Here is a 50,125-nt window from a genome sequence, read left to right on the forward strand (position 1 = left end):
ACTACTTGAGGTTGAAAAGTAGATTCTCTGTCTCTAGGTACTTGAATTGTAGATTCTCCATACTTTGATACGATATTTTTTTCCTTAAAGCCATTTCTAGAGTTTTTGCCGGACTTATTTTTATAATTATACTTTGTATATCCAAGATGTTGATCCATTTGGGCTATAAGCATTTTTTCTAAAGTGGCAGAGAATAACTCTTTTAACGCCGATGCTATATCCTCTATGTTTTTAGGGTCAAATGCATCTATAATTTCTTTTGCTAACTGTCTTCTATCTTTTATCATGTGTGAATCCTCCCGCTATCATCCTAATCTTATTTTAGCATATGTTGGAGTTTACACACTCTATTTTACACTGTCCAACCCCCGGTAAAACCGGGGGTTTCAGACTGAAGACAAAGCATAGAAATATATAGAAATATTAAGAGAATCCTTAGAAACAAAAAGGATTCTCTTCTTTTTTGTAGAATATATACTGTAAAGTGTTAATACGGTGGTGTTTTAGATGTTAACAAAGGATAAAGACGATATTCGCAGCCAGATTGAAATGTTATGTCTGGATCAGCTGGTTCCAGAGGATCATCCAGTAAGAAAGATTGAGGCTGCCATAGATTTCAATTTCATATATGATCTTGTATCTGATAAATACTGCATGGATAATGGACGACCAAGTATTGATCCTGTAGTACTGTTCAAGATTGTGTTTATCCAGTATATATTCGGAATTAAGTCCATGCGGCAGACTATCTCTGAAATACAAACAAACGTTGCTTATCGCTGGTTTATCAAGTATGGGCTAAACGAGCAGATTCCTCACTTTACAACGGTGGGAAAGAACTATGTTAGAAGGTTTAAGGATACAGATATATTTGAGCAGATATTCGTAAAAATCTTAGAGGAAGCAGTAAAGGCCGGATTTATTAAGGCAGATGCCATTTTCATAGATGCAACCCATGTAAAAGCAAATGCCAACAAAAAGAAATACGACAAAGTAATGCTGGAAAAAGAAGCTGGCAATTATCAAGAGCTTTTAGACCAGGAGATTAACGAAGACCGTAAGTTACACGGTAAGGCGCCACTTGATATGAGTAAAAAAAAACAGAGTTGAAGGAAATTAAAATTAACAGAACAGATTCCGATAGTGGAGTGCTAAGAAAGAATGAAAAAGAGAAATGTTTTGCCTATTCATTCCATACCGCTTGCGATAGAAACGGCTTCATACTTGGTATAGCTGCTACAGCTGCAAATGTCCATGACAGTACGATGCTTGAAGCAGTCTTAGAACAGGTAAAAAAGAATGTAGGAAAACCTGAATATGTTGCAGTAGATGCTGGCTACAAAACACCATATAACTGTAAGATACTGATAGACCAAGAGATAAGACCTGTAATGCCCTATACAAGGCCAATGACCAAGGATGGATTTTTCAAAAAGTATGAGTATGTATATGATGAATATTATGACTGCTATATATGTCCAAACAATCAAATATTAACTTACCGGACAACGAATAGAGAAGGATACAGAGAATACAAATCAGACCCGCAAGTATGCATGAACTGTCCTTATCGGAGCCAATGCACAGGTAGCAAAGACTATACAAAGCTGGTAACTCGGCATATATGGGCTGATTATGTGGAAGAGGCAGAGCACTTAAGGCACACGGATATTAATAAAGAAATATATGCACGGCGCAAAGAAACGATTGAACGTGTCTTTGCGGATATGAAGGAAAAGCATGGTATGCGTTGGACAACCCTACGAGGATTAAAAAGGGTGTCAGCGCAGGCGATGCTTGTTGCTGCATGTATGAATTTAAAAAAGATGGCGAACTGGATGTGGAGGTCTGGTAAAACCGGACCAAACCCATTCATTTTATTCCAAAAACTAATCGATTTCATGAAAAAACACGGCTTCTATTACTTAGGGAAGCCGTGTTTTTCTGCAAACTGCAACCCCCGGTAAAACCGGGGGTTTATGTGTTTGACCGGCATGTTTACTGAGCCGATGGATTGAAAGAAACCCCGTCACCTAACCAGCGGGAAGACAACCCGTAAGCAAGGGCGTCACTGGCCAACGGTGGGGCCTGAAGGAAGCTGAAGGGGGAATCTGGAACATAGCGCAAGCGAACCGGGGATGGCTTGTCAGGTGGGTAACCTTGCACAGAGTGGGAAAGCCCGAAAGCTGGATAACCTGAGGAGTTAAGACGGATGCGTGCAGATCTAGGCAGGTAGGCTTAACCGGTGAAGCCCGGCATCATCCCTTAGAGAGGGTAGGCTCAAACAAGTGGAAACACAAGTGTGGGGCGAAGTGATGTGGGGTGGCAGATGAATCCGTAGTAGTGATAAACTCTCGGCCAATGAAAGCTGGTAACAGACCGGAGGGCAAAACCGGGAGGACACTGCACCTGGTTTCAGTGGGGCACAGTAAGCCAAAATCGGCTGTACTTGCGAAGGGAGGAAGATAAATCAAAGAATGCAACCAAAGTAGAGAAAGGATGGGAAGAGAAGACAACTTTGGATGGAAAGCCAAAGGGAACGGCTGAACCGAGGGTGACGAACCTGCTGGGCAGCACGTCCCCTCAGCCGGAGTAAAGTAACTGGAGAGGTAAGATTTCCAGAGAGCTAGAGACGCCTAGAAAGTACTTGAAGGGACCGGCGCGAAATCCTGGACTACAGAGGAAGCATAGCGAAATGGGGTGAAGTGATTGAAGAAATGGTATAGCCTAATAGACAAAGTATACCGGATGGATAACCTGGAGAAAGCATACAAAGCCGTCAAAGCCAACAATGGCGCCCCCGGAGTAGACGGGGAGACTGTGGAAGCCTTCGGCCAAAATCTGCAAGAAAGGTTAAGCCAACTTCAACACGAACTCAAGACTGGCATTTACGAACCCCAACCGGTACTGCGGGTAGAGATACCCAAAGCGGACGGCAGTAAACGCCCGCTAGGTATACCTACAGTTAGGGACCGGATAGTCCAACAAGCTCTCCTAAACATCCTGTAACCAATCTTTGAACCCGAATTTCACCCGTCAAGCTATGGATATAGACCTGGGCGATCCTGTCACCAAGCAGTAGCCAAGGCAGAGATGTTCATAAACAAATATGGATTGAATCATGTTGTGGACATGGATCTATCCAAATGCTTTGATCGGCTGGATCATGAGCTAATCCTGGAAGGAGTCAACCGTAAGATCAGTGACGGGAGCATCCTGAAACTGATAAAGAAATTTCTAACTACTGGAGTGATAAAAGAAGGGGTATGGGAAGAAACAGACTTGGGGAGTCCGCAAGGTGGAGTGATTTCTCCCCTATTGACAAATATATACCTGGACAGATTCGACCAGGAGATGAAGAACCGTGGCATAAGGATCGTCCGCTACGCAGACGATATACTGCTCTTTGCCCGGACCTACCAAGAAGCAAAGAAATATCAGCAGATAGCTATAGAGTTTTTGGAAAAGGAATTAAAACTAGTAGTCAACAGGGAAAAGACTCACCTAACTGACAACGAAAATGGTGTAACCTACCTTGGCTTCGTAATCTACTCCAAGCATGTGACAATTAGCCCAAAGAAACTGAAAAGTTTCAAGGAAAAGATACGGGAGATGACTCCGAGAAATCACGGAATGAACGTAGAGAAAATGGTCAAACTTTTAAATCCCGTATTGCGAGGATGGGCAAACTACTTCCGGATAGCCAACTGTAAGGGAATATTCAAAGAATTGATTGGATGGATAAGGCGTCGGCTGCGAATGAAGAAAATGAAGGAATGGAAAACCTGGAAGGCACTGCACAAGATGCTAAGAAGACGCGGTTACAAAGGTACATTTGAGAAAATTTCCATGACCACATGGAAAAACTCAGCCAATCCTTTAATAAGCATGGCGTTGCCCAATAGCTGGTTTGACGAACTAGGGTTAATCAACCTGGAAAAATACAATGTCGGCATTTTGTATCACTATAGGGAATAGTGACTGAGATTTATCAGGAGCCGTATACGAGGCCCGTATGTACGGTTCTGTGAGAAGGATAAAAGCCGAAGCAAATTACTTCGGCTTTACCTTGCTCGATTACACAAGAATCCCCTTTTATATTTTGTCTCCCGTATAAATTTAAATAAGCATCTGAACTTTCTTTGATTTAAAGCTGCATATACAAGGTATGAAAGAGCCGATCCATATAAGTTTGCTCTTCCTCAATGTGACTTAACAAGGTCTGCCAGACCTTATCCTCTTTTCCGTAATGCATCATCTCCTTCAGTAGATTCATAAAAATTCTGTTTCGCCTGCCAAATTCGTTCAATAAGGTCTTGATTTGATTCATATGCACCCATAGCGCAGGATGCATCATCATATGCTGCATACCGGCCAGTTGTTCCTTGGCATGCTTATTCAATTCTTCAAACATCTCATTCAGCTTCTTTAATTCCTCCACAATGTTCTTCGGCAAATCCTTTTTTGTCAATTTCGCCACCGTTTTAATAAATATTGGATGTTCGCTGGAAATATCTGTCCACATGATTAATTCTCGCAGAACACACTGCAGGTTACAGGCAATTGTATAACAATACACTTTTTCACCACCTCATTGCGAAATTAAAATAAAGAAAGTCATATACCATTTTATGCTTTTATTTTGATTTGTGTTACGAATGATGGATCTCAGTATTGTTTATCATTACAATGGAAATACTAGATTTGAGGTGATTGTATGATGAAGATAAAAAAATGGGGCATATTCGCCATGATTTTTTGTATTGTGATCAGTTCGGCAGCCTGTGGACAAAAACCACAAAAACCCAGTCCAAAGTCTGAAAATGAACCAAAGCCCATGCCAAAGGTAATTGAAGAAATCGAAAAAGATGCTATCAAGATTATGGAGCAGACAGATAAAATTCCCTACTTTCAACGGGTAATTGTGGAAAAGGAAATGATTGAACAAAAGAAGAAAATGGAAGAATTGCAGATGAAAGCAGCAGAAGGAGGAGGAGATTCAGAACAGAAGAAGCAGGAGGGAGAACAGGGAGAAGGACAGGGAGGTCAGCAGGGAAGCAGCGGCAGTGGTGCTAGTGGCGGTGAAGAAGAAAAACCTAAACCCATGACCATTGATGAAGGAATTCTTACAGAGTTAATGAAACGGGAAAAAACTGATTCTGCAAAAAAGCAATCGCAAAAAATACCAAAAAATCTTGCAGAGTTATGGAATGGTATAAATAGTACGATCTTGGGACTTCATAATAAATGGAATGTACTGGAGCCTCAATTAATTCAACAGGGAATTTCTCCGGAGATTATGAATAATTTTGAAACTACCTTGGATAATTTAACAAAAGCCGGCATCGAGAACAAATATTTTGAAACCTTATCCATTGCCAATAACCTTACAGCCTATCTGCCAGATTTTATGGCATATTTCAAAAAAGAAGTGCCTCCTTCCATATATACATTAAAATACCATATCCGCAACCTCGTGTTAAATGCAGCCGTCGGCAATTATCAGGCAGCCCAAGAAAGTTTAAATAAATTGAAAGAGCATGGACAGACTTTAAAGCCACAATTGATCGAAAAAAAGGGAAAGGCTACTATTGACAAATTTGATGCGTCGGTAAATAATTTGGAAAAATCCCTCAATAAAAAAGATCTCCATTTGATAAAAATCAACAGCAGCATCGTACTAAAAAATATCCTGTTGATGCAAGAAGATTTAACTGCTGCCATGTAAAAAGGCACCAAAAGGTGCTTTTTTACATGGCAGCAGTGTGAAATTTTTATGCAAAAAATGAACAGGGATAGCTGTGAAAGGTCCTTCGGTATCCTGCCAGTTCTAAGCTCGAACCAATCCTGGGATGTCGCTCTCCTTGCTACCCTGTTCTAGATTTATTATCTGCCTCTATTAGAATTTTATTCATCACAAACCTCTTCAATAAATATATTTAATTTTTTTTGGAGGTCAATTTCCTGAAATTTTGTCACATACTCTCCCTTGCTATCCTTGATAATTCTAACGATAGGTCTTGTAGGACAATACCTGTTGTTGTCGATAACGATGGCTTTCTCTTGAGTATTTAATTTGACAATCGTCCCCACAGGAAAAACAGTAATATGATTCAGAAAAACTTTTACCATATCATGATCAAAATGGTAATCTCCCATGGACATCAAATATTCTACAGCCTTGTTCGGGGTAATCTTTTTTCTGTACACTCTATTGGAGGTCATGGCGTCGTAGGTATCGGCAATGGCAATAATCCTTGCAAACTCTGGTATTTCACTTCCTCTTTTTCCAAATGGGTATCCTGACCCATCCACCCGCTCATGATGCATCAATGCTGCTACCCTTGATAAACTGCTGATTTCGCAATACTCTTTCAATATTTCATAACCAAAGGCAGGATGATTTTTCATGATTTCTATTTCATGAAGCTCCAGCTTGCCCGGCTTGTTCAGAATCTCATTGGGAACCTGGGTCTTGCCAATATCATGAAGAATTGCACCAATTCCTAAATCCCTCAAACGGAGCTCGTGAAAACCTAGGGCTTTCCCAATCACAATCGATAATACCGCCACATTGACCGAATGGGCAAAGGTATATTCATCAACGCACCTTAAATCTGATAAATTCACCATGATATCCTTATTTCTCAACAGCTCATCTACAATTCTGTTGATGACCATCTGAATGCTGGAAAAATCAAGGCTTTTATTTGCTTTTAGATCTTGTACTGCTTGATACAACGTCTGCTTTGCCATCATTCTTGTTTTATCATCGATAATGTCTACGATTTCAATATCCCTAGAGATCTCATCTTCAATGTAAATCTCCCCGATAGACAAACTTTGCAATCTTTTTATAAAATGACTTGTAAGAGTAACGCCTTTTGCCAACAGGATTTTTCCCTCACAAGAATAGATATCCTTTGCTAAGATCATGCCGGAAGTTACATTTTCTAATCGTACCAATCTCATGGTTGCCTCCAATAGACATGTTAAAAATTGAATCATTTCTTTTCTCTTAACAAATACGATAAAAAATTATATTTTCCTTCATCCAGGTGGAGCATTATCATAACTCACTGCTATGGTCTTAGTTTTTTATAAATCCTTCTTCTTATAGATTATGTTTTGTATCAATAGAAAGTGATTATAAAGGATATATTTTCACCTCCTGAAATGAAAAACATCCTTTACAGATGTATGAAAAACCGGATAAATTTTAAAAAACAGGTGGTTTGTCCGGCATTCTTCGTTTATGCTCTGAACGCTGATGCAATTTTTCAATGATCAATCGATCTCTTTCGGGAATTTCCTTTCCTTCCAATAAATCATCCACCATTTCATAGGTTGTCCCCATTTCCTCTTCATCCGTCTGTCCTTCCCATAACCCTGCTGAAGGAGGTCTGTCTAGGACACTTTGGGGGACACCAAGATGCTTTGCCCACGCATAAACTTCTCGCTTTTTTAAATTTGCAATGGGAATAATGTCCACACCACCGTCTCCGTATTTTGTAAAATAGCCTGTGTGTATCTCTGCCGCATTGTCTGTCCCCGATACAAGATAGTTCAAAGAGTTGGCCACACAATAAATGGTACTCATGCGCAATCTGGCCCTCAGGTTGGCATCACTCAGCCTTAAATCGGCGTCACTATCCATTAGCCCCCGATTGCCCATGGTGCTGACTACACTCTGAAATAACAGTTCATGGACGTCACTGAGCTCTATTTCCATATGCTGAATGCCACAGGCTTCCACCACCTTCAAAGCATCCTCCCGGTCTTTGGGATTGCTTTTGCAGGGCAAGATAATGCCTAATGAATTATTTGGCAAAGCCCTTTTAATCAAAAAAGCAACCAGTGCAGAATCTATACCTCCAGAAATCCCTACAACAATTCCGCGGGTACAGGATTCTTCCACTTTTTTCCTCAACCATGCAACGGTCAGGTTGATTTTTTCTTCAATCGATCTATTCATCTGAAAAACTCCTTTCTGTACGCATCCAAGTGTGTTTAGGCTTGTTTCTTTTACTTATTATAGCACAAAAATAAATTTCCATAGAACAAAACAAAAAAAATACATAGCCCCAAGGACTATGTATTGCAAAATTTTATTCAAAATGAAAAAGGGGGGTGCTTAAATATCTTTCACCATAGCTAGGTATGACAACGACGATTTTCTTTCCCTTTCCTAACTCTTTGGCTTTCTGTACAGCCCCCCATACGGCTGCTCCTGAGGAGATGCCTACGAGAATTCCTTCCTCCTTCGCCATTCTTCTTGCCATTTCCATAGCATCTTCGCTATCTACGGGGATAATCTCATCAATGACATTCATATTCAATATTTTGGGTATAAACCCGGCACCAATCCCTTGGATTTTATGGGGCCCCGGTTGACCCCCAGACAGCACGGGCGAATCTTTCGGTTCAACGGCCACAATTTTTACGTCTTTTATTTTCTTTTTAATAACCTCTCCTACCCCCGTGATCGTTCCACCTGTACCTACACCCGCCACAAACATATCAAATTGGTTATCCATTTGATCTAAGATTTCCTGTGCAGTTGTATTCCTGTGAATCTCCGGATTTGCTGCATTTTCAAATTGCTGGGGCATAAAATATGCAGGATTTTCTTTCACAATTTCCAATGCCTTTTCAATAGCTCCTTTCATGCCTTTTGTCCCATCTGTCAGTACAAGCTCCGCACCAAAAGCCTTTAACAATTTTCTTCTTTCTATACTCATGGTTTCCGGCATGACCAAGATACATTTATATCCCTTTGCTGCAGCAATCATGGCCAAACCTATTCCCGTATTGCCACTGGTAGGCTCAACAATGACGGAACCCTCTTTCAACAGGCCTTCTTTCTCAGCGGCTTCAATCATACTAAGTGCAATTCTGTCTTTTACGCTGCTTCCCGGATTATAAAACTCTAATTTTGCATAAATTTCTGCATCGTCTTTTCCAACAACTCTATTTAGCTTCACCATCGGTGTATTCCCTATTAACTCAGTGATATTTTTGGCGATTTTCATCATATCCCTCCAATTCATAGTATTCTTATCGGATTTATTGGTTTCATTTTATAACATTTATCCATTTTCGTCAATAGACTTATAAAATATTTTATAAAGATAACAATAATATATATGAAAACATTCTGTGAAATTATTATTGGGATTCTTTTGGACAAATATGTAATGAATAGGTGATTCCATGGGAAAAAGCACTTTTTCTATAAAATTGATTCTCTTAGGTCTCATTACAGGGCTTGTCAACGGATTATTTGGCTCCGGCGGTGGGACTGTCCTTGTTCCTGGCATGTTTTTTATTTTAGGAATAGAGGAACACAAAGCCCATGCCACGGCTATTTCCGTGATCCTACCCTTAACCTTGGTAAGCATGTTTATCTATTTTCGATATGGGATCATTGTTTGGGATGTAACCATCAAAGTAGCACTGGGGGGCATTTTGGGAGGATATATCGGAGCAAAACTGTTGAACCGCATTCCCAGCAATTTATTGCGGAAAGGTTTTGCCCTTTTTATGATGATTGCAGCACTAAGGATGGTGTTTTAATGTTTTTGATTCTCATAGGCTTATTCTCCGGCATTATCGGCGGTATGGGCATAGGGGGTGGCACTATTTTAATTCCTGCCCTCATTATGTTTACATCCCTTACCCAGCACCAAGGGCAAAGTGTGAATTTGCTGTCATTTGTACCAGTAGCTGTCGTTGCTCTTATCACCCATTTTCGAAATAAAAACATCGAATTGCAATTATGTCTCCCTCTCATCGCCACGGGAGTACTTGGTGCCGTGGCAGGATCATATTTGGCAGTAAATCTTCCTTCCAATTTATTAAGAAAGTTGTTTGGCGTCTTCCTTTTTTTTATGGGACTATATGAATTTTTTTGGAAAGACAAAAGCCGTACAAAATAGTACGACTTTTTAGCCCAGGGCCACCAACACACAATGATGATAAACCACCTGCAGTCCTTTATCTTCTGCCAATTGGACAGCTTCTTCGTCAAAAGAGCCCGGCTGAAACCAAAGGTATTTTATTCCTGCCTCTGCAATATCCGGTATAAACTTTTTGCTGATAGGGGGAGATACTACCATATCCACGCAATCAGGCTTTACGGGCAATTCAGCAATGCTGTGATAGCACCGATCTCCCTCTACCTCATCATAGTTGGGATTTACGGCATATACTTCATACCCTTTGCTTTTCAGCTTTTTATATATCTTATTTCCAAATTTTTCAGTGTTGGGTGTTGCCCCTACAACAGCCCACACTTTTTTGCTGAGCATTTCCTTTTTTAATTGCTCCATATGTACAAAACCTCCTTTGCTGTTTCCTATGATCATTTATACCCTCTTTTGTCTTTCACTATTCTTAGAAAAATGATTCTCCCATCAAAACACCGTCATATTCATTCAGATACAAGGTATCCACAACGCCAATTTCTGCTCTTGCGCTGGTTAGATTGAGTACTTGCTTGATCATTTCATCCCTCTCATCCATCTTTACATAGACGTACAGATTGACAGCATCGTCAAAAACCGTATCTTTGATCACATATCCACGATTGAGAATTTCATTTTGTACTTTCCCCAGCCATGAATAATCTATCCGTATTTTTATCGTGTGATAAAGCACCTTTTCTATGACCTTGGCTTCATTTAACGCGAGCTTTGCCGTAGATGTATAAGCTCTAACCAAGCCTCCCGTTCCCAGCTTGATACCTCCAAAGTATCTTGTTACCACAATCACCGTATTTTTGATATCTTCCTTTTTCAACATATCCAATATGGGTACTCCTGCCGTACCGGCCGGCTCTCCGTCATCGCTGTATCGCTGTATTTCGCTGTTTTCTCCAAATATATAAACAGGCACGTTATGGGTAGCATTTTTATGACGTGTTTTGATCATTTCAATAAATTCAATGGCTTCTTCTTCACTCCCAATAGGTTTTACATAACCGATAAACCTCGACTTTTCGATCACATGCTCCGCTTCCCCATAACCAAAAACAGTTTTATATCTCTTTAGCATTGCCTTCCCTCCGTAAAAAATAATCAGAGAGCAGCAATCACTACTCTCTGGTACCATTATACCACGAATTCACTGTTGATTAAGTCTTTATATTTTCTATAGGAGAGACTAACGAGAGATTTGTCTTGGCTGTAGGTAATTTTTTCAATTGCTTCATCAATCGGATAAAAACCTACTTCCTTGAAGCCCAATTCTTCGTTCAGGACGCATTGATCGTTGGATGCCGTCATAAGATACCATATAATCTCGTTGCATACGGGTCTTTGTCTCGTAATAGAATAAAATTCGTAACAGGTTTCTCCAATCGGTGAGACGATTTCTGCATTTACACCGGTTTCTTCCTTTACACGGCTTAACGCAACATCTCTTGAGAGATTCCCATTACGAATTACACCTTTAGGCAACACCCATTCATCTTTTTCATTTTTTAAAAGCAGCACCTTATCTTCAAAAAATACCACACCACCGGCACAATTTCTAAAGAGCATAGCCAATTCCTCCCTCCTATTTATTACTACTATCATACAACAAATAGCAATGCAAGGCAAGACTATTCTGAATTTTTAGATTAAAATATCTCAAACATTTAAATAACAAATATTGCAACAGTCTGTCTAAAATTATATTCTAATCCTATTCCTAGTATTCCATTTTTTTCAAATCTCATACATTTGCAGGTTTATAATTTCATGCTTTTTTACGTATACTAATAAAGCAATTCTAAGGATTCATCGGAGGTGATTTTTCTGCATGTTATTTATCACTGTGTCGGGGGCTCCCATTCTTCCACGACTGCCGCAGCTATTCATTTGAATATGCTGCCCATGGATTACGTCCCCAACAAATATGATTTTTTGAATGTTCCCTTTTATGATGTGCTGGAAAAAACCGACCGGGGCAAAATCATTTTCCGAGGAACCGATGAGAAGGGCCACAAAATCTATACCCTCAGCCGGCAATTTGCCCCCCATTTGGTTATACCGGCCATCCAAGACACGTGGAAGATACTGGGTCAAAGGGAGGAGGATCTCTTGATTGTCAATACATTGTCCAGCGTAAATTGGCTCATGAAAATCGGGGGATTTTCCTCAAGAAGACTAAAATGGGTGAAATTCGGCCGTCCCATTGTCATTCGAGGGACACAATCCGCCTATATGAACATTGTAAACATCGTTCAACAAACAAAAGAGAAACTAAGCTAACCTGTTCTACACGCTCACTCTGCCATCTCTGCTTTATTCACCTGATACTGCCTATACTTATTATAATCTGCAGGTCCCACCGTCGTCTCCACCAAAACGCCATCTTCCCTATACTCTGTTTTTACCACCTTTGTCTTATCGCACAAATAGGATACAATATCGCCTTTGCTATAAGGAAGCAGTAGGCTTACCTTTTTCATGTTGCTAAAAAGCTTGTCTTTGATCATTTGCATCAAAATATCTATCCCAATATCTTTCAATGCGGACAGATGCACTATATTTTCTCCCCTGGGTATAAGGGCAGATTGATCTTCTTGCTTGTCTATCTTGTTGAAAATCAAAATGGTAGGCTTGTCCTTTACCCCCAGCTCATTTAATACCTTCTCCGTTACCTTGATCTGCATCTCAAAATCCTCATTGGTGGCATCTACCACATGTAAAAGCAAATTAGCCTCTTGGACTTCTTCCAAAGTGGCTTTAAAAGCTTCCACCAAGGAATGGGGCAGCTTGCTGACAAAACCTACGGTATCGATCAGAATAAACTCCTCCTTGCTGGGCAGAACCATCTTGCGATGGGCTGTATCTAAAGTAGCAAAGAGCATATCCTCCACGTATACTTCTTTTTCTTCCTGCTGCACCCCCGATATGCTCATCAATTTATTCATCAATGTAGATTTTCCTGCATTGGTATAGCCTACGAGGGCAACCACAGGGATCTCACTCTTTCTTCTTTTGGTTCGCTGGGTTTCACGATTCTTTCTGATTTCTTCCAGTTGATGGCGAATATCGGAAATTCGATCCAATATATGCCTTCTGTCCAACTCTAATTTTTTTTCACCGGGGCCCCTTGTTCCAATTCCGGCTCCTGTTCTTGACAAAGAATTTCCCAATCCGATCAATCTGGGCAACCGATATCTTAACTGGGCCAATTCTACCTGTAATTTTCCTTCCTTTGACTGAGCTCTTTGGGCAAAAATATCAAGGATTAAGGTTGTCCGATCGATGACCGTAACCTCCATCAGCTCTTCCAGATTTCGGATTTGAGCACCTGACAGCTCATCATTAAAGATCACCAGGTTTGCATCCAAGGCTCGACAGAATATTTTTATCTCTTCGGCCTTTCCCTTACCTATATAATAGGCTGCATCAACCCTGGGCCTGTTTTGAACCACCATATCAAGGACTACGGCTCCGGCTGCCTTTGCCAGTTCCTTCAATTCTTCCATGGAATTTTCGATTGTAGTGATCTCATCCCTGGTTCCTGTACTGAGTCCCACCAATATGGCCCTTTGTTCTATAACATTTATGATCTCATTGTTCTCGTTAAATTGCATACCCTCACCAACCTTATCTCTTTCTATACCATATATTATACTCGAAAATTCCAAAAAGACATCTATTTTATCCAAATCGAACCTTCAAGTTAAAGTTCAACCTTAACTTTAATTTATTTCCGTAGGAGCCACGTTCAACATTTGATCCTTCGGCACAAAAATATAATTTTGCGGTACTTTGCCAACAATAATGGTTTCAGCAATGGGTACAGAAGTCTCTACGGCCGTCGTATTGGATGAGAAGGGAACAATAATTTTCACTTGGGTCTTTACAATCAAATATATCTTATGCCTCGTTTGGTTGATGCCGGATTGTTCAAATTCTGTTTTAAAGTCTACATTGACCATGCCGATGGGGGTTACATTGATGTTGATTTTTGGTCCGTATTGGGCCAGCAGTTGGCTGCCAAATACGTTGCCTAGGGGAACCTTTACGGAAGATGCCCTTATATTTTTGATATTGTCTTGCACGGACAAAGCTACCTCCGATGCCAGCTTGTTCATCATCATGGTGTTGGCTTGCATCATTGTCACATTGCCTTCACCGTCTGTTCTGATAAAAATCAAATCCTGATATTTGATATCATCTGATACCTTTGCATTTACCGATTCATTAATTGCCCTTGTAGCGATTTCCCGTGCTTTTACTTCCGCAATGGCTAAGACCGCCGGCTTTATTTTTTGGTCCACAAAGAGAAAGCTATAGATCACCAGCAAGAATGTAATAACGATTGTCATAAATGCCTTTAGGTTCCCTTTTTTACGGTGATATTTTCTTCGATAAATCAAAAAATCACCCCCTCCTATTCATCATATGATTTATGGGGATGATTTAGTGATATATTCTTTTCTTTGTTCTCTTCACCCGAAAAACCCGGAAGGCCTTCCCCTTTCATCTGAAAGAATCATCTGCTAGATCATATTCGTCCAAACTTTCGTTTCTAAATGTTAGGGGATTTTTAGGATAGGTTTGCTTGTTCCTTCTAATTGCCTAATTGCAATAAATGACACCGTCAGGCAGCATGGTTTTTATGACATCAGTCAATTTCATAGATCCCATTTTTCTAATTTCCTGATTTTTGCCTTCCCTCCTACAGCATAGAATCGAATGCCTCTGCTGCTTTTATTAGGATAGATTCTGCCTGTAAATACCTCTTCCCCATCATTCAAAAAAATTTCCACGGAAGAGGTGTCCATAAAAATATGAAACTGAATTATTTCCCTGTCCTTTACAGAACACCGTCGAATTCCTTTATATCCTCTGCCGCTATGGTTTCTGTTGAATTCCACCTTCTTGGTTTCCAAACTATAGGAAATGATGGTTCTTTCTTTCCCGTCCTCAGAACATCTTAATTTTATGCCAAATTCCTTGGCATCTTTCACTTCAAATTCAACCAGCAACTCCAAAACATCTCCATGAATATTGGAAAGTATGATTTCTTCATTTTCTACCATGATGTTTCTATAAACTACCGGATTCTTTCGCAATACTTTCAATTCTTCTATAGGTTTTTGACAAATCTTGTTGCCTTCCCTTACGAGAACCCTTGGCAGGGTCATGGCATGGATCCATCCGTATTCAATTGTCGGGTGTTCCTCCTCCTCGGGCAAGCCCATCCAAGCAATGAGTATCCTCCGGCCCTTTTCGTCGAGGGTTGTTTGGGCCGCATAAAACTCAAAACCTCTATCCAACTCAGTGAAACCGTGATGCTCCATTCGCCCTGTTTTGTAGTCTAATTTTCCGACAAAGTATCCGCATTGATACTTGTTGTTATATAAGTCGCCTTGGGGCTGCAATCCTTGAGGACATGCAATCAATACGTCTTTGCCCCCCAATTCGAACATATCAGGACACTCCCACATATATCCGAAATAGCCTAATCCCCCTATACCGGAGCCTGCAACTTCTCCTATGAACGTCCAGTTTTTCAAATGATCCGATTGAAAAAGCAAAACTCTTCCTTCCCCTTGCATCGTTTGTGCCCCTATGACCATATACCAGCTCCCATCTTTTCTCCAAACTTTTGGATCCCGAAAATGTCTTGTATACCCTTGGGGCTGGTTACGCATCACAGGATTCCTTTTGCATTTTTCAAACTGGATACCGTCTTTGCTTGTAGCAATGCATTGGTAGGTTTCTCTATTTCCCTGGCGGTCCTTTACATTGCCTGTATAGATCAGCGTAAAAATTCCCTGATTGTTTACAGCACTTCCTGAATAGCATCCATGGGTCTCATATTCCTCAACAGGTGCCAAAGCAATAGGTAGTTCTTCCCAATGGACCAAATCTTTGCTTCTTATATGGCCCCAATACTTTAATCCGTGTTTTGTATCAAAGGGATGAAATTGGTAAAATAGATGATAATATCCGTAAATATGAATAAATCCGTTTGGGTCGTTCAACAACCCGGCAGGAGGCATGATATGATACTTTAATCGATAATAATCCCCTTGGACCAATTCCCTCATTTCTTCTATTCTGTCATATGCTCGTTTCATTTGTTCCATGTTTTTATCCATATGCTCACCACCAAAAGTGAAATCATCCTTTACTGACATGCTTCCATTTCCTCCAAAGTAGGCAGTGCGGATATGGCTCCCAATTTCGTACAAGCCACTGCACCTGCCCTATTGGCAAAGACCGTTATTTCCTTTATTCTTTTATTCTTTTTCTTCGGTTATGTTTTTCCACAAGTCCCCTCTATAGTTTGGATCAAAGGAAATAAAAAAAACGTAGAAATATTGGCTGAAAAGTGGAACAGGAAAAGAGGAGGATTTTCCCCCTCTTTTATTCTACCCTATACTTCCACTGAAATTAATTCATCTTTGAGATCTGCTTCTCCTATTTTTAATTTTTCTATCCATTTCAATTCACCGGCATTTGTAATAATCATGGGAGTTATGGCAGACTTTGCCTTCTTTCTGATTAAATCCAGATCTACCTCCAACAATCGATCGCCTGTTTTCACTTTGTCTCCTTTTTTTACAAAGGTTGTAAAACCTTCCCCCTGCATTTTTACCGTTTCGATGCCTACATGAATCAACAGTTCAATTCCAGATTCAGCTTTGATTGCAATGGCATGCTTTGTTTCAAATACATGGGTGATGGTTCCGTCTACCGGCGATACTACCATCCCATCTTCCGGATCTATGGCAATTCCTTTCCCTACCAATCCCTCCGCAAACGTTTTGTCCGGCACCTCTTCCAAAGCTATGATTTTTCCCTTCATGGGTGCATAAAGGGTTTGTCCTTTTGCTACCGTTTCGGCATATTCTTTTTTCTCTTCTACAGAAACTTCAGCATTTGTTTCCTTGTAGGGATCCCCTGCTTCCTCTTTAAATCCTAAGAGGAATGTAATGGCAAAAGCCCCCCCAAAGGCTATGGCTAAACCAATCAGGTAATGCAACATGGACCCCTGCTGCACAATTGCGGTACCCGGAATACCGGTAACGCCCACAGCCGTCATTGCAACTTTTGTAAGGACTACGTAGCCTCCCCCCAAAGCTCCTCCTATTGCCGCTGCAACAAAGGGTTTCATCAACTTCAAATTGACACCGAAGATAGCAGCTTCAGTAATTCCCAAAAGACATGATATGGAAGCCGGCGCAGCAATCGACTTTAACTTTTTATTCTTTGTCTTAAAATACACTGCCATGGCAGCACCGCCCTGGGCCACATTTGCCATGGACCATATAGGCAGCAGGAAGTTTTTCCCTATCCCCGGATTGGCAAGGAGTCCTGCTTCAATGGCATGAAAACTGTGGTGTATGCCTGTGATCACAATGGCAGAATAAAATCCTCCAAAGATGATTCCTGCCACAACACCAGCACTATCGTACAACACTTGCAAACCTACCGAGATTCCGTCGCCCAACAATCTGCCCACAGGGCCTATTACCAATAGGGAAACAAGGGCCGTGCTCATGAGTGTAAGGAAAGGGGTCAAAATAATGTCCAAAACATTGGGTACGATTTTTCGCAATCCTCTCTCGATATGTCCCATCACCCATACGGCAATCAAGATGGGCAGTACTGTTCCCTGATATCCTACCATGCTGACCTTTAAACCCATGACGGTAATCGCATTTTTTACACCCTCTCCCAAGGTCCATGCATTTTGCAGTGCAGGATGAATTAAAATTCCTCCCAGGGCTGCCGCCAAAAATGGATTGGCATCAAATTCCTTAGCTGCGCTAAAGGCAATCAAGATGGGCAGAAACACAAAGGCTGCATTTGAAAACATATCCAGAAGCATAAATACACCGCTGCCTCCGTCAATCCATCCGAAGGTTTTGCTCATGCCTAAAAGCCCCATCAAAAGACCGCTTGCCACAATCGCAGGAATAATCGGCACAAATATATTCGATAAGACCCTGGCAAATCTTTGGAGGGGATTCATATGTTTCATGGCTTCTTTTTTGGACTCGCTGAGGGATGCCTGTTTTATATTTGTGCCTTCAACAAGGGCTTTATACACTTTATTCACAGCACCCTGTCCTATAATAATCTGAAACTGACCGGCACTTGAAAAAGCACTTTTTACCTCATCCATTCCTTCCAGTTCTTGATGATTCACCTTGCCTTCATCTTTGAGGACAAACCGCAGCCGCGTAGCACAATGGCTAACACTTTCTACATTCTTCTCTCCTCCTACACATGCAAGTATCTTCTTCCCAACCTTGTGATAATCCATACTGCTCCTCCTTTACAAAATAATATTATTGCAACTTAATAAAAAAAACCTAAACCAATGGCACATCGTCAAAAATGAAAAACTACATTGTTTAAGGCAACTCTTCCAGCCCATAAAAACTGCTTTCATTCCGCCGATGTGTCTTTTCAGTTCAGGTTTTGCCTGCATTACCAGTAACAATCCTTTTTGCTATTCATTTTGTCTCGAAACGACTCTATATAAATGAAGGCTTAAATACACAATTTCCTCTTCACTGATCTCATAGTCGTAATTTTTTTCGATATAGGATTTAATCTTTAATGCACAATCATATTGCTTACCATAATTTTTTTTGATTAACTCCAAAAGAGGAGTAGTTTCACTTGGAGTAAATTTCTTTTTTGAAATAATCCTTTGGGCAAAAAACTTAAGATGGGTTACCAGTCTATCGTAAGAAATATCCTTTTCATCAAATTCAATGATAAAATAGTATTTGATGATATTGAGTATGTCTTGAACGATGGCCGTCATATTCATGGTATCGCCCATCTCTTTCCCAAGACTGGCATTCACCAAGTGCAAAGCGATAAAACCCCCTTCATCTTCCGGCATCTTCACACCCAATTTCTCCCCTATGAAATCTATGGCCCATAAACCAACCTTATATTCTTCCTTATATATTCTCTGTATTTCCCAAAGCAAATGATTCTTAATCTCCAAACCTAAGGAGGCCCTCTTGATGGCAAAAGCTAGATGGTCTGTCAAAGCGACATATATGTGATCATCGAAGGAAGCTTTTAGCTGTTGTTTGGCATAGCTGATAATCTCCTCTGATATTGTTATATATTCCAAGGGAATTTCATGGATCAATTGCTGAAACTTTATATTTTCCTTTCGGTTTTCAATCAAAAATACTTTTTCAATCTTGCTTTCATCAATTGTTTCTCCTACTTTCTTTTTGAAAGCAATCCCCCTGCCCATGATTACCTTTTCCATAGAAGTCGCTTCATCCACAATGGTAACCACATTGTTATTCAATATTTTGTGTATCCTCATCCCAGACCACTCCATCCCAGTTCGCCGTCAGACCTTACAATCTGCCAGCCATCGGCTGGTAGCCACCAGCCCTAATGAAAATAAAATATTTCAAGCAATGTAGCCCTCGGTTCAACCAAAGGCTGCTGTCGTATGCCTATATTCATATCTATCTTCTATAAATCTAATAACAACAAAAAAACCCAAATTAAAATAAACGTTCCCAATCGTTTATCTTACTTTAGGTTTTGCCTGCTTTACCAGTAACAATCCTTTTCTATTCATATAGAGATTTTCCCTTATATATTGAATATATCAATTTTCCATATTTTTGTCAATATTTCGAAGAAGAAAATTACCGATTCAAGCTGCAATACTACTAAAACAAAAACACCTGGGATCCATCATCCCAGGTATTTTTGAGGAGGCATATATAAAAATGTCTGATTTATCTTTTGTGAGAAATCTGAAACTCGTTTTATATAAATCTTCTGGAACCCTTGTCCTTTTTCTGATATAAATTATGCCGGATCCCCAAAATATGTGACAAAAATATATCCACGGATCCAATCTATATCTGAAAGGCATCGACCGATTCTTTATGTCTGACAATGATAGGCTTTGCAATGGAGTAAATCAAGAGAGATGTAAGAGTCAGAGCAACAATCTGGATTTTGTCGATTTTTGTCTATTGTTTTGAAATAGATAGCTCCTTTCACCGCCGGATCAGCAATGCTCAATAAAAATTCATTGGTTTCTTTCAAAAATCTCTGCTTCAAAAATATATCCAATCCCCCTGATCGATTGAATATATTTCTGATCTCTGCTGCAATCAAACAGTTTGCTTCTCAATCTTTTCACATAGGTGGTCACCGTATTTTCATCATAATGTTCACTTTCCCAAACATCCTGTAAAATTTGTTTTCTGGTCATGGCAATATGGACATGATCAATCAAATACAGCAGAAGTTTGAATTCTGTAGAAGATAAAGGCACTTCCTGCCCTTTCTTGGTTACCTTGTGGGCACTTCTATAAACAACAATATCATCAAATTGAATGATTTTATTTTCATCCCCCTTTACGTTTGGATTATAATCCCTATACCTTCGTATGTGGGCCTTTACCCGGGCGACAAGCTCCAAAGGGTCAAAGGGTTTTGTAATATAGTCGTCTGCCCCTACGCCCAAACCAAGAATTTTGTCGCACTGGGCTGTATTGGAACTGAGAAAAATAATAGGAATCCTATTGCTAGCCTCCCTGATTTTTTTGCAGACTTCGATCCCATTCAAAGATTCCATATTAATATCCAAAATAATCAATTGGATAGAAGGGTCTAATTTTTCCATGGCTTCTTTTCCGCTATACGCAGGGACCACCTGGATCTCGTATATTTTCATAAACTCTGAAATCATGTGGACAATTTTCTTTTCATCATCAACCACCAAAATCTTATGCATTCCGTTTCCCCTCCCCCAATTTATTATTGTTTATCGTACCACAAATAAAAGGCAAAATCCATATGTTCTCCTAAGGAGAAAAAGAACAAAGTCTTTGAGAAATATGTCAGTTTGGTGACAGTTTGATTTGAATATTGTGAATTTTTAGTTTTTTATATAGGCAAGTGATATAATAGTGCTACACATAAAATAATAATGAAATAAAGGAGGTTATGTCCATGGCGAAAAGTACTGTCTCCCACGAAACAAGCAGCAATGAAGCCAAAAGCGTTCTAAAATTCCTCATCTGCAGTGCAATCGGTATTTTTATGTTCTTTGTTCCGATTTCCATAGGCGGAAAATCTACAATCCCTCTTGATCATCTTGTTACATTTGTCAGAAGCGGCCTTCCTGCCATTGCACCCATCTATGCACTCATTGTCATCATTTTGGGTGGCCTAAGACCTTTTGTAAAAAAAATCTGGAATAAGGATAAGGTAACTCTAGCCTTTTCAGTACTCAAACTGTTGGGAATTTTAGTAGCCTTTATGGCATATTTTCGCTTCGGCCCATCTTGGCTTATGGAACAGGATATGATTCCCTTCTTGTTTGATAAGCTGGTTATTTCCGTAGGCTTGATCGTACCGATCGGATCCATGTTCCTTGCATTCCTTGTAGGTTACGGATTGTTAGAATTTATTGGCGTACTGATGCGTCCCGTTATGAGACCCATATGGAAAACTCCTGGACGGTCTGCGGTAGATGCCGTAGCATCCTTCGTAGGCAGCTATTCCATTGGATTGTTGATCACCAATCGAGTATTTAAAGAGGGGAAATATACCATCAAGGAGGCATGCATTATTGCCACTGGCTTTTCTACCGTATCTGCAACATTTATGATTATTGTAGCAAAAACTTTAGGTCTTATGGAAATTTGGAACCAGTATTTTTGGACCACTTTGGTCGTAACCTTCATCGTTACAGCCCTTACCGTAAGATTGTACCCCCTAAAAAATAAAGAAGATACCTACATCTCCGAAAAAGCAGATCCCGAACCGGAGTTTAAAGGAAATCTCATGAAAAATGCCTATTATGAAGGATTGAAGGCCGCATCCCAATCTGCTCCATTAGGCAAGAATATTCTCGATAACTTAAAAGATGGATTTATCATGACTATGGGAATTTTGCCGTCTATCATGTCCGTTGGTTTATTGGGTCTGATTTTGGCAAAATATACTCCGATTTTTGATATCATCGGATATATTTATTATCCCTTCACACTGCTCCTAGGGATTCCTGAGCCCATGCTGGCCGCGAAGGCTTCTGCCCTGGAAATTGCAGAGATGTTTTTACCTGCATTGTTGGTTGCAAATGCTCCATTGATTACAAAATTTATCGTTGCCGTGGTATCCGTCTCCTCCATTTTATTTTTCTCTGCTTCCATACCCTGTATACTATCAACAGATATTCCTATCCGGCTACCAGAAATACTTATCATCTGGATTGAAAGAACCATTCTTACTTTGTTATTGACAGGGCCCATCGCATATTTGATTCTATAAAAATCTTATAGGCTAAGAATCAATAAGCTTCTTGATCTATTCTGTGATAGAATAAAAGTGTCTATATGGAATGGCAAATTGCACTGCTATCCCTATAGGCACTTTTCTTCTATTTATATTAAAAATAAAGCTGGGGTGAGCAGAATGAGTTTAAAAAAACGCATTACTTTGGCCATATGCGCTATCATCATTATTTTTCTCATTCTTTTAAGTTGCATTATTTATACCAAATCTGCCTCTATCTTAAACCAAAATGCTGAAATGTATATGCGCTCCCAGCTGGACAGGGCTCAGGAGAATATTGATTTATTAATCCATATCAATCGGCTGGAAACTGAAAAACTGGCCCTGGATCCAAAGGTAAAACAGTTTTTGAATGGAGAGATACGGGTAGATGAAATCAATCGTTACCTCACAGCTTCCATGAATGAAAAAAATACAAATGGCAATCATTACAAGGATTTGTTTCTCCTGAATCCGGAAGGCAAGATCATCGCCACTTGTATGCCCAAGGCCATGGGTTTAGATTTATCGTCAAGAGAATATTTCCAAAAATCCAAACAGTTAAAGAAAACCATCACCAGCGATATTTTGGTAGCCAAATCCGACGGTGCTTTAATTGTCATTACCGTCACCCCCATTTATAATACGAAAGACCAAGTGATGGCCTATGCAGGCATTGCCATCCTTGCCGAATTTTTCTCCCATTTCATCAAGGATTTGAAACTAGGCAACACAGGCTATTATGCCATTGTGGACTCAAACAACCTGATCTTGTCTCACCCTGATAAAAGTTTGATTGCCACCGACGCTGCAAATACAAAGTTTGAAATTCCTAGGACCCTCTTGGCCGAAAATGCAAAAAATACAGCAAATGCAGTGACTAAAAGAATACTCATGAACAATAAAAACCTTCGAGAACTGCAAATATATAAAAGCATGGGCAGCAATCGCTGGACTTTGATTGCCATACTGCCTGAAAAGGAGTTACAGGAAAGGTCATTCCATTTGCTCAGCTATGTCATTGGTATTGGTGCCCTTATGATTATCATGGCCATGGGAATAGGTATATATCTTTCCGATAAAATAACTGTACCCATCGTTGCCATCACAGAATATATGAACCGTGCTGCAAAAGGTCGTTTTATGATAGAAAAGTCCATATCGGATTCCTTAAAGAACTTTAGGAAAAACAGTGAAAATATATTCAATGAAACGGCATATTGGAATATTCATTCCAGCGATGAGATCGGCAATCTCAATCGATCGCTGAAAAACTTAAAGGAATATTTTCTATTCATCATCAGACAATTTGAGTATGAAAGCGAACAAATGATTAAAGCATCCAAAGAATTAACCTCCACCATAGAGGATGCTTCCTATCGAACAGCCAAATTTATATCGACCTTATCCCATGATCTAAAGACTTCCATTACTTTAATCAAGGGTTATGCAAAAGGCATCCTTTCAGGAATTATACAAGAGGAAGAAGTAAAGCGGCAATTTTTAGAAGGAATATACAATAGCGCAGAGGATATGGAAAGAATTACTTGCGATATTTTGGATTCAGCCTACGAAGCGCAATATTGTCCAAAACTTCATAGGGAACCGGTAAGCAGTAAAGATTTTGCCTTCAAGCTTTTTAAAAAATCAAGGCAATATATTGTCGATAGTCAAAGAATATTTGAAGGTTTATGCCAGTGTACGGAAGGTATCCTTTCCATCGATTCCGTAAAAATAGAAAGGGCATGGGACAATTTGCTGACCAATGCCGTGAAATATTCAACGGAAGGAAGTAAAATTCAAGTCCATATCCTGGAAGAGAATCATGCCATAGAATTTAGAATCACAGATGAAGGTATAGGAATCAAACCGGAAGAATTCGATAAAATATTTAATATGTTCTACAGGGGAGAGCATCAAAAGAACAAGGGCTACGGATTGGGTCTGTTTATTGCAAAATCCATCATTGAAGCCCACAAATCAACTTTGAAATTTAAATCAGTCTATGGCAAAGGTTCTTCCTTCTGGTTTTCCCTTGAGAAAGACAAAAGCATTTTGTGACGTAAAATGCTTTTGTCTTTCTTTGTTCTATGTTTCAAAAGATATTTTTCCCCCGCTATGTTTCCATTTCCTCCGCAGTTTTATGATGTTGATTCCCTTGGGATGCAGGGACACCTTTTGAAGTCTGAACAAGGAATACCCCCATCAGTATAACCCCAGTGGATGCGATTACATGAAAGGATAGAGGTTCATCCAAAATCAAACTTCCTAACAGAACGGCCACCGGCGGATTCACATAAGCATAGGTTCCTGCTTTTGCCGCCGGCCATTTTTGGAGAATATATATGTAACAGCTATAGGCCAAAATAGAACCAAAGAATATCAGGTAGAGCAGTGCCCCGATTCCCCGCAAGGTTACGTGGAATCTGGAAGTTTCCCCCAAGATCATCCCAACAATACTAAGCCCGATTCCTCCCGCCAACATTTCTATCCCTATATGGGAAACAATGGAGCCAGAAGCCTGAAAGCTTTTGGAGTATATGGATCCCATGGCCCACATCAGGGTGCCTGTTAATAGTATCAGTGCACCCTTCAAATCAATTGCTCCTGAATCTGAATGGGTAAATACCAACAAAACCACCCCTGCAAATCCTAGGATTAATCCGCTCCATCCCTTGAAACCAATGCTTTTTCTATTGGGCAGCATCAACTCCAAAATAGCCATAAACAGAGGTACAGTGGCCACTAAAAGGGAAGCAATGCCCGAATGTACCCATTGTTCAGCCCATACCACAAGTCCATTTCCCCCCAATAAAAGAAACAAACCTACAACTGCAATTCTTCTGATATCTATAGGTGTCTTGGGAAACTCCAATCCTTTTAGCCAGGCAAAGCCTACCATCAACAGTCCAGCCACAACAAACCGAATACCCGCAAAAATAGCCGGTGGAAATTCGCTTACCCCGATTCGAATCGCAAGATAAGTAGAACCCCACACAATACAAACACATAGGTATGCTAAAATTACTTTCCTTTCCTCCTTATTTGTCGCCACCTGAAAATTCCTCCCACAGTCAAAATTTGTTTAATATCAAGCTCGTCCATATTTCCCCTCCTATTACTAATTATAATCTAATATTTAGAAATAATTAACTATATCATTATTATATTGTATGTTTTTCTAAGAATCGTAATATATATGAGCACATTTTTTTATTATCCTTTGTTATCTTCCATGCCCATATTCTCTATGCGTAAATAAATAAAAATTTCAGAACAACCATAAAAAAACTCCTAACAGCAAATTAGGAGACGATTCACTATACATAATCAATCATCTATGATATGCTAATGCCAAAACTATTATTGTTTAGAAAGGAGAAATCACCATGTCTATAGAATTTTTTAAAAAAACTTTTCATGAAATCATAGAAGGTAAAAATACACCGGAATCGTTAGATGCAGAAGCCTATTGCTTTGCCCTGGGTCAAGCATTACATCGGATTTTTGATGCCTTAGGCGGCATCGATCAGCATCGGCGAGAATTTAACTATCTTACCAATCCTTATCTGCCTGCCGACATACGCACCTTGTGCATTCGCATACTCAGATTTTTGAAAAATACCAGAAATCTTTTGGATTTTCAAGACCAACAACTTATGACAACCCTGGATTTTCTCATTTCTCAAGAGGATATTTTCCTTCGGTCCAAGATTGATTTTAAAAAATGTGAAGAAGCCTTCTATGCCGGCCTTTTCTGGTAAATGGGTCACAATTTTACCCAATATAAACTTCCATCCTGACTACGGTCCATGAAACCATATTCTATTAAATATCGCCTTATGGTCACATAGTCTTCATAGATATGTTTTAGTGTTTCATTTACCTCTTTTTCTGAGTATTTTTTGTGAGCATCAAATTGTTTGATAATATGCTGTAAAACAACAATTTTTCTTTTTTCCTTGCTTGGAAATAAACTCAAATGCTCCCCCTTAGGTCCTTGAAAATATGTTTTTAGTATATCTTGTCGCTCTTTCTCTGTAATTACATATCTTTCATCCACCATCGTCGCCCCCTTATGTATAGGAATTAATTTTTCTTCCGGTTGTACACCATCCTCGATTAGCCCCATGATGGCTAGAAATACCTTGGCCTGTTTCTCTCTCTCTTTCAATTTAAACCGGTGATTTCTTATGGTAGAAGTACTCCCAGAACCCAAAACCTGGGTAATTTCTTTGTCGCTTAAACCTTGATAAAAATGCTCCAACAGCTCTTTCTGATGCTCCGTTAATCCCGTATACCTTTTGTTCATATTGATCAAATACTGAAACACGGACCCATGGCAGTCATAAATATGTTTCTTGGCTGCCCTTTCTGCTTCATATAAAACATTTTCAAAGGGATAAATGATACCGCGGAAAAAAACTTCACCACAGAGAAGACATGAAAAGGCATCTCTTTTTTCATCATAGACATAGCCTTGCTTTATTTCCTCCACCGTAGCTTTCCAAAACATTTCGTTTCCATCCATATAGTAGACACTCCTATTATTTGTTTGATTATTATATAGACATTATATCAAATTGTTTATATATTGTAAAGTATATCTCCATATTCTTAAAAGAGCATATACTCAACCCATCTGCCCCTTTTAATCATTCATGGTTTCCAACAAAAAGAATAAAAAGATGATTCTATGATCACCTTTTTTTATGATAACCCTTATATCATTTTTATCATGGACATATCTTTATTTTTTATCTATATATTTTCTCCTTTGGCAGATATGCACGGATTTTTTCATATACAAAATCTACCATTTCCTTTGTGTGTTTTTCTGCATACCTGGATACACCGTCATCACATACAAAAGGATACGCCAACAAGACGGAATGGGGTCTTTCCTTCTGAATCTTTTTGAGATAGTCTTTGGCCATTCGAAAAACTCCGATACTGATATCATAAATCTTATCGGATGGTAAAACCCGAAAGGTTTCTTCTATGCACCGGCTGTAATCAACTCTCCAGTCCTTGATATACAGCAGGGGATCAAAGCAAATTCTAACCTTCCAGCCTTTTTCCATGGCCTTTCGAGCACTTTGCAGCCGTGCTTCCAGACTAGGTGCGTTTATTTCATATCTGCTTGCCACTGGAGAGGGCGATAGGGTCCACGCCAAAATGAAATTTTCCAAAGGCGGTATGTTTTCTATAGCTTTAAAATTTGCGCTCTTCGTACGCAGTTCCAGCTTTAGGGACGGATGCCGTCTCGCAAATTCTGTCCAAAGAGCTACAAAGGATGTAATTCCCTCCAATGCTAATAAATCCGTATCATAGGAAATACAAAGATATATGGTTCCCTCCATTAAAAGTCTTTCTACTTCTTTAAACACATCTTCAAGATTCACAAAAATGACAATATTGGCTGAAGGATACATTCCCTGCAAATAGCAGTACTCACAATCATAGATGCAATTCATCATAGAGGATGTATAGTAAAAGCGGTCATTTCCAAAATCCTCGCAAACTTCCGCTCCTTGGTAAACAAAGGCATCTTTCTTTTTTGCCAAAATCAGTTTTGGTGTTTGTTTCTGAAGGGTAAAACTCTGATGTCCGCGGCAAAATACCTCCTTATAATGATCTATCTCTATCACAAAAGCATTCTTAAAATGACTTATCATCTTTTGGGTATTGGGATGATTTTTTATCTCCCTTTCCATATAAATATGTGAAAAACTAGAGATCGGTAAGCTGTTCTTTAATTCTTGCAAAATGCATCTTCCCCTCGTTTTTTGTTGTACTGCTGATGGATATATAGGATTGTAACACATCCCTTACATTTCCACATCGCACCTGGTATTGTTTTGCCATTTGCCTAAGCTGATGCTGCATGGCTGCAGTAAGGTTTAAATTTTTGCTGATTTTTTGAAGAAGTTCTTCCTCTTCCTCCGTTAAAACCGGCTTGGGTGCCGATAAAGCTTTTCCCCTTTTGTCTATCCAAGATATGATTTGGGCCGCATTTCTTTCCACCATGGCCGTTGCATCATCCCCTGTCAGCCCTTCCCCTTCTAAAAAATCAGAAACAATTTTAATGATGTGTATCTGATGGGGAGGCAGGAATAGGGAAGCAGCCTGAAAAACCCCTGCTCCTTCCATGTCTGCCAGTTCTCCTTCTATGTCCTTATCTTTGTAACGGTTGACGACCCTTGGAAAAGTTTCCAAAATTCCTTCTTGAAAAGGATGAGAAAACAACACGTCAGGAAAAAAACTCTTTTTTGTAGTATGTTCAATAATCTTATGGCATAATACAGGGGATCCTTTCGAAAACTTCCTGGTATTTGCTCCGCATATACCCAGGTTGATCAGCAAATCTGCAGATTGTGCATTTGATAAAGTCAACAAATGGGCAGTGGCAATAGCAGCGGCAATCCCTGTTCCTGTGATGATGAGAGTTATATTTTCATTTTTAAATACCTGAAACTTTACGATCTCCGGGTCCCTTTTTAATCCCAAATATCGTATAAAAGGACTGGCTTCCCAATACATTGCCGTGGTAATATAGATCATCCGCCCGCCCTCCTTTTTTTAAATTTTAAAAGAAAGTTGACAATTTTCTTCATTATAGATGATGAATCCATCAATGTCAAATTGTCTATTTCTTTTGTGAAATTTCTGTTCTATAATTCCTCTTGTAGTCGAAATGCAAAGGGAATTTTATTAACATCCCCTAATGAATATGATATAATGATTTCAAGTTGTATACCCATGCTCCACTTTTCCTTATAGATATTAGGAGGGATTCACTTGACAGAAAATCATGAACAAAAGAGCAGAAATACAAAGAAAAAGAAAAAAAGAAATTATAGCATATTTAGAATGATACTTCTGATTGTCATATTGATAGGTTTTATTGGAACAGGTGCCTTGGGAGGTTTGGTGTTTGCCTTCATTAAGTCGGCAAAACCCATCGATGTAACAAAGATTGATTCCGTTTTATCGGAAAACTCCTTTATCTTTGATAAAGAGGGAAATTTAATTGAGAAAGTAGAAAGTGACATATTAAGAACACCCGTAGAGTATAGTCAAATACCTGAACATTTAAGGAATGCCATTATTGCCATAGAAGACAGAGATTTTAAAAAACATAACGGCATCAGCATCAAAGGAATCATTCGTGCTACATGGGAAAACCTAAAGGCAAGGGGGCCGGTACAGGGTGCCAGTACCATCACCCAACAGTTGGCAAAAAACCTCTACTTGTCCAATGAAAAGAAAATCAGTAGAAAAATTATAGAGGCTTATTATGCACTGCAAATCGAAAAACATTTGAGCAAGGAACAAATTCTTACGGCTTATCTCAATGCCGCCTATTTCGGCGCAGGAGCCCAAGGTGTTCAGGCTGCTGCCCAGGCCTATTTTTCAAAAGATGTCAGTCAACTGGATTTAGCTGAATCTGCCTTGATTGCAGGTATAACAAAAAATCCTGCCAAGTTTTCACCTTTAAAGACATTGAGAAAAGAGGACGTAGATCCCAATAAGCATTTTATTATCGATGATTCCGATGAGATCTACACCATTGTCTATGACGAAAGATATAAAGACCGTCAACACCTGGTTCTAAAAATCATGAAAGATGAAAAGATGATTACTGAAGAAGAATATCAGGAAGCACTGCATGTAGACATCAAAGAACGCTTAAAACCAGGAGGCAAACAGGTATCTTCCGGTATTTCTTCCTATTTTGTGGACCAGGTCAAACGTGATGTCATACAAGCCCTCATGAAAGAGTTGGATAAAACTGAAGAAGAAGCAAAAGACATGCTTTATAACCAAGGCCTCCGCATTTACAGCACCATGGATTTAAAGATGCAAAAAATACTGGAAAAAGTCTACGAGGACAGCAGGAATTTTCCCAACTTGATTGCAAAAAAAGATGGGGCTGGCAATCTCCTCAGCAAAAATGGATCGATTTTATTATACAAATACGATAACTTAATTAATAGCAATGAACAACTGATCATCCCAAAGGGGGATTATCAGTATGATACGGAAGGAAATTTAGTTCTGTTCAAAGGACGGAGGCTAAATTTTGATCCTTTGTATGAAAACGGCGAAGTCAAAGGAATCCAGGTCGCCGTAAGGGATGCCTACACCCTCAGCCCTGACAAGGAATATCTCATGCATAAGGGTGGCCCAATCAAGATCCCCAGTCAGTATAAATCCTATGATGGGAAAAACAATCTTGTGATTCATAAAGAATTCTTAGAGCATTCTCCTGAATTTTTTTCCAAAGGATCTAACGACAGCTTATTGATTTCAAAGGAAAATTACTATATGAGTGATAAGGGTGTTGTACAGCCCCAATCAGCCATGGTCATTATGGATTATCATACGGGAGAAATCAAAGCGTTGGTCGGTGGCAGAGATATAAAAGGGAAAAAATTATATAACCGTGCCATCAACCCAAGACAGCCCGGTTCTGCCATTAAACCCCTTTCCGTTTATACGCCGGCCATTGACAACGGTTGGACTGCGGCAGACGTAGTGGATGATGTGCCAAACTATGATCAAAGTGGCCGCCTATGGCCAAAAAACTGGTACAAAGGTTATCATGGACTCTCCACCCTTCGGGAGGGAGTTCAGTGGTCCATCAACGTACTGGCTGTAAAAATCGGTGAGCAAATTGGCATAAACACTTCCATTGAATACTTGAAAAAAATGGGCATCACCACCATTGATGAAAAGGGCGGCACCAGCGATTTAAATCTTGCTGCCATGGCCTTAGGCGGTATGACCAAAGGCATCAGTCCTCTGGAATTGACTGCTGCCTATGGGTCTTTGGCAAATAATGGAGTTTATATTCGTCCCAAATCCTTTGTAAAGATAACGGATCGGGACGGCAATGTCATTTTAGAAAATACCAGTTTTAAGAATCTTGTGGTAAAACCAGAGGTCGCCTTTATCGTTACCGATATGATGAAGAGTGTTGTTTCTGCCGGTACCGGCCAAAAAGCAAAATTAGACAGAGAAAATTCCGTCATTCCAGTAGCCGGTAAAACCGGTACAACCTCTGACAACTATGATGCATGGTTTGTAGGATATACACCTTACTATGTGGGGGGTGTTTGGATCGGTAATGACGTACAGATGGAGCTGGCAAGCGGCAGCGCCCTCAGCGCCCAGCTTTGGAAGACTGTTATGGCAAAAGTCCATGAGGGGCTTCCTCCAAGGGATTTTGAAAAACCTGAAAACATTATCTCCGTAAAGATCGATACAAAATCGGGTAAACTTCCCACAGAAATCAGCTACCAAGATCCCCGAGGCACCGTCCGGACTGAATATTTCATTCGAGGTACAGAGCCAAAAGAGTACGATGATGTCCACGTAGAATTGGAAGTGGATACAAGCACCAATAAACTGGCTACACCCTATTGTCCTCCGACTTTGGTGGAAAAAAGAATATTTATTAAACGCCCCATTCCTTATAACCCTGGAGACCATGGAGGCATTGTTCCGGATGATTATATTTACGAAGTTCCCGGCATGTGCGATGTACACAATGCAGAAAACAACGGCATCATTATTGATCCGCTGCAGCCTTTACCTTTTCCTACGGTTCCTAAGAAAAATGAAAATAACAATAATTTATCGGAAGATCCTATAGAAACACCCGTGATCGACAGTGGGTCCAACTAAAGTCAGCGACAGACTATAGCAAAACCCTTGAGATTTTGCCTTGCCAGTTCGCGGCTAAGCCAAAATCTCAAGGGTTCTTTCTTATCCTGCCGTTTTTTCTACAAACCACAGCGTCATCCCCCATGGAGGATAAAGTTGCAAATGATTAAAGGCTATTCTTTTCCACACTGTTTTTGCTTGCACTCCTATTTAAAATTTCTTCCATTGCCTTTGTGAGAATTGGCGCTCCCATCTCACAATCATCTTTTCCTGCCATCTTTCCTATATCGCCAATTCCTACAATGACAGGGACTTCACATTTTTTGATAATATCCACCGTATCCCCATAGATTACGTTGTTTTTTTGGGGGAGCCCTTCCTTATCTACGGCACCCTCAATAATTTTCCCATCACAAGTAACAGAAAAATCTACTTCTACTCCCTTTACCCCTTGGGTGTTCGAAGCGACTGCAATTACGCCCATAATTTCTATGTCGGGATGATTTGCAATCTCATACAATGCCCACTCTCCCCTGCCTGTCCTGGAAGATCCTTTGTCGTCCACCATCACCACCACAGGGTCGTACTTCGCCCTTTTGATAAGTTCCACAATTTCCACACCACTCATCGGGGTAGGATTTCCCCCTGATCGTGATATACATCTTCCCCCAATATTTGCTGCTGCCGTCTCCACAGCCCTTTGGGCAACAGAATCCCCGTCTGTCACAAGAATTACCTTTCTCTTTTGTGTCATTCCCCTGTTCCTTTCCTTATAGATTTTCTATTTTATTTTTTTGTCTTGGGTGTAAATATAACAGACATCAAATATCCAAACAGAATTGCCGCCGCCACCCCACCGGCTGTGGCTTGAACCCCCCCCGTAAAAGCTCCCAAGACTCCTTTTGCTTTGGTAGCTTTGATAGCTCCTTTCGCCAAAGCATATCCAAAGCCAGGAAGAGGCACTGTGGCTCCTGCGCCGCCAAATTCTGCGATGGGTTCATAGATTCCTAGAGCAGTCAGAATAACTCCTGCAGTAACGAAAAGAACCAGTACATGGGCCGGCGTCAACTTTGTACCATCCATTAACAACTGCCCGATTACACAAATCAGGCCTCCTACAACAAATGCTCGAATATAATCCATATAGATTCCCCTTCCTTTAGATATGATTTGTAATCGTCACGGCATGGGCAATGCCGGGAATTGTTTGTCCTTGCTGAGCACTAGTAGTAGATAATAAAGCCCCTGTCGATATGAGCAATACACGATTTAGTTTTTTTTCTAACATCTGCTTATAAATATAGCCGCAGAAAACAGATGCAGAACAGCCGCAGCCACTTCCCCCTGCATGGGTATCTTGGGCTTTATTGTCAAAAATCATTAATCCACAATCTTCATATACCTTTGTGATATTATAGCCTTGGTCATATACCATTTCTTCTGTTATTTCCTTTCCAATGGCACCTAAATCACCCGTTACGATCAAATCATAACTTTCCGGTGTAAAACCCGTGTCTTGAAAATGCATAGTAATTGTATCACTTGCCGCCGGTGCCATGGCCGCACCCATATTGTTCGCATCCTTTATTCCCAAATCAATGACTTTTCCTGTGGTCACATGGGTAATTCTAGGTCCCTGTCCATAGGAAGCCAAAATAGCTGCTCCTGCACCGGTTACTGTCCATTGGGCCGTAAGGGGTCTTTGATTGCCCAGCTCTAAAGGAAACCTGAATTGCCTCTCTGCAGAGCTAAAGTGACTGGAGGTAACAGCCACCAAATGGGTAGCATATCCCCCATCGATTAGCATAGCACCTAGGCTTAAAGATTCCGTCATGGTAGAACAGGCACCATATAGTCCGAAAAAGGGTATCCCCAAGTCACGGGCTGCAAAAGATGCAGACATCAATTGATTAAGAAGATCTCCGGAAAGCATATACTCCATATCCGTAATATTTTTATTCGCCTTCTGCACCGCTGTTTTTACAGTCTCCCTTAGCATTTTGCTTTCTGCCAGTTCCCAGCTTTTTTCCCCATATAGATCATCTGACAGGATCGTATCAAAGTAACTGCTTAAAGGTCCTTCCCCTTCCTTTGGGCCTACAGTCGTAGCCGTTGCAATAATCACTGGAGGATGATCAAATTTTACCGTTTGCTTGCCTAATTTTTTTGTAGCCAATTTCCAATCCCTCCCTATTTGCCTAAAAAATAATATAATAAACCTACGATCACGGAAGATCCAAAACCATACACCAGCACCGGTCCCGCTAGTACAAACATTTTTGCCGCAACGCCAAAGATATATCCTTCCCGTTTAAATTCCATGGCAGGTGAAACAATGGAATTGGCAAATCCTGTGATAGGTACGATAGATCCTGCCCCCGCCCTTTTGCCCAGTTGGTCATAAACACCCAGACCTGTAAGAAATGCCCCTAAAAACACCAGCACAATGGCTGTCGCAGTAGCCACTTCATCTTGATCCAACCCCATGTTTTTGAAAATGCTTCCAATAAACTGTCCAAAAACACAGATCAGTCCTCCTACTACAAAAGCCCATAGACAGTTTTTTAGATACGTAGGTTTTGGTATCTTCTGTTGCACATATTCATTATACTCCTGCTGCTTATTGATGCTTTGAAGCTTTTTATTTTGCATGAAGGACACCTCTTCTTCGAATATTGATGGCATTCTTATCGTCTCATCTGTTCCAAACCAGGTTTTATAGTGCTGTTTAGCAAGTCCTTTCCCAGGTTTATCATTTCAAATTCATGTCTTTTTTTCTTCTCTTTTATATCATGCAATGGAAAGGCTACTTTGTTGAAAAGGTCTTGATATGCTTGATACATCTTTTTCACCCCTACTTGTTGATCATGATCCAGTAAAGCAAAGATCCCACAACCTTTCCGGCAGCCAGAGTCATTAAAATATATCCCACATAGGCATGAAGCTTGAAGCGATTTACAATGACCGGAATCACATTGGTTACCTCTGCTAATGCCGAAGCAAGCAAACCTACAAATATGCCCATGAGCAGACCTGCTCCTATTGCAGCAATCCTGCCAGCCTTTACAGATATCTCTAAAAAATCAGATAAGGATACGATCATCCCCGAAATTATGATCACCCTTTCATACCATCGGATATAATTTTCGGTACCCGTAAGTTGTGCCAATCTTGGGACAATATCCAGCAATGTGATAAAAGCTACGATGGCACTGCCTACCACAATTCCTTCCGCCAATCCCACAAAGACAGAAACTAATTTAAGCATCCCATATCACCCCATGCTATCTTTTCTTTTCTGCGGTGTTTTCCTCATAATCCAGCAAATATTGATCCATATTTTTCTTGTATAAATACATTTCCACCTCCATGGGGCTGGGTTCATTGTTTCTCTTTGGAAAAACATGATTAAAAAATAGAGCCATTCCCAATCCAATACCAAGGGAATAGGGTATTTGGAGAATTAATGGCCTACTTTCTTCTATTCCGGTAATGAGCTGATATAGCACTTTATGGGCTTCCCTCATATTGACATCTGCGTGAAAATTCATGATCGCCAATCCTGTTCCTACAAACAGTGTTGCACCTACAACAGCCAGCTTTCCATAGGCCAACATGTCTTTTTCTTTTTTTTGTTCTTTTTCTACCTTAATCAATATTTCAGGTACCCCCACGGAAATAACGGTTAAGTTCGGAAAAACTGCTTTTATCTTATCAATCACCGTCAATACGGAAAGGATTGCGTAATCCTGTTGGATGCTATCTATGTGCAACAATTCAATATTTAACAAATCTTCTTTTATCTTTTCACTGGCTAAAACCGCAGCCGCATCTCTGATTTTTAAAATACTTTCATTGCTGATTGTTGCACAATCTTTCAACTGAATATAAATTTCTTCGTTGAAGGACAATCTTTTCACATCCTTTATTTTATCGTCTTCTCTTCTATAAAGATGAATTTTGCTTTGGAATACCTATTGGTATTTGACTTATTGTTTACGAAAACAAGGGTAGCAAAAGACATCATCAGTAGAACTATCACAATCCACAACATTTTTCGATAATTCTTCTTCATGCAGATCACTCCATCCTGTCTTTGATTTTAGTATTCTCCAGAATCATTTCTAAAATTCTTTCAATTTGATAGAGATGCTTCAAAAAAATAAAGACATGAATCTTTCATGCCTTTATGAGCAAGTCTTTTAATTGTTGCAGTACCTTTTTTTCTATCCTCGATACTTGTACTTGTGATATGCCAATGACTTCGGCGATCTCTGTCTGCGTCTTATCCTTAAAATACCGCAGAATAATAATTTGACGTTCCCTAGGTTTTAATTTAGAAAGTACTTCCCGTAAAGCCAACCGATCAATGACTACACTGTCATCCTCTACATTGATCTCACTAATTTTATCAATCAGGTGTACAGGCGAACCGTCATCGTGATGAATGACATCGTATAAATAATCCGGTTGGAGATTGGAATCTAATGCCATGACAATTTCTTCTTTAGGAATTTCCGTTTCATCTTCTAGCTCCTGTAGGGTAGGTTCCCGTCCAAATCTTTGAAATAAAATTTCCTTTGCATTTTTTATCTTTCCTGCAGTTTGTTTCAGAGAACGGCTCACTTTGATTATCCCGTCATCCCTTAAAAATCTTTTGATTTCTCCAATAATCATAGGAACCGCATAAGTGGAAAAACGCACATCATAGCTTAAATCAAATTTTTCTATGGCCTTCACCAGTCCTATGCATCCTAATTGAAATAAATCTTCTCTCTCATATCCCCGATTGGCAAATCTCTTTAGAACACTTCGAACGAGCCCTAAATTATGACTTACCAATATTCCCTGGGCTGTTTTATCCCCCGACTGAGCCCTTTTGATCAGTTCAATGGTCTCCTCGTGACTTAATATCTCATTACTTTCCTCAGATAATGCAGTCATCGTCATATCATCTACCCCTTCATACTAACGACTTTCAAATCTTTTAACCATCCGTATTTTTGTTCCTGCACCTTTTTGTGATTCAACCTCTACTTCATCCATGAAGGTTTCCATGACTGTAAATCCCATTCCTGACCTTTCCAATTCAGGTTTTGAGGTATACAAAGGCTGTCTTGCCTCCTCCACATTTTCTATTCCTTTGCCATGGTCAATAACGATAATTTCAATTTCATTGTCCTGTATGGTACACTCTATAATCACCGTTCCTATCATATCTTCATACCCATGAATAATGGCATTGGTAACGGCTTCCGACACTGCTGTCTTCACATCGGCCAATTCTTCTATGGTGGGATCCAATTGAGAAGCAAAAGATGCAACTACAACCCTAGCAAAGGCTTCATTTTGTGATTTGCTGAGAAATTCCAATCGCATGTGATTCTGCATAGTCAAACTACTCACCCCTTTATAAGCTATCAATCGCTTGCTTTTTATTATCAAACCGTTTCACAATATTAAACAGACCGGACATTTTAAAAATTCTTTCTATACGATGATTGATATTGACTACAGCCACTTCCCCACCCAGTTTGCTTACTTTTTTATACCTGCCGATGACAACACCGATCCCAGAACTGTCCATAAAATTCATACCCGATAAATCAAAAATGATATTTTTAGCCCCATAGTGATCTATTTCTCTGTCAATCTCATCTCGAATTTCTTCTGCCGTATGATGGTCCAATTCACCATCCAGCTTAATGACTAGATTTTTATTGATGCTTTCAAAACTAAGACGCAACACAACCCCTCCTTTTGCTTAGTCTGACGTATAATTTTTATATCACCTATTACATATTCTTGAATTTCCCCATTTTTCCTTTGTTGAAAAATAGCTAGTTTTGTAGGATGCCTTGACTTTTTTTATCATAATATGAGGGATCATGCCGATTCTATCCATCCACGAACACAACACTTTATTATTTCCCAAAAAAAGCAGATTATACGTTAATACAGAAAAAAGACACCTGCATTCGGTGTCAATTACTACATTCATTCCTCCATGGATATCTCGATAACTTCCATATGGACTATGGCTTCTTCAATGAGTTTTTCAACCTCCAGTTTCTCCTCCGATGCCAATATCTTCTCAATCTTTGGTTTCGTTACAGGTCGCTTTGGCAAAAATACGGTGCAACAATCCTCATAGGGCAGTATGGAGATTTCAAAGGTTCCAATTTTTTTAGCAATCTCAATAATATCTACCTTATCAAGAGCAATTAGAGGCCGGAACACAGGCAAAGAAACAGCTTCATTGGTAACGGTAAGTCCCTGTATCGTTTGGCTGGCGACCTGCCCAATGCTTTCCCCCGTAATCAATGCATTGCAACCATTGTTTTTGGCAATTTTTTCCCCAATTTTCATCATAAATCTTCTGGATAGAATGGTCATTTCTTCCTCGGGACATTTCTCATGGATCTCCTTCTGTATGGGCAACAAATTTACTAAATGAAGGCGTATGGGTCCACAGTAGGATGCTAGAATTCTGGTCAGTTCCAGTACCTTTTCCTTTGCCCTTTCACTGGTAAATGGATAACTGTGATAATGCACTGCTTCTATTTCCACACCACGCTTTGCCATCATCCAACCAGCAACAGGACTGTCAATACCGCCTGATAGGAGAAGCACCCCCTTCCCATTGGTACCCAGAGGCAGACCTCCAAAACCCGGGATTTTCTTAGAATAGATATAGGCCTTCTCCCGTACATCCACATGGATAATCATGTCCGGTTCGTGAACATCCACCTTCAAGTTTCCGGCACGGGGCAATATATAGGCCCCTACCTCTCTGCTGATTTGAGGAGACTGAAAAGGGAAACCCTTGTCACCCCTCCGGCTTTCCACCTTGAAAGTCTTCACTTGATCTTCTTCTATCCTTTCCATGGCATGCTTCAAAGCTGTTTCTTTAATAATGTCCATGTCTGCTTCTATTTCCCATGCAGGGCTGACAGATACAATGCCAAACACTTTCACAATCCGTTCAATCATTTCCTCTTCATCCTGTCCGTTGAATGCTACATAAATCAGTCCGTTGGATTTATATATCCTTGCTTCTCCCAAATCTTTGATATTGCCCTGGATATTCCTTATGAGCTTCTGTTCAAAATGGGATTTATTTAATCCTTTTAAGGCAATTTCACCATACCTTACAATCAATACCTTCTTCATCCTATCACCTCATCATAATCCTTCTCAAATCAGCCACGTGTTTTTTCAACCGATCTACAGCAAAATCGATTTCCTCTGCCGTATTATGGTAAGCAAAACTAAACCGTATGGCCCCTTCGATCTCTTCGTTTTTTAATCCCATGGCCTTTAAAACATGGCTGTGGACATTTTTTTTAGAAGAACATGCAGACCCGGTGGATACATAAATGCCATCTTGCTCTAAACTATGCAGTAAAACTTCTCCCTTTGCCCCTATAAAACTAATATTCAAAATATGGGGTGCACTGCCTTCTCCTTCCAATCCATTGATTTTGATATGATCTATTTCTTTTTTTACCCGATGAAGAAATCTATCTCTCAAAAATCTCATATGACGAATATGCTCTGACAGATGTTGAAAAGCATGAACTGCAGCTACTCCCAAGCCTAGGATCCCCGGTATATTTTCGGTGCCGGAGCGAATACCCGTTTCCTGATTGCCGCCGAAAACAATCGGTGCTATTTTCAGACCTTTGCGGATATAAAGGGCACCAATCCCCTTGGGTCCATGAATCTTGTGTCCACTGACAGATACCAAATCGATTCCCAGCTTATTCGGATCAAATTTTACTTTTCCAAAGGATTGTATTGCATCTACGTGAAAGATGGGTTTCATTTTCATATGTTGCAGCAATCTGCCGATTTCTTCTATCGGCTGTATCGTACCTACCTCATTATTTACATGCATCAAACTGATCAGCAGTGTATCATCACAAATATGATCTTTCAGTTGGCGAAGATCTACTCTGCCAACCTCGTCCACATCCAGATAAATTACTTCATAACCCTTTGTCTCTAAATGTTGAAAGACATTCAATACGGAGGGGTGCTCAATCCTACTGGTGATAATTCTATTTCCTTTTCTTTTATTCCCTTCCACGGCGCCAAGAATAGCCAAGTTATTCGATTCTGTCCCACCGGAAGTAAAAATAATTTCTTCGTCTTTTACACCTAATGCCTTTGCCACCTGTTTTCTGGCGTTTTTGACAAGCTTCTCAACTTCTACTCCTTTACGGTGAAGGGAAGAAGGATTCCCATAAAAATCCCTCAGCGCCCTTACCATGATCTCCACGACTTCTTCCATGGGTTTTGTCGTCGCACTGTTATCTAAATATACTTCCACCATCCATCTCTCCCATATGGCAAATTTCCCTATCCCTATATCTTTCCATATTGTATACGAATATGATGCCTTTGTAAAGCTGTTCTTCACATAAATCTATTATAACCTGTTCCACGATCCTTTATCATCCCCTGCTTCCAAACAAAAAAAATAACGCACCGCTGCAAGTGCATTATTTTTCTCAATTTGATAGTTCGTCAATATCCCAGTTTTTCTCCTATGACTACTACTTCCATCTCCCCAATAGCACCGGGTTTTTTATGGATGATGGTTGTAACGTTGCAAATACGTTCAGGTGAATTGCAATCCCCACATTCTCCTATAGATACACATGGTGTTTTCCTGTTTAACCTTTTTGCATTGGGAGGTGAAGCTTCCTTTCGCAGGCGATCCATAGCCTCTATAGTATCATTGCATATTTTGTTCATACCCACAACAACCATGACCTTTTTGGGACCGTAAATCATGGCTGCAACCCTGTTTCCATTTCCGTCTACGTTCACAATTTCTCCTTGGAGTGTTAATGCATTGGTACTGGTCAGATAAACATCTGCCTTGTTTGCTTTTTCTATGGCCTTTTGTCTTTCCTCCGGTGTATTGCACAGCCAATGCCAGTAGACATTGTTTCCCGAATCTCGTAACGCCTCATGAAGTTTCATATCATAAACCGTCATGGAACCGCCAATACCAATATCTTTACCGCTGCCAATCCTTTCTACGATATATTTTTTTGCTTCTTCCGTTGTGGAAAAATATTTTGCTTCTATACCGTTTCTTTGCAAATTGGCAACCAAATCATCAATTTTTTCCTTATGCATCCCAATCCCTCCATATTTTCCATATTCAACTCAACTATAATACAATTTCAATGCAAAATCAAGAGAAAACCTGATTTATTGACAATCCCGTCCATCCATCCTCTGCCGCCATGATCCGTATAAATAAATTTTTTTGTATTTTTTTTTTATAAATTCCTTGCAAAATTTGTCGGATTTTGTTATAATTTGTTTAGTGGTTATCCCCCTGGTAACCTCGATAATATAATCTCTATTCCCAATACCCCTTTTGAACGTAAACCAGCAAAAATACCAGTCACCGTAGACTGGTATTTTTGTTTTTCAGGGATCAAAACTTATAAAATTCTACTGCAAACAGGGTTTCCTTTTCATCACTTTTCACTTCAACTTTGCCTTGGTTTTCCTCTACATACTTTTTGCAAATACTTAATCCCAGTCCCTGTCCTTTCTCTCCTTTCGTTGTAAATCCTGTTAAAAATATTTTGTCTAGGTTCTCCTTGGGTATGGACTTACCTGTATTTCTTATATAAAAAAGATATTTAAACTTGGTTTCCTTCAATTCTACAATAATTTTTCCTCCTTCTTCGTCTTCCTCCATGCAAGCGTCCATGGCATTATCAATAATATTACCCAAAATGCTGACTAGCTTCCAAGGCTCTATTTTCATATTTCTTAAATTTGTTTCATTAATTAATTCAAAAGGAATCTGACGGGTCTTTGCCATATTTATTTTTGACTGCAGCAGGGCATCTACTTCCAGCATGCCTGTGCTCACTTTGATATTGACATCATAGACTTCTTGATAAATCTTTTCGATATAGCTTTTCAATGCCTGAAATTCCTCCATATCCGCCAAATGGCGGATTACGTGAAGATGGTTTAAAAAGTCATGTCTTTGGCTTCTTTGAAGATCATTGAATGCATAAATATTTTTTAAATTTAGCTGCTGTATTTCATATTCTTTTTCTATTTTCAACACCTCAAATATTCTTCGATTCATATAAATTCCCAATATACTTAACAGGATAATCAATATCCCCAAAGCAATATTCAATGGATATGCTGCGGCCGGCGTAAATTGTTCTCTCTCCATAAAGAAAGTATAAAAAATAAATATGCCCAATAGCATCAACTGTGCAATATCATACACAATGAAAGCAATCAAATTTTTATTTCTCATTTTTTCACCTTGCATTTATATTTTCAGCCCTATGAATCATTTCATCCAATAATTCCTTTGATACGCAGGCCGTCTTATCCGTGCTGTCAAAATAGATACTGTAGGAAGTTCTCGTCAATGGCCGAACGCTGCGGATTCTATCCAGATTTACAATAAAGGATTTATGTGTTCGCATAAAGCGTTGATCCAACTGTTCACCGATTTCATTCAGACTTTCATTGCTATCTATTTCCTCATGGGTTGTATAAATAAATATCTTTCTATTCCTTGCTTCAATGAACAAAATATCACTGGTCTTGATATATCGTTTGTTTCTATTGCTAATAATGGACACGAGCCTATCCTCATCATCCTTCCTTTTTCCCAACATCCCCTTGATTCTTTCCATTGTCCGGATCATTCTTTCTTTGTCATAAGGCTTCTGTATGTAATCCATGGCATAAACATCAAAGGCCTCTCTTCGATACTCCTTATATCCTGTTGCAAAAATCAGATGCACATGCGGATTGCTTTTTCTTATTTCCCGTGCCGCCTCGATTCCGTTGATGCCGGGAATATCAATATCAATAAATATAACATCGGGATTTAGCTGTAGGGAATAGTCTAAGAGCTCTATTCCATTTTTCGCCTCCCCCACAATTTTTACATAGGACAACCCCTCCAAAATTTTTTTCATCATTCTTCTCATTTCCTCTTGATCATCTGCAATCAATACCCTCACAATCATGCTGAACACCTCACCGCTGTCTATATTCTATTATCCATCTCTTCAATCCTTCCTGCATTATTGTCGTAAACAAATTTTGTAGCAATAATAACGGATTGACAATATAATTTTTTACATATATGCTTTAAATATATTCAAGTTATCTAAACATAGGAGGTAGTCATATGCCCAATTCTTATAAAGTAGCCGTCGTATTTACCGGCGGTACCATATCTATGAAGATAGATCCCCGCATCGCCGCTGCAATTCCGGCACTATCCAGCGAAGAAATCATGTCCATGGTAACCAATATCGACAAGATTGCCGATATCGAAATCATCAATTTTGACAGAATTCCCGGTCCCCACATGACTCCTGAACGGATGATGGATTTATCAAAAACAGTAAAGAATTTAGTAGCAAGAGAAGATATCACCGGTGTGGTCATAACCCATGGTACAGATTCTCTGGAGGAAACTGCATATCTTCTTGATTTGAATATCAATACACCCAAGCCCATCGTCGTCGTTGGAGCAATGAGGAGCGGTTCAGAGCTAGGCTACGATGGCCCCAGCAATCTTTCGGCCGCCATATGTACCGCCGTTTCCGAACAAGCTAAAAATAAAGGCGTTTTGGTGGTCATGAACAATGAAGTAAATGCTGCCAGCGAAGTTACCAAGACCCATACTTTAAGTTTGGACACATTTAAATCTCTGGAATTCGGTCCTTTAGGCATCGTGGACAATGATGAAGTTATCTTTTACAGAGATATTACTAAACATCATCACATCATTACCGATTCCATTGAAACAAGGGTGGATTTGATCAAATGTGCTGTCGGCATGGATGACCGACTGATGCGATTTTGCGTTGATTCAGGCGCCAAAGGATTAGTCATTGAAGCCATGGGCCGCGGGAATATCCCTCCGGCTATGGTCCCTGGAGTAAAATATGCCATTGACCAAGGGGTAGTCATCGTAATGGTCTCCCGGTGTCCTATGGGCAGAGTTTTGGATACTTACGGCTACGAAGGTGCCGGTAGAACCCTGAGAAATCTGGGTGTTATTTTCGGTGGCAATTTGCCCGGTCAGAAGGCTAGGATTAAGCTCATGCTGGCCCTCAGTATTACCTCAGACAAAAATACAATCAAGGACATGTTTGAAAAAGGTTTTTATAGCAAGTAGATAAAAAAGCAGGTCTCTCATAGGCCTGCTTCTTTATGCAATTACTTCAACAATCTCATATTGAGAATTTGTTAGTAAATCAATAAATTTATCGTTCACCTTTACCAGGGGCCTGGTAGGCATTTGCTTGTTTAATAAGACAATCTCGCCCACCTCACCGGAGTTCAGTTTTACAATATTGCCTACATAATACCTGGAGATATTTTCAAGGAATGTGCCGACAATAAAAGGGTCTAGAATCCCAAAACTATTTTCTGCGATATATTCAGCCACCTTAAAGGGCGATTCCTTTGACCGATACATCCGCTGAGAAGTCATGGCATCAAAAACATCTGCCACGGCAATAATTTTTGCAAATTCATGAATCTTATCTCCCTTTATGCCTAAAGGATACCCGCTTCCATCCATTCGCTCATGATGCTGCAGTACTCCGCAGCATATGTCAAAGGAAATCCCCACGGTTGTCTTCAATATTTCATAGCCATAGGTCGTATGTTTTTTCACAATCTCAAATTCCTCTTCTGTCAGGACTGTGGGTTTATTAATAATTTCCTCAGGTATTTTTGATTTTCCTATATCATGAAACATGGCAGCAATCGTTAAGTTCTCCAGATCCTTCTCGCCATAATGCAACCATTTTCCAATCATTGCTGAAAGTATTCCTACATTCATAGAATGTCTGAAAGTATAGGCATCAGTGGATTCAACCTGCCTTAGTCTCCCCAATATGTTATTGCTCTTCACAACTTCCTTCAACAGAGGCATGACGAATTTTCCCACGACCTCATGTTCAATTTTATTGCCCAATCCTATCTGTTGATACATATTTTTAAATTGATCTATCGTCTGGACATATTCTTTGTTGAACTGTCTATCCACTATTATAACAGAGGAGTGCCGTTCCTTTTCCTGCACAGCTTCTTCGGTCTTTTCCATCACATATATATAGGATATATCAAGTTTTTTCAGGCTTTCGATATGTCTGTCGGAAAGTACGGTCCCACCAGTCAAAAACACAATATCGTATTTTCCTGCAATATCTTCAGCCAAAATCATACCTTCTTGAAGATCTTGAGTTCTTACCAAGCGCATTCTGCTCACCTTCCTGCTGTTATAATAGTCTATTTTTATAAAGCATTTTCATGTTTTTATGCTGTACTCATTATTCTACAAAAAAACGCATTTTCCTTCATCCTCTTTGTAAAAATTATACAATTTTATTTCCGCAGTTGGGACAATACTTGGAATATTCCCGAATATCCATATGGCAGTTTGAACACTGGCGGATTCCTTTGATTTCGTTGATCTCCGAAGTCAATCGATGTATTCTGTGATACATTTGCTCAATTTCTTTGCACTTTTCACGCAACTGCATGGTGCTGGTTTCATCCCCCAGATAATTTCTATATACCATTTCCCCTATGAAAATCTTTGCTTCGAGAATTTCCTCTTCCAACCGTTTGATCTCCATCTTGATTTCGGTAATTTCCAGCAGTTCATCAGTCTTTTGCGACAATATCTTTGTCCCTTCCGATACCTTCGTCATCAATTTTTCCATAAAATCCATCGGCTATCCCCTCCTTGTTTTTATTATATTCAGTAAAAATACAAAGGGACGTTTTTTCATAGAAAAAGGCAGCCCCTTGCCCATCATGGAAGCTGCCAGCATCTATTTCTCTCTTACATTTATTTTGTCTTTTCCATATCATTTTCTATGACTTGGTAAACCTTGGCTGCCACCCAAGCTTTTTCTCCGGCAGTAGTGTTAAATTCCAGAGAACTCTTTAGATAATCAAAAAATTCCTCAGGAGATGGAAAAGGCATCGGAAGTACAGAAAGAAATTTCCTCATTCTGGCCCTTCTAAAATCTGTAGACATCTCTTGTATATTCTTTTGTAGGAAATGAATAAAGGCTTCTACGGAATCCTCCTGATTCGAGCATCCACCCGATGAAGAAACATTTCCTATGAGCCAATCATATTCCTCATGTTCAAAATCGTTGGCAATCGCCATGACACCCTTAGAAATCTCCAAATAGTTTTTCAATAGTGGATTGAGTTCTCCTTCTAGTTTTGCTATACATCTATGAAAAACTTCACTAAAATCCTTCGCATTTTCATATAAATCCTTTGCCTTCCCTCGGCAAACCTCATAAAGGGCTTCCAATTTTTCAACCGTAGCCGCTGTTGTTTCCTTTCCCTCCACCAGCCTTTTCACCTCGGTAAACCGCTTATAGATATCCGGAATCACCAGCTCCCCTTCCAATACTTTTTCAAAATCCTTAAACTTTATTTCATGAAGCACCAGAATTCGATTCGTCATGGAACAGTAGGATTGAAACGTTTGTACTAACCCAGCGGCATGGTCCAGGATAAAACCTGATTCCTTTTGCATTTTCCGCAACTCTTCCTCAGATAAATTCCTATAATCGGTTTTTTTGAGTCCTTCTATTGTCTCATAGATTTTCCGAAACCCTTGTCCGTAAAGGGGGTAAACGCTGCCATCAAAATGTTCCCTGTATCTTTGCAGAATTGTTGACCATCCCTTTGCCGGAGAATCTTTTTTGACCCTTCTTAAAATCTGCTCTACCCGTTCTAAAAAAAGTTGTTTTGTCATTCGAAAGGGCAATACTGCCAAAATCCGACTCATTTTATATGGAATTTTTTCCATATCCACGGATAAATAGCGGCCTACGTCTTTATAAAACACCTGCAAATCAATCCTCTGAGTCTCCTTCTCTTCCAACCTCTTTCCCGCTAATTTGTCGGCAACAATTTCATCTATATAACTGCACTCCGTATAATAAGCTGATAATAAGCGAATATACTGTACAATTTCTTTCCTCAATTCTTTAATGTCAATAATTCTTTCTTCAAAATTTCCCAATATGCTGGGCAGTTCACCCACAAAAGCCATCAATTTTTTATAAACAGCTTCCACATTTTCATCAATGGGAATCCCATTTTTCACCGCATAATGATATTGTCCCATCCCTAGGGTCGCTTCCTGAAACAATTCCACATAGGAAATCATCCCTACATTGTTCATTTGTTTTTGAAAAATCTCCTCAGCTATGGAAAATAAACCTTCTTTGTCCTCCCCCTCTGTCTTTTTTAACTGTTCCTCTATTTTCAATAACTCCTTGTTCATTGGCATAGATCATCCTCCTTGCGTGCCATTTTTCCTTTTTGCCACCATGGGCATAATACCTACATTATACCACAGGCCCCATCAGAAAATCCAATCGCAGATCCAAAAGGAAGGAAAAAGGTCTTCCATATTCGGCGGATCTATTGTAATATAATTACATGCTTGCATATTGATTGGAGGTGATCCTTTTGGAAATCATCAATTACCACCTTGACGAAAAACTGCACCTGCCCAAGAATTATTTGTCTGTTTTTCAAGATCTTTCCTTTGCTATGTTTGATATAGAAACCACAGGATTGAATCCTGAATACAGCCAAGTCATTCTCATTGGCATTCTATACGTCCAGGAAGAAAGGATTGCAATCCGACAACTGTTCTGCACTCACAGAAATGAAGAAAAAATATTGCTGGAAACATTTCAAAATGAAATAAAGAATTTTGATATGCTCCTCAGCTATAATGGAGATACCTTTGATATCCCCTTTCTGAATAAACGCTTCCAATACCATCACATTCCTTGCAAGATAGAATCCTACAAGAATTTTGATTTGCTAAGATTTGTCCGCAAACAAAAAGAAATATTGAACCTTCAGGATTGCAAGTTAAAATCTGTGGAAAAAAGCCTAGGTATTCACCGGAAAGATATCTTATCGGGCAAGGAAAGCGTTGAGCTATACAACCTGTTTGAAAATAATCGAAACAGCCATCTTAAAAAATTGATTTTGCTCCATAATTACGACGATCTCTACTATTTCAGCAAATGCCTGGAGATACTGGATAAAGTAAATCTAGAGGAATTTCTGCCTTCAATCCCCATTATAATCTCCATAGATGCAGAAAAAAAATGTTATGTAACCAAATGGGCGATTCAAAACCATGCACTGCTTGTCCAAGGCTTTTATCCTCCATCTACCCGCAACTATAACCATCGGGAATATGGACTGGGATTCCATTTCAAGTTTCATCATAAGACTCAGTCCTTTGAGGCTACGATACCTTTATACAAAGGCAGCCTTTCCACAGGACTATCCTGTCTGTATATCAACCTTAACGATTTTTCTTTCTGTCACCAGACCAAATCAAAGGAGTATCAAGTCCCAGACCATCTTGTTATCTTAAAGGAAGGAAAAAAAGAGAAAAAGCTAGAGATATGGCATTTTATGATTTCTTTTCTGAGATACATTTTGTCCGGCTTCTAAACGTAAAAACCGTGCATCTGCAATCCTAGATGCACGGTTTCATTTGGTGCCCAGAGGCGGAATCGAACCACCGACACGGGGATTTTCAGTCCCCTGCTCTACCGACTGAGCTATCTGGGCATACCTTGGTGGGCTTAGGAGGACTCGAACCTCCGACCTCACGCTTATCAGGCGTGCGCTCTAACCGCCTGAGCTATAAGCCCTCTACCTGGTCGGGGTGGCAGGATTTGAACCCGCGGCCCTCTGGTCCCAAACCAGATGCGCTACCAAGCTGCGCTACACCCCGTTAAAAATAACTAAAATTGGCAGGGGTAGCAGGACTCGAACCCACGACATACGGTTTTGGAGACCGTCGTTCTACCAACTGAACTATACCCCTGCAACATGGTGGGCCTTCAGGGACTCGAACCCCGGACCTACCGGTTATGAGCCGGACGCTCTAACCAACTGAGCTAAAGGCCCCTGCTTTTTTTTGGCGGAGAAGGCGGGATTCGAACCCGCGCACCGGTTTCCCGGTCTAACGGTTTAGCAAACCGTCCTCTTCAGCCTACTTGAGTACTTCTCCTTATTTGGCGGAGAGGGTGGGATTCGAACCCACGGCCCCTTTCGGAGTCACTGGTTTTCAAGACCAGCTCCTTAAACCCCTCGGACACCTCTCCCTATTTAGAGGCCAGATGCATGATGCAGGAAGCAGGATAAAACCATTGTTTTTCTTGCCTCTCCCTTCTCGCCTCTTGCTTCTAGATTGGTGACCCATCCGCGGCTCGAACGCGGGACACCTTGATTAAAAGTCAAGTGCTCTACCTGCTGAGCTAATGGGTCATGAAAATGGCTGGGGTAGCTGGACTCGAACCAACGAATGCCAGAGTCAAAGTCTGGTGCCTTACCGACTTGGCGATACCCCAATATCAATTTGGTGAGCCCACAGGGATTCGAACCCCGGACACACGGCTTAGAAGGCCGTTGCTCTATCCAGCTGAGCTATGGACCCACGTTGGAGCGGATGATGGGAATCGAACCCACGCTACCAGCTTGGAAGGCTGGAGTTCTACCATTGAACTACATCCGCATGGTTGGTGGAGGGAGGTGGATTCGAACCACCGAAAGCTGAGCTAACGGATTTACAGTCCGCCCCCTTTGGCCACTCGGGAATCCCTCCATGGTTTTGGAGCTGGCGAAGGGAATCGAACCCCCAACCTGCTGATTACAAGTCAGCTGCTCTACCGTTGAGCCACGCCAGCATATAAAATTGGCGACCCGGAAGGGGCTCGAACCCTCGACCTCCAGCGTGACAGGCTGGCATTCTAACCAACTGAACTACCGGGCCCTATTGGATGCAAGATGTCGGATCTTTCTCTCGCCTCTTGCTTCTCGCCTCTTGCTTCTAGATTGGTGACCCATCCGGGAATCGAACCCGGGTTACCGCCGTGAAAGGGCGGTGTCTTGACCGCTTGACCAATGGGCCTTAGCATACTGGCTCCAGAGGTGGGACTCGAACCCACAACCTACCGGTTAACAGCCGGGTGCTCCACCATTGAGCTACTCTGGAATCTTATCCAGCAACGACCTACTCTCCCAAGGCGTCTCCACCTGATAAACTA

At 40.2% G+C, this 50,125-nt stretch carries 49 protein-coding genes, 16 tRNA genes and 1 pseudogene; 14 read left to right on the forward strand and 52 right to left on the reverse strand.

The window, feature by feature from the left end; translation table 11 throughout:
• Positions 1–287 (reverse strand): transposase (locus tag AN619_RS12380; RefSeq protein ID WP_198153309.1); only part of this gene is annotated, 287 nt, incomplete at its 3' end.
• A gap of 220 nt (positions 288–507) precedes the next feature.
• On the opposite strand from AN619_RS12380, the pseudogene AN619_RS12385 reads away from it, so the two are divergent.
• The 4 genes and pseudogenes from AN619_RS12385 to AN619_RS12390 all read left to right on the forward strand — a co-directional run bounded on the left by AN619_RS12385 (position 508) and on the right by AN619_RS12390 (position 3,978).
• Positions 508–1,967, forward strand: a pseudogene (locus AN619_RS12385) (IS1182 family transposase).
• 482 nt (positions 1,968–2,449) lie between these two features.
• On the forward strand, positions 2,450–2,596 hold the full coding sequence (locus AN619_RS16025; protein ID WP_157065012.1) for a hypothetical protein: 147 nt from the start codon (positions 2,450–2,452) through the stop codon (positions 2,594–2,596).
• A 113-nt stretch (positions 2,597–2,709) separates the two neighbouring features.
• Complete coding sequence (locus AN619_RS16375) at positions 2,710–3,009, forward strand: reverse transcriptase family protein (protein WP_242867401.1); 300 nt, start codon at positions 2,710–2,712, stop codon at positions 3,007–3,009.
• Positions 3,010–3,012: 3 nt separating this feature from the next.
• Positions 3,013–3,978, forward strand: coding sequence for a reverse transcriptase domain-containing protein (locus AN619_RS12390; protein WP_242867405.1), 966 nt, complete (start codon positions 3,013–3,015; stop codon positions 3,976–3,978).
• A 169-nt stretch (positions 3,979–4,147) separates the two neighbouring features.
• On the opposite strand, the gene AN619_RS12395 is transcribed toward AN619_RS12390, so the two are convergent.
• Positions 4,148–4,579, reverse strand: a complete 432-nt coding sequence (locus AN619_RS12395; RefSeq protein ID WP_068557434.1) for a DUF2935 domain-containing protein — start codon at positions 4,577–4,579, stop codon at positions 4,148–4,150.
• Between the two features lie 141 nt (positions 4,580–4,720).
• On the opposite strand from AN619_RS12395, the gene AN619_RS16175 reads away from it, so the two are divergent.
• Positions 4,721–5,728, forward strand: coding sequence for a hypothetical protein (locus AN619_RS16175; protein ID WP_068557435.1), 1,008 nt, complete (start codon positions 4,721–4,723; stop codon positions 5,726–5,728).
• A gap of 179 nt (positions 5,729–5,907) precedes the next feature.
• Here AN619_RS16175 and AN619_RS12405 read toward each other — a convergent pair whose 3' ends face one another.
• The 3 genes from AN619_RS12405 to cysK all read right to left on the reverse strand — a co-directional run bounded on the left by AN619_RS12405 (position 5,908) and on the right by cysK (position 9,035).
• A complete protein-coding gene (locus AN619_RS12405) occupies positions 5,908–6,972 on the reverse strand; it encodes an HD-GYP domain-containing protein (protein WP_068557438.1) in 1,065 nt (354 codons plus the stop codon).
• 247 nt (positions 6,973–7,219) lie between these two features.
• Positions 7,220–7,975, reverse strand: a complete 756-nt coding sequence (gene nadE, locus AN619_RS12410; protein WP_157065013.1) for an NAD(+) synthase — start codon at positions 7,973–7,975, stop codon at positions 7,220–7,222.
• 133 nt (positions 7,976–8,108) lie between these two features.
• Positions 8,109–9,035 (reverse strand): cysteine synthase A, encoded by a 927-nt coding sequence (gene cysK / locus AN619_RS12415; RefSeq protein WP_334292201.1) that lies wholly within the window; start codon positions 9,033–9,035, stop codon positions 8,109–8,111.
• A gap of 178 nt (positions 9,036–9,213) precedes the next feature.
• Between cysK and AN619_RS12420 the strand changes: the two genes are divergently transcribed.
• Positions 9,214–9,576, forward strand: a complete 363-nt coding sequence (locus tag AN619_RS12420; RefSeq protein ID WP_068557442.1) for a sulfite exporter TauE/SafE family protein — start codon at positions 9,214–9,216, stop codon at positions 9,574–9,576.
• Entirely contained in the window at positions 9,576–9,938 is a 363-nt protein-coding gene (locus tag AN619_RS12425; protein WP_068557444.1) for a sulfite exporter TauE/SafE family protein, read from the forward strand. The genes AN619_RS12420 and AN619_RS12425 overlap by 1 nt, the downstream gene beginning before the upstream one ends.
• Before the next feature lie 9 nt (positions 9,939–9,947).
• Here AN619_RS12425 and AN619_RS12430 read toward each other — a convergent pair whose 3' ends face one another.
• The 3 genes from AN619_RS12430 to AN619_RS12440 all read right to left on the reverse strand — a co-directional run bounded on the left by AN619_RS12430 (position 9,948) and on the right by AN619_RS12440 (position 11,543).
• The gene (locus AN619_RS12430) at positions 9,948–10,331 is read right to left on the reverse strand and encodes a CoA-binding protein (RefSeq protein ID WP_068557511.1); all 384 of its coding nucleotides are present in this window, start codon (positions 10,329–10,331) and stop codon (positions 9,948–9,950) included.
• A 64-nt stretch (positions 10,332–10,395) separates the two neighbouring features.
• A complete protein-coding gene (locus tag AN619_RS12435; RefSeq protein ID WP_068557446.1) occupies positions 10,396–11,055 on the reverse strand; it encodes a YigZ family protein in 660 nt (219 codons plus the stop codon).
• Between the two features lie 56 nt (positions 11,056–11,111).
• Positions 11,112–11,543, reverse strand: coding sequence for an NUDIX hydrolase (locus tag AN619_RS12440; protein WP_068557448.1), 432 nt, complete (start codon positions 11,541–11,543; stop codon positions 11,112–11,114).
• Between the two features lie 249 nt (positions 11,544–11,792).
• Between AN619_RS12440 and AN619_RS12445 the strand changes: the two genes are divergently transcribed.
• Positions 11,793–12,257, forward strand: a complete 465-nt coding sequence (locus AN619_RS12445; RefSeq protein ID WP_330382086.1) for a DUF3189 family protein — start codon at positions 11,793–11,795, stop codon at positions 12,255–12,257.
• A 14-nt stretch (positions 12,258–12,271) separates the two neighbouring features.
• On the opposite strand, the gene hflX is transcribed toward AN619_RS12445, so the two are convergent.
• The 6 genes from hflX to AN619_RS12475 all read right to left on the reverse strand — a co-directional run bounded on the left by hflX (position 12,272) and on the right by AN619_RS12475 (position 20,757).
• Positions 12,272–13,591, reverse strand: a complete 1,320-nt coding sequence (hflX, locus tag AN619_RS12450) for a GTPase HflX (RefSeq protein WP_068557515.1) — start codon at positions 13,589–13,591, stop codon at positions 12,272–12,274.
• A gap of 108 nt (positions 13,592–13,699) precedes the next feature.
• The gene (gene yunB, locus AN619_RS12455) at positions 13,700–14,380 is read right to left on the reverse strand and encodes a sporulation protein YunB (RefSeq protein ID WP_242867402.1); all 681 of its coding nucleotides are present in this window, start codon (positions 14,378–14,380) and stop codon (positions 13,700–13,702) included.
• Positions 14,381–14,638: 258 nt separating this feature from the next.
• Positions 14,639–16,150, reverse strand: a complete 1,512-nt coding sequence (locus AN619_RS12460) for a glycoside hydrolase family 32 protein (RefSeq protein ID WP_242867403.1) — start codon at positions 16,148–16,150, stop codon at positions 14,639–14,641.
• Positions 16,151–16,389: 239 nt separating this feature from the next.
• Entirely contained in the window at positions 16,390–18,285 is a 1,896-nt protein-coding gene (locus AN619_RS12465; RefSeq protein WP_068557450.1) for a sucrose-specific PTS transporter subunit IIBC, read from the reverse strand.
• Between the two features lie 189 nt (positions 18,286–18,474).
• A complete protein-coding gene (licT, locus tag AN619_RS12470) occupies positions 18,475–19,320 on the reverse strand; it encodes a BglG family transcription antiterminator LicT (protein ID WP_068557452.1) in 846 nt (281 codons plus the stop codon).
• A gap of 726 nt (positions 19,321–20,046) precedes the next feature.
• Positions 20,047–20,757 (reverse strand): response regulator transcription factor, encoded by a 711-nt coding sequence (locus AN619_RS12475; RefSeq protein WP_068557454.1) that lies wholly within the window; start codon positions 20,755–20,757, stop codon positions 20,047–20,049.
• Positions 20,758–20,975: 218 nt separating this feature from the next.
• On the opposite strand from AN619_RS12475, the gene AN619_RS12480 reads away from it, so the two are divergent.
• A complete protein-coding gene (locus AN619_RS12480; protein WP_068557456.1) occupies positions 20,976–22,298 on the forward strand; it encodes a YjiH family protein in 1,323 nt (440 codons plus the stop codon).
• A 144-nt stretch (positions 22,299–22,442) separates the two neighbouring features.
• Positions 22,443–24,362, forward strand: a complete 1,920-nt coding sequence (locus AN619_RS12485) for a sensor histidine kinase (RefSeq protein ID WP_068557458.1) — start codon at positions 22,443–22,445, stop codon at positions 24,360–24,362.
• 55 nt (positions 24,363–24,417) lie between these two features.
• On the opposite strand, the gene AN619_RS12490 is transcribed toward AN619_RS12485, so the two are convergent.
• The gene (locus AN619_RS12490) at positions 24,418–25,356 is read right to left on the reverse strand and encodes an EamA family transporter (RefSeq protein ID WP_068557460.1); all 939 of its coding nucleotides are present in this window, start codon (positions 25,354–25,356) and stop codon (positions 24,418–24,420) included.
• Positions 25,357–25,690: 334 nt separating this feature from the next.
• Here AN619_RS12490 and AN619_RS12495 point away from each other — a divergent pair, with 334 nt between their 5' ends.
• A complete protein-coding gene (locus AN619_RS12495) occupies positions 25,691–26,065 on the forward strand; it encodes a hypothetical protein (RefSeq protein WP_068557461.1) in 375 nt (124 codons plus the stop codon).
• Positions 26,066–26,070: 5 nt separating this feature from the next.
• On the opposite strand, the gene AN619_RS12500 is transcribed toward AN619_RS12495, so the two are convergent.
• From AN619_RS12500 to AN619_RS12510, 3 genes are all read right to left on the reverse strand, one after another.
• Entirely contained in the window at positions 26,071–26,832 is a 762-nt protein-coding gene (locus AN619_RS12500; RefSeq protein WP_068557463.1) for a DUF2087 domain-containing protein, read from the reverse strand.
• Between the two features lie 226 nt (positions 26,833–27,058).
• A complete protein-coding gene (locus tag AN619_RS12505; protein ID WP_068557465.1) occupies positions 27,059–28,069 on the reverse strand; it encodes an SPL family radical SAM protein in 1,011 nt (336 codons plus the stop codon).
• On the reverse strand, positions 28,035–28,865 hold the full coding sequence (locus AN619_RS12510; RefSeq protein WP_068557467.1) for a 5'-methylthioadenosine/S-adenosylhomocysteine nucleosidase family protein: 831 nt from the start codon (positions 28,863–28,865) through the stop codon (positions 28,035–28,037). Before AN619_RS12510 ends, AN619_RS12505 begins: the two co-directional genes overlap by 35 nt.
• A gap of 237 nt (positions 28,866–29,102) precedes the next feature.
• Between AN619_RS12510 and AN619_RS12515 the strand changes: the two genes are divergently transcribed.
• Positions 29,103–31,994 carry a transglycosylase domain-containing protein gene (locus AN619_RS12515; protein ID WP_068557470.1) on the forward strand — a complete coding sequence of 964 codons (2,892 nt, stop codon included), beginning with the start codon at positions 29,103–29,105 and terminating at the stop codon, positions 31,992–31,994.
• 145 nt (positions 31,995–32,139) lie between these two features.
• Here the strand turns inward: AN619_RS12515 and AN619_RS12520 are convergent, their stop codons facing one another.
• From AN619_RS12520 to AN619_RS12590, 15 genes are all read right to left on the reverse strand, one after another.
• Entirely contained in the window at positions 32,140–32,727 is a 588-nt protein-coding gene (locus AN619_RS12520; protein ID WP_068557472.1) for a stage V sporulation protein AE, read from the reverse strand.
• 32 nt (positions 32,728–32,759) lie between these two features.
• Positions 32,760–33,116: a stage V sporulation protein AE gene (spoVAE, locus tag AN619_RS12525; protein ID WP_068557474.1), complete on the reverse strand. Its 357-nt coding sequence runs from the start codon at positions 33,114–33,116 to the stop codon at positions 32,760–32,762.
• 16 nt (positions 33,117–33,132) lie between these two features.
• A complete protein-coding gene (gene spoVAD / locus AN619_RS12530; protein ID WP_068557475.1) occupies positions 33,133–34,149 on the reverse strand; it encodes a stage V sporulation protein AD in 1,017 nt (338 codons plus the stop codon).
• Between the two features lie 14 nt (positions 34,150–34,163).
• On the reverse strand, positions 34,164–34,625 hold the full coding sequence (gene spoVAC / locus AN619_RS12535) for a stage V sporulation protein AC (protein WP_068557477.1): 462 nt from the start codon (positions 34,623–34,625) through the stop codon (positions 34,164–34,166).
• A 202-nt stretch (positions 34,626–34,827) separates the two neighbouring features.
• Entirely contained in the window at positions 34,828–35,241 is a 414-nt protein-coding gene (locus AN619_RS12540) for a stage V sporulation protein AB (RefSeq protein WP_068557479.1), read from the reverse strand.
• 16 nt (positions 35,242–35,257) lie between these two features.
• On the reverse strand, positions 35,258–35,884 hold the full coding sequence (locus AN619_RS12545) for a stage V sporulation protein AA (RefSeq protein ID WP_068557481.1): 627 nt from the start codon (positions 35,882–35,884) through the stop codon (positions 35,258–35,260).
• Between the two features lie 14 nt (positions 35,885–35,898).
• Positions 35,899–36,048, reverse strand: coding sequence for a hypothetical protein (locus AN619_RS16035; protein ID WP_157065014.1), 150 nt, complete (start codon positions 36,046–36,048; stop codon positions 35,899–35,901).
• Between the two features lie 104 nt (positions 36,049–36,152).
• Positions 36,153–36,923 (reverse strand): RNA polymerase sporulation sigma factor SigF, encoded by a 771-nt coding sequence (gene sigF / locus AN619_RS12550; RefSeq protein WP_068557483.1) that lies wholly within the window; start codon positions 36,921–36,923, stop codon positions 36,153–36,155.
• Positions 36,924–36,941: 18 nt separating this feature from the next.
• Complete coding sequence (gene spoIIAB, locus AN619_RS12555) at positions 36,942–37,364, reverse strand: anti-sigma F factor (RefSeq protein WP_198153310.1); 423 nt, start codon at positions 37,362–37,364, stop codon at positions 36,942–36,944.
• Between the two features lie 19 nt (positions 37,365–37,383).
• Positions 37,384–37,719 (reverse strand): anti-sigma F factor antagonist, encoded by a 336-nt coding sequence (spoIIAA, locus tag AN619_RS12560; protein WP_068557487.1) that lies wholly within the window; start codon positions 37,717–37,719, stop codon positions 37,384–37,386.
• Positions 37,720–37,970: 251 nt separating this feature from the next.
• Entirely contained in the window at positions 37,971–39,146 is a 1,176-nt protein-coding gene (gene thiI, locus AN619_RS12570) for a tRNA uracil 4-sulfurtransferase ThiI (protein ID WP_068557491.1), read from the reverse strand.
• A gap of 4 nt (positions 39,147–39,150) precedes the next feature.
• Positions 39,151–40,311, reverse strand: a complete 1,161-nt coding sequence (locus tag AN619_RS12575; protein WP_334292202.1) for a cysteine desulfurase family protein — start codon at positions 40,309–40,311, stop codon at positions 39,151–39,153.
• A gap of 194 nt (positions 40,312–40,505) precedes the next feature.
• Positions 40,506–41,126, reverse strand: a complete 621-nt coding sequence (locus AN619_RS12580) for a lactate utilization protein (protein ID WP_068557493.1) — start codon at positions 41,124–41,126, stop codon at positions 40,506–40,508.
• Positions 41,127–41,433: 307 nt separating this feature from the next.
• Positions 41,434–42,285 carry a sensor histidine kinase gene (locus tag AN619_RS12585; protein ID WP_068557495.1) on the reverse strand — a complete coding sequence of 284 codons (852 nt, stop codon included), beginning with the start codon at positions 42,283–42,285 and terminating at the stop codon, positions 41,434–41,436.
• A gap of 4 nt (positions 42,286–42,289) precedes the next feature.
• Positions 42,290–43,012 (reverse strand): LytR/AlgR family response regulator transcription factor, encoded by a 723-nt coding sequence (locus AN619_RS12590; protein ID WP_068557497.1) that lies wholly within the window; start codon positions 43,010–43,012, stop codon positions 42,290–42,292.
• Between the two features lie 164 nt (positions 43,013–43,176).
• Here AN619_RS12590 and AN619_RS12595 point away from each other — a divergent pair, with 164 nt between their 5' ends.
• Complete coding sequence (locus tag AN619_RS12595; protein WP_068557499.1) at positions 43,177–44,175, forward strand: asparaginase; 999 nt, start codon at positions 43,177–43,179, stop codon at positions 44,173–44,175.
• 33 nt (positions 44,176–44,208) lie between these two features.
• Here the strand turns inward: AN619_RS12595 and AN619_RS12600 are convergent, their stop codons facing one another.
• From AN619_RS12600 to AN619_RS12610, 3 genes are all read right to left on the reverse strand, one after another.
• Complete coding sequence (locus AN619_RS12600) at positions 44,209–45,267, reverse strand: HD-GYP domain-containing protein (protein WP_068557501.1); 1,059 nt, start codon at positions 45,265–45,267, stop codon at positions 44,209–44,211.
• A gap of 115 nt (positions 45,268–45,382) precedes the next feature.
• Complete coding sequence (locus AN619_RS12605; protein WP_068557503.1) at positions 45,383–45,742, reverse strand: zinc ribbon domain-containing protein; 360 nt, start codon at positions 45,740–45,742, stop codon at positions 45,383–45,385.
• Between the two features lie 119 nt (positions 45,743–45,861).
• Entirely contained in the window at positions 45,862–47,331 is a 1,470-nt protein-coding gene (locus AN619_RS12610) for a hypothetical protein (RefSeq protein ID WP_068557505.1), read from the reverse strand.
• 182 nt (positions 47,332–47,513) lie between these two features.
• On the opposite strand from AN619_RS12610, the gene AN619_RS12615 reads away from it, so the two are divergent.
• The gene (locus AN619_RS12615) at positions 47,514–48,524 is read left to right on the forward strand and encodes a ribonuclease H-like domain-containing protein (RefSeq protein ID WP_068557507.1); all 1,011 of its coding nucleotides are present in this window, start codon (positions 47,514–47,516) and stop codon (positions 48,522–48,524) included.
• A 44-nt stretch (positions 48,525–48,568) separates the two neighbouring features.
• On the opposite strand, the gene AN619_RS12620 is transcribed toward AN619_RS12615, so the two are convergent.
• The 16 genes from AN619_RS12620 to AN619_RS12695 form a co-directional block, all read right to left on the reverse strand.
• Positions 48,569–48,644: transfer RNA gene (locus AN619_RS12620), tRNA-Phe, on the reverse strand.
• A 6-nt stretch (positions 48,645–48,650) separates the two neighbouring features.
• Positions 48,651–48,727: transfer RNA gene (locus AN619_RS12625), tRNA-Ile, on the reverse strand.
• Positions 48,728–48,733: 6 nt separating this feature from the next.
• Positions 48,734–48,810, reverse strand: a tRNA-Pro gene (locus tag AN619_RS12630).
• 17 nt (positions 48,811–48,827) lie between these two features.
• Positions 48,828–48,903, reverse strand: a tRNA-Trp gene (locus AN619_RS12635).
• Between the two features lie 6 nt (positions 48,904–48,909).
• Positions 48,910–48,986: transfer RNA gene (locus AN619_RS12640), tRNA-Ile, on the reverse strand.
• Between the two features lie 11 nt (positions 48,987–48,997).
• A tRNA-Ser gene (locus AN619_RS12645) sits at positions 48,998–49,089 on the reverse strand.
• A 5-nt stretch (positions 49,090–49,094) separates the two neighbouring features.
• Positions 49,095–49,183 (reverse strand) — tRNA-Ser (locus AN619_RS12650).
• 87 nt (positions 49,184–49,270) lie between these two features.
• Positions 49,271–49,346 (reverse strand) — tRNA-Lys (locus AN619_RS12655).
• Positions 49,347–49,353: 7 nt separating this feature from the next.
• Positions 49,354–49,429, reverse strand: a tRNA-Gln gene (locus tag AN619_RS12660).
• A 9-nt stretch (positions 49,430–49,438) separates the two neighbouring features.
• A tRNA-Arg gene (locus AN619_RS12665) sits at positions 49,439–49,515 on the reverse strand.
• 4 nt (positions 49,516–49,519) lie between these two features.
• Positions 49,520–49,593 (reverse strand) — tRNA-Gly (locus AN619_RS12670).
• A 5-nt stretch (positions 49,594–49,598) separates the two neighbouring features.
• Positions 49,599–49,683: transfer RNA gene (locus tag AN619_RS12675), tRNA-Tyr, on the reverse strand.
• A gap of 7 nt (positions 49,684–49,690) precedes the next feature.
• A tRNA-Thr gene (locus AN619_RS12680) sits at positions 49,691–49,765 on the reverse strand.
• 9 nt (positions 49,766–49,774) lie between these two features.
• Positions 49,775–49,851 (reverse strand) — tRNA-Asp (locus AN619_RS12685).
• 63 nt (positions 49,852–49,914) lie between these two features.
• A tRNA-Glu gene (locus AN619_RS12690) sits at positions 49,915–49,989 on the reverse strand.
• A 9-nt stretch (positions 49,990–49,998) separates the two neighbouring features.
• Positions 49,999–50,073, reverse strand: a tRNA-Asn gene (locus AN619_RS12695).
• Positions 50,074–50,125 lie beyond the last annotated feature (52 nt).

Source organism: Thermotalea metallivorans, assembly GCF_001562415.1.
Taxonomy (GTDB): domain Bacteria; phylum Bacillota; class Clostridia; order Peptostreptococcales; family Thermotaleaceae; genus Thermotalea; species Thermotalea metallivorans.

Bases quoted from the DNA above. Each gene is read 5' to 3' on its own strand.
- AN619_RS16175 (WP_068557435.1), top strand. From the start codon at position 4,721: ATGAAGATAAAAAAATGGGGCATATTCGCCATGATTTTTTGTATTGTG.
- AN619_RS12405 (WP_068557438.1), bottom strand. From the start codon at position 6,972: ATGAGATTGGTACGATTAGAAAATGTAACTTCCGGCATGATCTTAGCA.
- nadE (WP_157065013.1), bottom strand. From the start codon at position 7,975: ATGAATAGATCGATTGAAGAAAAAATCAACCTGACCGTTGCATGGTTG.
- cysK (WP_334292201.1), bottom strand. From the start codon at position 9,035: ATGATGAAAATCGCCAAAAATATCACTGAGTTAATAGGGAATACACCG.
- AN619_RS12420 (WP_068557442.1), top strand. From the start codon at position 9,214: ATGGGAAAAAGCACTTTTTCTATAAAATTGATTCTCTTAGGTCTCATT.
- AN619_RS12425 (WP_068557444.1), top strand. From the start codon at position 9,576: ATGTTTTTGATTCTCATAGGCTTATTCTCCGGCATTATCGGCGGTATG.
- AN619_RS12430 (WP_068557511.1), bottom strand. From the start codon at position 10,331: ATGGAGCAATTAAAAAAGGAAATGCTCAGCAAAAAAGTGTGGGCTGTT.
- AN619_RS12435 (WP_068557446.1), bottom strand. From the start codon at position 11,055: ATGCTAAAGAGATATAAAACTGTTTTTGGTTATGGGGAAGCGGAGCAT.
- AN619_RS12440 (WP_068557448.1), bottom strand. From the start codon at position 11,543: ATGCTCTTTAGAAATTGTGCCGGTGGTGTGGTATTTTTTGAAGATAAG.
- hflX (WP_068557515.1), bottom strand. From the start codon at position 13,591: ATGCAATTTAACGAGAACAATGAGATCATAAATGTTATAGAACAAAGG.
- AN619_RS12460 (WP_242867403.1), bottom strand. From the start codon at position 16,150: ATGTCAGTAAAGGATGATTTCACTTTTGGTGGTGAGCATATGGATAAA.
- AN619_RS12465 (WP_068557450.1), bottom strand. From the start codon at position 18,285: ATGGATTATCACAAGGTTGGGAAGAAGATACTTGCATGTGTAGGAGGA.
- licT (WP_068557452.1), bottom strand. From the start codon at position 19,320: ATGAGGATACACAAAATATTGAATAACAATGTGGTTACCATTGTGGAT.
- AN619_RS12475 (WP_068557454.1), bottom strand. From the start codon at position 20,757: ATGCATAAGATTTTGGTGGTTGATGATGAAAAGAAAATTGTCCACATG.
- AN619_RS12480 (WP_068557456.1), top strand. From the start codon at position 20,976: ATGGCGAAAAGTACTGTCTCCCACGAAACAAGCAGCAATGAAGCCAAA.
- AN619_RS12485 (WP_068557458.1), top strand. From the start codon at position 22,443: ATGAGTTTAAAAAAACGCATTACTTTGGCCATATGCGCTATCATCATT.
- AN619_RS12495 (WP_068557461.1), top strand. From the start codon at position 25,691: ATGTCTATAGAATTTTTTAAAAAAACTTTTCATGAAATCATAGAAGGT.
- AN619_RS12500 (WP_068557463.1), bottom strand. From the start codon at position 26,832: ATGGATGGAAACGAAATGTTTTGGAAAGCTACGGTGGAGGAAATAAAG.
- AN619_RS12510 (WP_068557467.1), bottom strand. From the start codon at position 28,865: ATGATCTATATTACCACGGCAATGTATTGGGAAGCCAGTCCTTTTATA.
- AN619_RS12520 (WP_068557472.1), bottom strand. From the start codon at position 32,727: ATGACACAAAAGAGAAAGGTAATTCTTGTGACAGACGGGGATTCTGTT.
- spoVAE (WP_068557474.1), bottom strand. From the start codon at position 33,116: ATGGATTATATTCGAGCATTTGTTGTAGGAGGCCTGATTTGTGTAATC.
- spoVAC (WP_068557477.1), bottom strand. From the start codon at position 34,625: ATGCAAAATAAAAAGCTTCAAAGCATCAATAAGCAGCAGGAGTATAAT.
- AN619_RS12540 (WP_068557479.1), bottom strand. From the start codon at position 35,241: ATGCTTAAATTAGTTTCTGTCTTTGTGGGATTGGCGGAAGGAATTGTG.
- AN619_RS16035 (WP_157065014.1), bottom strand. From the start codon at position 36,048: ATGAAGAAGAATTATCGAAAAATGTTGTGGATTGTGATAGTTCTACTG.
- sigF (WP_068557483.1), bottom strand. From the start codon at position 36,923: ATGACGATGACTGCATTATCTGAGGAAAGTAATGAGATATTAAGTCAC.
- spoIIAB (WP_198153310.1), bottom strand. From the start codon at position 37,364: ATGCAGAATCACATGCGATTGGAATTTCTCAGCAAATCACAAAATGAA.
- thiI (WP_068557491.1), bottom strand. From the start codon at position 39,146: ATGAAGAAGGTATTGATTGTAAGGTATGGTGAAATTGCCTTAAAAGGA.
- AN619_RS12575 (WP_334292202.1), bottom strand. From the start codon at position 40,311: ATGGTGGAAGTATATTTAGATAACAGTGCGACGACAAAACCCATGGAA.
- AN619_RS12580 (WP_068557493.1), bottom strand. From the start codon at position 41,126: ATGCATAAGGAAAAAATTGATGATTTGGTTGCCAATTTGCAAAGAAAC.
- AN619_RS12585 (WP_068557495.1), bottom strand. From the start codon at position 42,285: ATGAGAAATAAAAATTTGATTGCTTTCATTGTGTATGATATTGCACAG.
- AN619_RS12590 (WP_068557497.1), bottom strand. From the start codon at position 43,012: ATGATTGTGAGGGTATTGATTGCAGATGATCAAGAGGAAATGAGAAGA.
- AN619_RS12595 (WP_068557499.1), top strand. From the start codon at position 43,177: ATGCCCAATTCTTATAAAGTAGCCGTCGTATTTACCGGCGGTACCATA.
- AN619_RS12600 (WP_068557501.1), bottom strand. From the start codon at position 45,267: ATGCGCTTGGTAAGAACTCAAGATCTTCAAGAAGGTATGATTTTGGCT.
- AN619_RS12605 (WP_068557503.1), bottom strand. From the start codon at position 45,742: ATGGATTTTATGGAAAAATTGATGACGAAGGTATCGGAAGGGACAAAG.
- AN619_RS12610 (WP_068557505.1), bottom strand. From the start codon at position 47,331: ATGCCAATGAACAAGGAGTTATTGAAAATAGAGGAACAGTTAAAAAAG.